This window comes from Thermomonas mangrovi, from assembly GCF_028201335.1.
Taxonomy (GTDB): domain Bacteria; phylum Pseudomonadota; class Gammaproteobacteria; order Xanthomonadales; family Xanthomonadaceae; genus Thermomonas; species Thermomonas mangrovi.
In genome coordinates this window covers 1-55,922 of record NZ_JAPEVV010000007.1, presented here as the reverse complement: position 1 = coordinate 55,922, position 55,922 = coordinate 1, and the positions used below count along the sequence as shown (strand labels likewise).

The following is a 55,922-nucleotide window of genomic DNA, read 5'->3' as shown; positions in this document are numbered from 1 at the left end:
CCTCGGCGGCGACGGCGCCAGCCTCACCGGCGGTTCGCGCGCGGCGCAGTGGATGATCCTCGACCAGCTGGTCGACGAACTGCGCGGGCGCATCCCGCAGGATTCGCAGTTCGCCCTGCTCACCCCGGCCGGCCGCACCGCGCTGGCGCGCTTCATCGGCGGCGGCGGGCGGATCGCGGTGAACATCCACCGCGCCGCCGACATCACCCGCCTGCTGCGCTGGTCGAAGCAGCACGGGGTGAAGGTCGCCCTGGTCGGGGCCACCGAGGCCTGGAAGGTGGCGCCGCAACTCGCCGCCGCCGGCGTGCCGGTGTTCGTCGACCCGCTGGTCAACCTGCCGGGCGACTTCGACCAGCTCGGCGCGCGGATGGACAACGCGGCCCTGCTGCGCGCCGCGGGCGTGCAGGTCGGCTTCTCGCAGTCCGACAGCCAGTCGCACTACGCGCGCAAGATCCGCCAACTGGCGGGCAACGCGGTCGCCAACGGCATGCGCTGGGATGACGCGCTGGCCGGGCTGACCCGGGTGCCGGCGGAGGCGTTCGGCGTGGGCGGCGAGATGGGCAGCATCGCGGTGGGCCAACGCGCCGACCTGGTGCTGTGGAGCGGCGATCCGCTGGACGTCGCCCACGTCGCCCAGCAGGTGTGGCTGGATGGCCGGGCGATGCCGATGCGCAGCCGCCAGACCGACCTGCGCGATCGCTACCTGCACGGCACCATGCCTCCGGAAGCGGGCGGCCTGCCGCGCGCCTACCCCGACAGCGCGCGCTGACCGCGCGGACGGGCCTCCGGCGTAAGCTGGCGGCACATCCCCTCCCGGAGCGCACGCCATGGGCCCGAACTTCGTCGACGTCAACTGGTGGGCGGTGCTGGTGGCGGCGATGTCCGCCTTCCTGCTCGGCGGGCTGTGGTACGGCCCGCTGTTCAAGCGCGCCTGGTGCCGCGAGAACGGCATCGACCCGGATGCACCGCCGCCCGGGCATCCCGGCCGCACCTTCGGCACCGCGTTCGTGGCGGCGCTGGTCTCGGCCGCCGCCTTCGCCATCATCCTGCGCCCCGACCCGCCGGTGTTCATCGCCGCCCATGCCGGCTTCCTGACCGGCCTGGCCTACGTGGCGATGAGTTTCGGCATCAACTACGCCTTCGCCGGCCGCAGCTTGAGGCTGTGGCTGATCGACGGCGGCTACCACACCCTCCAGTTCACCCTGTACGGGGTGATCCTGGGGCTCTGGCACTGATACGCCCGGGCGGCCATGCCGCTCTGCCACATGCGCCCCGCCTCGGTTTGCGGTAGGTTCGGCGCTTCAGTCCGGGGGGACGGGAGAACGAGATGCGGATCGGGATCGTGGTGGACTCGGCATGCGACGTGCCGACGGATTTCATCGAGCGGGAGAACGTCACCATCCTGCCGGTGACGGTGCAGATCGGGCAGGCCGTGCTGGCCGACCACCGCGACGAGGAAGCAACGCTCAACTTCCTGCACGACCACGTGGCCAAGCACGGCATCGACGCCGAGACCACGCCGTTCACGGTGCAGCAGGTGCACGACCTGTTCATCTCGCAACTGGTGCTCGACTACGACTACGTGTTCTGCATCACCACCACTCGCACCCGCAGCGGCATCCACGACAACGCGCAACAGGCCAGCTACACCATCCTCAACGACTACAAGTCGGTGCGGCAGGCGGCAGGCAACAACACGCCGTTCTCGCTGCGGGTGATCGACAGCCAGAACGTGTTCGCCGCGGTGGGCGTGCTGGCGATCGAGGCGGCCCGCCTGCGCGAGGCCGGCGAAGCGCCGCCGAAGATCCGCGCACGCCTCGAAAGCCTCGCCCAGAACCTGCAGGGCTACATGGTGCCGCCCGACCTGAACTACCTGCGCGCACGCATCCGCAAGCGCGGCGACCGCAGCGTGAGCCTGCTCAGCGCCGCGCTGGGCACCGCGCTGGACATCAAGCCGATCCTCCACTGCAACAAGGGCGAGACCGGCCCGGTGGCGAAGGTGAAGGGCTTCGACACCGCGGCGGAGAAGCTGTTCTCGTTCGCCGCGCAGCGCGTGCGCGCCGGGTTGATGACCCCAACCCTGTGCCTGAGCTACGGCGGCGAACTCGAGAAGATGCGCGCGCTGCCCGGCTACGAGGCACTGCGCGAGGTCTGCGCCGACCACAACGTCGAAGTGTTCGAGAGCGTGATGGGCCTGTCCGGGCTGGTGAACGTCGGCATCGGCGCGCTGGTGGTGGGCTTCGCCGGCGACGCAGCCAAGCTGTCCTGAGCCACCACGCCACGCTAACGCGGCTCCGCTAGCCTGTCGGGGACTTCCCCCGGAGCCGCGCATGCCCACCCGTTTCTTCCTCCGCCTGCAGGATCCCGCGACCGCGCGCGGGCCGAACCCCGCCCTCGCCTTCCGCGCGCATGGCGCCGACGCCTTCGCCGACGAGCTGCAGCAAGCCTTGCGTTCCGACGCGCTGTTCGAACGCTGGCGGGCCTTGCAGGACGACCCCGACGACGTCGACCCCGCGCTCGGCGCCACCGATCCCGCGGCCACCGTGACCGGCGCGCAGGACGACCTGCACATCGACCTGGTGGTGGTGACCGCGTTGCCGTCCGCGGTGCTGCGCCAGCGCCTGCAACTGCTCGCGGGCAGCGGCTGGCAGCTGCGCGACGTCACCGCCGCCTGAGCCTCCACCCCCGATGATCCCCGCGCTGCTGTCGTGGAGCGGCGGCAAGGACGCCGCGTGGACCCTGCATGCGGCGCGCATGCGCGGCGGGCTGGAGATCGTCGGCCTGCTCACCACGCTCACCGAAGGCCACGACCGCGTGTCGATGCAGGGCATCCGCCGCGATGTCCTGCATGCGCAGGCGCGCGCCACCGGCCTGCCGGTGGTCGAGGCGTGGATTCCACAAGCCGCAAGCAACGCGGCCTACGAAGCCGCGTGCGGCGATGCCCTCGCCGAGGCCGCGCGTCGCTGGCCGGGGGTGCGCGACATCGCCTTCGGCGACCTGTTCCTGGCCGACATCAAGGCCTACCGCGACGCGCTGTGCGCGCGCTTCGGCTGGACCCCGCATTACCCGCTGTTCGGCCGCGACACCGCGCAGCTCGCGCGCACGATGATCGATGGCGGGCTGCGCGCGTCCCTGTGCTGCGTGGACACTGCCCGGCTCGACCCGCGCTTCGCCGGCCACGCGTTCGACGACGACCTGTTGCGTGCCTTGCCGGCGGGCATCGATCCCTGCGGCGAGAACGGCGAATTCCACACCTGCGTCGCGGCCGGGCCGATGTTCGATGCGCCGCTGGCGCTGCAACGCGGCGAGACCGTGCTGCGCGACGGGCGCTTCGCCTACACCGACGTCATGCTGGCCTGAGCGAAATCGTTCAGGCGCGCAGCGCGGTCGCGTGGTGGGCGATGTGCTCGCCGATGAAGCTGGCGATGAAGTAGTAGCTGTGGTCGTACCCGGGCTGCATGCGCAGGGTGAGCGGGTGCCCGGTGGCGTCCGCGGCGGCCTGCAGGCGCCATGGCTGCAACTGGCCTTCGAGGAATTCGTCGGCATCGCCCTGGTCGACCAGGATCGGCAGCCGTTCCGATGCGGAGGCGACCAGCACGGTGGCGTCGTAGGCGTCCCACGCATCCCGGTCGTCGCCCAGGTAGGCAGCGAACGCCTTCTGCCCCCACGGCACCCGTGACGGCGCGACGATGGGCGAGAACGCCGACACGCTGCGGTACCGGCCCGGGTTGCGCAGCGCGAGCACCAGCGCGCCGTGCCCGCCCATCGAATGCCCGCTGATCGCGCGCGCATCGGTGACCGGGAAGTGGGCCTCGACCAGCGCCGGCAGCTCATCGACCACGTAGTCGTGCATGCGGTAGTGCGCGGCCCACGGCGCCTGCGTGGCATTGACGTAGAAGCCCGCGCCCTGGCCGAGGTCGTAGCCCTCCGCATCCGCCACCCCTTCGCCGCGCGGGCTGGTGTCCGGGCAGACGAGGGCGATGCCGTGCTCGGCCGCATACCGCTGTGCGCCGGCCTTGGTGATGAAATTCTGTTCGTTGCAGGTCAGCCCCGACAGCCAGTACAGCGCCGGCACCGGGCCGTCCGCGGCCTGCGGCGGCAGGTAGATCGCGAAGCGCATCGTGCAGCCGAGCGCGGACGATGCGTGCGCGTAGACGTCCTGCCAACCGCCGAAGCAGGCGCGATGTTCGATGCGTTCCATGCGTTCCCCTCGCCGTCATTCCGGCGAACGCCGGAATCCAGCAGTGAAGACTGTTTGAAAAAGCTGGATCCCGGCGTTCGCCGGGATGACGAAATTGATCTTCAGTAGTGCACGACCGAACGGATCGACTTGCCCTCATGCATCAGGTCGAAGGCAGTGTTGATCTCGTCCAGGCCCATGGTGTGGGTCACGAAGGGGGCGAGTTCGATGTCGCCGCGCATGGCATCCTCGACCATCCCCGGCAGTTGCGAGCGCCCCTTCACCCCGCCGAACGCGGTGCCCATCCACTTGCGCCCGGTCACCAGCTGGAACGGCCGCGTGCTGATTTCCTGGCCCGCCCCGGCCACGCCGATGATCACGCTCTGGCCCCAGCCGCGGTGCGCGCATTCCAGCGCCGCGCGCATCACGTTGACGTTGCCGATGCACTCGAAGGAATGATCCACGCCCCAGCCGGTCATCTCGACCACGACCTGCTGGATCGGTTTGTCGTGGTCCTTCGGGTTGAGGCAGTCGGTGGCGCCGAACTGCCTGGCCATCTCGAACTTGGACGGGTTGGTGTCGATCGCGATGATGCGCCCCGCCTTGGCCTGGCGCGCGCCCTGGATCACCGCCAGGCCGATCCCGCCCAGCCCGAACACCGCGACCGAATCGCCCGGCTGCACCTTGGCGGTGTTGTGCACGGCGCCGATGCCGGTGGTCACACCGCAGCCGAGCAGGCAGACATGCTCCGGGTTGGCGTCGGGGTTCACCTTGGCCAGCGAGACCTCGGCGACCACGGTGTATTCGCTGAAGGTCGAGCATCCCATGTAGTGGTACAGCGGCTGGCCTTCGTACGAGAAGCGCGACGTGCCGTCCGGCATCACGCCCTTGCCCTGGGTCGCGCGCACCGAGGTGCACAGGTTGGTCTTGCCGGACTTGCAGAACAGGCACTCGCCGCATTCGGCGGTGTACAGCGGGATCACGTGGTCGCCCGGCTTCACGCTGGTCACGCCCTCGCCGACCTCGACCACGATGCCGGCGCCCTCGTGCCCCAGCACCACCGGGAACAGGCCCTCCGGATCCTCGCCCGAGAGGGTGAAGGCATCGGTGTGGCAGACCCCGGTGTGGGTGATGCGCACCAGCACTTCGCCCTTGCGCGGCGGGGCGACTTCGATCTCGACGATCTTCAGCGGTTCGCCTGCGGCGAAGGCGACGGCGGCGCGGGATTTCACCGGCCGCCCCGCGGTGGAGGCGATATCGCTCATGGGTTGTCCTCTTGAGGTGGGCCTGCAAGCCAGCACGGCCAACGGCAAGGCCGCATCGCGCGCGCGAATCAGGTGCGCAGTATAGGGCGACCGGATCCCGAGGCTCATTGCGTTCTCCAGTCCGACCACAACAGGACATGCCCCATGCGCCATTCGCACTACATGCCACTCATCACCGCCGTACTGCTGCTCGGTGCATGCGGCGACAAGCCGGACGCATCTACCGGCGGGGACGCACGCGAGAGCGCCACCTCGACGACTGCCGATGCGACAGCGGCCACGGTCGCTGCGGCACAGACCGTGGCGCCCCCAGATGATGGCGCAATGGTCATTCACGTGGCCGCGGGCGGCCAGCACCCGGACCGCTTCTGCATGCCGCAATGGGGCATCGCCAACCGCACCGGGCGCGACGTCGGGGCGCTACTGGTCCACCTGGAATGGCGCGACCGCAACGGCCAGGTGCTCAAGCCCGCCGGCGAATTCGGCACCATGGTCGAACCCTTTGCCGCCGGCAGCGACAAGGACCTGAGCATGGATGGCCATGCCGTCGCCTGCCGGGACCTGCGGGTGGTGGTGACCACCTATGCGTGCAGGGATGCGAATGCCGTGCGCGTGGCGTGCCCCGGCCCGCTGCGCGCCGTGGCAAGCGGCGGCATCGAGATCGACCTCGGCGGCGCCGCCGAAGGCACGATGAAGGGCGCGGTCGAGGGCTGACCGCGCTGGCTCAGCCCGTGTTCTGGATCCCGGCGGCGATGCCGTTGACGGTCGACACCAGCGCGCGCAGCACCGCCTCGTCGCCGCGGTCGCCCGCGCGCCAACGCTGCAGCAGGTCGACCTGCAACAGGCTGATCGGGTCCACGTAGGGATTGCGCAGGCGGATCGACAGGCGCAGCCGGTAGTCTTCCGCCAGCAGCTCGTAGCGTGCCTTGATCGCGAGGATCGCCTCGCGGGTGCGCGCGAACTCCGCCGCGACCTGCGGGAAGAACGCCGCGTGCAGCGGCCCGGCCAGCTGCGAGTAGCGCTCGAAGATCGCCAGGTCGGACTTGGCCATCAGCATCTCGACGTCGTCGATCATCGCCGCGAAGAACGGCCAGTCGCGGGCCATCCCCGCCATCGCCTCCAGCCCGTGCGCCTCGATGCCGTGGCGCAGCGCGGTGCCGACGCCGTACCAGCCGGTCAGGCCGGAGCGGTTCTGCGACCACGCGAACACCCAGGGGATGGCGCGCAGGTTGGCGATGCCGCCATCGCGGCGCCGCGACGGGCGCGACCCGATGTGCAGGCGCTCGATCACGTCGATCGGCGTGGCCGCGCGGAAATAGGCGGAGAAATCGGGGTGCTCGTGGACCATCGCCCGGTAATGCGCGCGCGAGACCCCGGCGAGTTCGGCGGCGAGCGCGCGCCAGGCGTCCTCGCGCGGTTCCGGCGGGCGCGGGCGCAGGCTCGCGCGCAGCACCGCGCCGGCCATCTGCTCGAGGTTGCGCAAGGCCAGCGCGCGGATCCCGTACTTGCGATGGATCACTTCGCCCTGTTCGGTGACGCGCAGGCGGCCCTCCACCGAGCCGCGCGGCGCGGCGATGATCGCGCGCTCGGTCTTGCCGCCGCCGCGGCTGACCGAACCGCCGCGGCCATGGAAGAACACGATCGACACCCCGGCCTCGCGGGCCAGCGCCAGCAGGTCGACCTGCGCTCGCTGCAGGCTCCAGCGCGAGGCGAAGATCCCGCCGTCCTTGGCGCTGTCGCTGTAGCCCAGCATCACCACCTGGCGACCGCCGCGCGCGTCGAGGTGCCGGCGGTACACCGGATCCTCGAACAGGGCGCGCATCACCGACGGCGCGGCCTGCAGGTCGTCCACGGTCTCGAACAACGGCGCGACGTCCAGCGGCACCTCGTCGCCTTCCACGCAACCGGCCACCCGCGCCAGCGCGAGCACCGCCAGCGCGTCGGCCGCGGTGCGGCTCATGCTGATGATGTACGGCCCGAACGCATGCTCGCCCAACGCGCCACGCAACGCATGCACGGTGCGGAACACCTCCAGCGCGGATCCCGCGCCGCCGGCATCCGGCATCGCCACCGACGCGCCGCCGATCAGCGCATGCAGGCGCGCGACCCGCGACGGCAGCGGCCGCTCGGACCAGTCGGCGTCGGCCTCCAGCGCGGCCAGGGCCTCGTCGTGCGCGGCGGAATCCTGGCGCAGGTCGAGCGCGGCCATGTGGAAGCCGAAGGTGCGCGCCCGGCGCAGCACGCGCTGCACGGCGAAGCGGCCGGCATGCCCGCCGCGGTGCGCGGCCAGGCTGTCGTCGATCAGTTGCAGGTCGTCGATGAAGGCGGCGGCGTCGGGGTAGGCGGCGGCGCCCCCGGCCTGCGTCGCCTGCAGGCGCGCGCGCATCGTCCACAACAGCTGTCGGTAGGGCATGTCCGCCAGCCGCGGGCGCGCATGCACCGCATCCGCCGGCAGCAGCGCGCGGTTGGCCTCGGTGCGCGCGTCGATCTCCGGCGCATGCCCGCTGCGGCTGCGGCTCTGGGTGAGGATGTCGCCCAGCGCGCGCAGGTCGGCGAGGTAGCACGACAGCGCGAGCGCGCGTTGCGCGGCGAGCGCGTCGCGGATGGTGGCCGCGCCCACGTTCGGGTTGCCGTCCATGTCGCCGCCAACCCAGGTGCCGAAGCGCAGCAGCGCGGGCAGCGCGATGCGCGTGCCGTACACCGCTTCCACCGCATCGCCGAACGCCTCGTAGAACACCGGCAGCACGCGATACAACACGTTCGCCAGGTAGTAGCCGATGTGCTCGACCTCGTCGCCCACGCTGGGCTTCTGCGGCGGTGCCTCGTTGGTCTGCCAGGTGGTGGTCAGCGACTGCCGGATGCGGGCGTCGTCGGCGCGCCGCTCGGGCGGCGTGCGGCCGCGGTCGATGTCGGCGACCAGGCGTTCGACGATGGTCTTTTCCTTGAGCAGCAACGCGCGCCGCACGGCTTCGGTGGGATGCGCGGTGAACACCGGCTCCAGGCAGGTCCGCGCCAGCATCGCCTGCAGCTCGTCCAACCCGACCCCGGCATCGCGCAGGTCGCGCAGCACCGCCTCCAGCCCGCCCGGCTGCGGCGCATCGCCCATCCGCTGGTAGTCGCGGCGCCTGCGGATCCGGTGCACCCGCTCGGCGAGGTTGGTCGCGCCGAAGTACGCGGCGAAGGCGCGTACCAGCGCGTCGGCTTCCGCCAGCGGCGCCTCGCGCAGGGTCGCGGCCAGCGCCTCCAGCGGCGCGCCCTGCTCGCGGCGGGCGATGGCGGTCCGGCGCACCTGCTCGACCCGCGCGAGGAACTCGGCGGAGACCTGCTCGGCCAGCATCTCGCCGACCATCGCGCCCAGCCGGCGCACGTCGTCGCGCAGCAGGTCGTCGGTGTCGGCGAATTCCAGGGGTTCGCGCAGCGGTCCGTCGTTCGGGCTCATGGCCGCAGGCTAGCGCGATTCTTGCGGCGGTGCAGCATCATGCCCGCGCGCGCAGTCGGTCAGTACGCGAACTCCCGGAACACCGGGTCCACGCTGCCGTTCCAGGCGCCGTGGAACAGCTCCAGCTTGCGCTCGGCCGGGGTCTGTCCGGCCTCGGCGATCTCCAGCAGGGTGTCGATGAAGCCGCTCTCGTCGACGCCGCAGCGGTCCGCCCTCGCCCGCCGGCGCAGGCCGGCATGCGCGATCTTCAGCGCCTCGCGCGCGAGGTCGAGCAGGGTGCCGCCGCGGAACGGCGTCTTCAGCGCGAGCCTCGGCACCTGGTCGCGCAGCGCGTTGCGCTCGGCCATCGTGAAGTCCCTGACCAGGTCCCAGGCGGCATCCAGCGCGGCATCGTCGTACAGCAGCCCTACCCAGAACGCGGGCAGCGCGCAGATGCGGTTCCACGGACCGCTGTCGGCGCCGCGCATCTCCAGGTACTTCTTCAGCCGCACTTCCGGGAAGGCGGTGGTCATGTGGTCGTTCCAGTCGCGCAGCGTGGGCAACGCGCCCGGCAGCACGTCCAGTTCGCCCTTGAGGAACTTGCGGAACGACTTGCCGCTGGCGTCGACGTAGCGACCCTCGCGGTGGCTGAAGTACATCGGCACGTCGAGCAGGTAGTCGACGTAACGCTCGTAGCCGAAGCCGTCCTCGAACACGAAGTCGAGCATGCCGGTGCGGTCGGGGTCGGTGTCGGTCCAGATGTGCGAGCGGTAGCTCAGGTAGCCGTTCGGCTGGCCGTCGGTGAACGGCGAATCGGCGAACAGCGCGGTGGCAACCGGCTGCAGCGCCAGCGACACGCGGAACTTCTTCACCATGTCCGCTTCGCTGGCGTAGTCCAGGTTGACCTGCACCGTGCAGGTGCGGGTCATCATGTCCAGGCCGAGCCCACCGACCTTGGGCATGTAGTCGCGCATGATCCGGTAGCGGCCCTTCGGCATCCACGGCATTTCGTCGCGCCGCCACTTCGGCTGGAAGCCCATGCCGAGGAAACCCAGCTGCAATTCGTCGGCGACCTCGCGCACTTCGCGCAGGTGCCCGCCGACTTCCTTGCAGGTGTCGTGGATGGTCTCCACCGGCGCGCCGGAGAGTTCCAGTTGCCCGGCCGGCTCCAGCGTCACCGAGGCCATGTCCTTGGTCAGCGCGATGACATGGCCGTGCTCTTCGTACGGCGTCCAGCCGAACCGGGCCAGTCCTTTCAGCAGTGCTTCGATGCCCCGCTCGCCCTCGAACGTCGGCGGCCGCAGGTCGTCCAGCCGGAAGCCGAACTTCTCGTGCTCGGTGCCGATCCGCCAGGCCTCGATGGGCTTCTCGCCTGACGCCATCACCTCCACCAGTTGCCGGTAGTCGGTGATCAAGGTGTCGTTGGCGTTGCTGGGTCCGGACATGGCGGGCTTCCGCGTGGGGTCAGGCAGCATAGCCCCCGCCGATGGCCGGCGACAGCGCGCGGATGGTGCTTCAGCGTTCCGGCTGCAACCGTATTCGCGGCGCTCGGCGTTGTGGCCGCTGGCGGGCGCTTGTAGCCTCGGGGCTCCATCACCGGGGACGGCCATGCGCTTCCTGCTCGCCTGCTGCCTGCTGTGGTTCGCCGTCGCCCCCGCCGCGCGCGCCGCGGTGGTCGAACACCTGGAACCCGGCAACTGGTGGGTGGGCATGCGCCACGACCGGGTGGAGCTGATGGTGCATGGCGCCGGGATCGCCCGCACCACGCCGCGCATCGACCGCGCCGGGGTGGCGGTGGTCGACGTGCAACGCACCGACAACCCGAACTACCTGTTCGTCACCGTGCACGTCGCGGCGGACGCCGCGCCCGGCGTGGTGCCGATCGCGTTCGAGGCCGACGGACGCACCGTCGCCACCCGCGACTGGCGACTCGATGCGCGCGCGCCGGGGTCCGCGCAACGCCGTGGCTTCGATGCCGCCGATGCGATCTACCTGGTGGTGCCCGATCGCTTCGCCAACGGCGATCCGGGCAACGACAGCGTCGCCGGCCTGCGCGAGGCCGCGCGCCGCGCCGATCCCGACGGCCGCCACGGCGGCGACATCGCCGGCCTGCGCCGGCACCTCGACTACATCGCCGCGCTCGGTTTCACCCAGCTGTGGCCGACGCCGATGCTGGAGAACGACCAGCCGCGCCATTCCTACCACGGCTACGCGATCACCGACCTGTACCGCGTGGACCCGCGGATGGGCCGCAACGGGGACGTGCGCGCCCTCGCCCGCGACGCCCGCGCGCGCGGCATCGGCCTGGTGATGGACGTCGTCCTCAACCACATCGGCTCCGGGCACTGGTGGATGCGCGACCTGCCGGCGAAGGACTGGATCAACGGGGGCGGCAAGTTCTCGCCCACCAACCATCGCCGCACCACGATTCAGGATCCGCATGCGGCGCCCGCAGATCGCGCCGGCTTCACCGACGGCTGGTTCGTGCCCGCCATGCCGGACCTCAACCAGCGCAACCCGCACGTGGCGCGCTACCTGATCCAGAACACCCTGTGGTGGATCGAATACGCCGGCCTGTCGGGCATCCGCGAGGACACCTTCGGCTATGCCGACAGCCGGTTCCTGAGCGACTGGGCGAAGGCGGTCATCGACGAATACCCGCACTTCTCGATGGTCGGCGAGGAATGGAGCCCCAATCCCGCGGTGGTCGCCCACTGGCAGCGCGGCAAGGCCAATCCCGACGGCCATGTCCCGCACATGCCCAGCATGATGGACTTCCCGGTGCACGTGGCGCTGCGCGATGCGCTGCTGCGCCCGGAAGGCTGGGACGGCGGCTGGATGCCGCTGTACGAGATGCTGGCCAACGACTTCCTGTATCCCGATCCCGGCCGGCTGGTGGTGTTCGCCGAGAACCACGACACCTCGCGCCTGTTCGCCCACCTCGACGGCGACCTCGGCCTGTGGAAGATGGCGATGGCCTACCTCGCCACCGTGCGCGGCACGCCGCAGTTCTTCTACGGCTCCGAGGTGCTGCTGCGCGGGCCGCGCGAACGCAGCGACGGCCTGTTGCGCGCGGACATGCCGGGCGGCTGGGCCGGCGATGCCGCCGATGCCTTCACCGGCACGGGCCTGGCCGCCGCGCAACGGGAGGCGCAGGCCTACATCCGCGCCTTGTTCACCTGGCGCAAGCGCACGCCGCTGCTGCACGACGGCGCGTTGACCCACTACGCACCGGCCGACGGGGTCTACGTGTATTTCCGCCACGCCGGCACCGCCTCCGCGCCGGGCCCGTCGGTGATGGTGGCGCTCAATCGCACCGACGCGCCGGTGACGGTCCCGCTGGCCCGCTTCGCGCCGTTCGTCCGCACCGGGATGCGCGCCCGCGGCGCGCTAGACGGCGCCGAGGTCGACCTCGGGGACACGCTGGTCGTGCCGGCGAAGGCGGCGACGCTGCTGGAACTGCCCTGACGCGCGGCCCGCAGCGGGCCGCTGGCTAGATGTGCATCCAGCCAGCGACGACCTTGCGCAGCTCGTCGACGCCCACCTTCGATTCCGCCGAGAAGGTCTGCACGCTGACGCTGTCGCCGAAGGCACGGCCCAGCTCCATCCGCACCGCCTGCAGGGTATTGCCGGCGGCGCCGCGGCCCAGCTTGTCGGCCTTGGTCAGCAGGGCATGCGCCGGCAGGCCGCGCTCCATCGCGTAGCCCAGCATCTGGCGGTCGTAGTCCTTCAGCGGATGGCGGATGTCCATCACCACCACCAGCCCGCGCAGCGCGAAACGGCTGGCGAAATAGGTGTCGATGAAGGCCTGCCAGTGCGCCTGCAGCTCCTGCGGGACCTTGGCGTAGCCATAGCCGGGCAGGTCGACGAGATAGCGGTCGGCGTGCGGCGGCAACCCGAAATAGACCAGCTGCTGGGTCCGGCCCGGGGTCTTGGAGACCCGCGCCAGCGCGTTCTGCTGGCACAGGGCATTCAGCGCGGAGGACTTCCCGGCGTTGGAACGGCCGGCGAAGGCGACCTCGAAGCCGCCGTCGGGCGGCAACTGGCGGGGATTGTGCGCGGCCAGCAGGTAGCTGGCGCGGGCGAAGGGATTGGGGGCGGCCATGCGGATAGGATCGCACGGCCCGCGGTTTGACCGCCTCCGGCGGCGCGACGATAATTCGCGGTCGCGCGGTCGCGTCCGGCCGCACCCAACTCCTGGAGTCGTTGCATGCGCCTTGCCCGCGTCCATGGTCTCGCCGGTCTCGCCCTCCTCGCGGCGGCGGCGGTCGCCTATGCCCAGAGCACCCCGGTCGCGGTGCCGGATGCCGCGCCGGTGCAGGCCGCGCCGCTCGACGACAAGCCCGCGCACTGGGGCGACGCCACCGCCGGGCAGTCCAAGGCTGGCGCCTGCGCCGCCTGCCACGGCCTCGACGGCAACCCGACCGATCCGCAATACCCGCGCCTGGCCGGGATGCCGGAGCGCTACATCGCCCAGCAGCTGGCCCAGTTCAAGAACGGCGAGCGCACCAGCGGCATGGCGGCGGTGATGGTCGCCTTCGCCGCCCCGCTGTCGAACCAGGACATGCGCGACATCGGCGCGTGGTTCGCCTCGCAGAAGGCCGGTTCCGGCGTGGCCGACGACACCCCGATCGCCGACGGCCCGAACAAGGGCGTCAAGTTCTACCAGGTGGGCGAGCGCCTCTACCGCGGGGGCGATGCGGCCCGTGGCATGCCGGCCTGCACCGCTTGCCACGGCCCGTCCGGCGGCGGCAACCCGGGTCCGGCCTACCCGGCCCTGCATGGCCAGCAGGCGGCCTACGTCGCCCGTCGCCTGGAGGAATACCGCGCCGGCACGACCACCGCCAAGGACGCCGCCCATTTCAACCTGATGGCCAGCGTGGCGAAGTCGCTGACCGACGAGGAAATCCAGTCGCTCGGCAGCTACGTGCAGGGCCTGCACGCGCGCGCGCCGGCGACCACCGCGGCAGCCGGCGGCCACTGACCGCTTCCGGGCTTCACCGTTCGTTCCGCCACCCGCGTCGAAGCTGGCGCGGTCATCGACGCCGGGAGACCTTGAACATGCGTGCGCTGCTGCTGTCCCTGCTGCTCCTGCTGGCTGCACCGCTGGCGCATGCCCAAGCGCTGCCGGGCCTCACCGAAGGCAAGGAATACCGCTACATCGCGGCTGGCGCGCCTTATCGCCCCGCCGCCGGCAAGACCGAAGTCGCCGAGGTCTTCGCTTACTGGTGCCCGCATTGCGCGCACTTCGACCCGATGCTGCAGGCGTGGAAGCGCAAGCTGCCCGCCTCCGTGCAATTCGTCGCCCTGCCGATGGTCTCCGGCCCGGACGACGCCTTCGGCCGCGTGTTCTTCGCCGCAGAGTCCTCGCGGACGCTGGGCACGTTGCATCCATTGCTGTTCCGCGCCATCCATGAGACGGGCGAATTGCCACGCAATGCCAGCGTCGCCCAGGTGTCCGCGTTCATCGCCAAGGTGCCGGGCATCGACCAGGCCGCCTTCAAGGCTGCACTGGCGAAGGATGACGCGCTGCGCGCCAAGATGGCCCAGGCCTACCAGTTCGCGCTGCGCAGCGACATCCCCGGCACGCCCTCGCTGGTGATCGACGGCCGCTACCTCGTGCTCGGCGACAGCTACGAATCCTTGCTGGCGAATGCCGGCAAGGTGGTGGCGGCGCTCGCGCCCAAGCCCGCGCCGAAGCCCGCCGCCAAGCCCCGCTCCTGAGACCACGCCACAGGACTTCCCGATGACCGTTTCCCGCCACGCCCTGCTCCTGCTTGCCCTGCTTCCGCTTGCCGCCTGCAAGCAGGACGCGCCTGCCGCCGCGACGCCTGCGGACGCGACCACGGCCGCAGCCGCCAAGCAGGCCAGTACCCAGGATGCGGCGACCCTCGCGACCGCCGAAGCCAACGCGAAGGCAGCGGCCGACGCCGCCGCCAAGGCGCCGCCGCCGGTGCTGGGCACCGATTACGTCGAGATCCCGAACGGCCAGCCGTTCGAGCCGGCCGACGGCCGCATCGAGGTGGCCGAGATCTTCGGCTACGTCTGCCCGTTCTGCGCCGCCGTGCAGCCCACGGTGAGCGCGATGAAGGCCAAGTTCCCGCCTGACGTGCGCATGGTCTACGTGCCCGCCGCATTCGGCGCGATGTGGGACAACTACGCCAAGGCCTTCTACACCGCGGAAGCGATGGGGTTGGTCGACAAGACCCACGACGCGATGTTCCGCGCGATCCACATCGACAAGACGCTGAAGGGCGAACGCGGCATGGACACGCCGGACGAGATCGCCGCGTTCTACGCTGCCTACGGCGCCGATCCCAAGCAGTTCGTCAGCAGCATGGAGAGCTTCGCCGTCGCGACCAAGGTCAACCACGCGCGGCAGTTCATCATGAATGCGTTCACCAACGGCGACCAGGCCGGCACGCCGACCTTCATCGTCAACGGCAAGTACCGGGTCAAGGGCAAGTCCATCGACGACATGTTCCGCGTCCTCAACCAGCTGATCGTCGCCGAGCGCAACGCGAAGGCAGCCGCACCGGCGGCGACGGGCGATGTCGCGCCGGCTGCGACCCCGGCCGCCACGCCTGCCGCGCAGTAAGCGGCACCCCGCAGCCGGCATGGGCACCCGCCGGCTGCGCCTGCTGAGCGCCAACATCCAGGCGGGTTCCAGCACGCGCGGCTACCACGACTACGTCGCGCGCAGCTGGTCGCACGTGCTGCCGGCCGGCAACAAGCGCGGGTCGCTGGATGCCATCGCCGATCTCGCCGGGCGCCACGACATCGTCGGCCTGCAGGAGGCCGACCCCGGCAGCCTGCGCTCCGGCTTTACCAACCAGACCCATTACCTCGCCGAGCGCGCCGGCTTCGCCTACTGGACGCACCAGCCGAACCGCCGGGTCGGCGGGGTCGCCTCCAGCGCCAACGGCCTGCTCAGCCGCCTGGAACCGACCCTGGTCGAGGATCATTCCCTGCCCGGGCGGGTGAAGGGACGCGGCGTGCTGGTCGCGCGCTTCAACGACGGGGAACAGGCGTTGACCATCGCCATCGCGCATCTCTCGCTGGGCGCGCAATCGCGGCTGGCGCAGGTGTCGTTCATCGCCGAGTTGCTCGCCGGCCATCCGAACGCGGTGCTGATGGGCGACTTCAACTGCGATCCGCACCGGCCCGAGATGCAGCCGCTGTACCGCCAGACCGGCCTGCAGCCGCCCGCCGAATGCGTGCCGACGTTCCCCTCGTGGAAGCCGCAGCGCGCGATCGACCACATGCTGGTCACGCCGTCGCTGGCGATCGCCTCGATGCGCGCGGTGCCGGCGGCGCAGTCGGACCACCTGGCGCTGTCGGTGGAACTCGACGTGCCCGAGGCCGCGGTCCGCTAGCGCATCGCACTCCAGGCGAAGCCGCTGCCGACCAGCAGCAGGAACACCGCGAACACGCGCTTCAACGCCGTGCCGCTGAGCGCGTGCGCGAGCCGCGTGCCGAACGGCGCGGCCAGCACCGAGGCCATCGCCACCGCGATGGCCGCCGGCAGGTAGACGTAGCCGACCGCGCCCGCCAAGGGCAATGCGTCCGCGGGCGCCTGCAGGGCGTAGCCCAGCGCGCTGCCCAGGCCGATGAAGATGCCGCAGGCGGACGAGGTGCCGACCGCGCGCACCGGGGCCATCCCGCGCCAGGCCAGCAAGGGCACGGTCATGCTGCCGCCGCCGATACCGACGACGGAGGACACCGCGCCGATCGCCAGGCCCGCGCCGGTGTACCCGGGGCCGCGCGGGACCACCGCATCGCTTGCCACCGCCCCGCGACCCGACCATGCCATCTGCGCCGCGACGATCCAGCAGTAACCGGCCACGCACCAGCGCAGTACGACATCATCCAGTCCGATCGCGAAACGACTGCCCAGCCAGCCGCCGAGCAGCACCCCGGGCACCATCCACCCCACGGTCGGCCACGACACGCTGCCGCGCGCGTGGTGGGCGCGCGCCGAGGACGCGGCGGTCAGCACGATGCTGGCCAGCGAACTGGCCAGCGCGACGTGCATGGCGGCTTCGGGCGGCACGCCCTGGCGCGGCAGCAGCCAGGCCAACGCGCCCACCAGCACCAGGCCGCCGCCGATGCCGAGCAGCCCGGCCAGCACGCCCGCGCAGGCACCCAGCGCCAGGTACACCAGCATCGCCGACATCGCATTCCTCGCCAAAAGTCGTTCATCGATGCTCGGCTATAGTCCGGGCATGCACAAGCACGCCGCTTCCTGCCTGGTCGCCTTGCTGTGCGCGCTGGTGGTGCCGCGCGTGCATGCGCAGGCAGGCGCGCCGCGCGCGGCGAATCCGCCGGTGCCGGTGGCGATGCCATCGGCCGCACTGCGCGATGCCTTCGATCTTGCCGGGCGCGGCCTGCTCGACGATGCCGGCCTCGCCGCCTACGCCGGGCAACCGCTCGCGGGCTGGCTGGAGTACGCCGCCCTGCGCAGCCGCCTGGACACCTTGCCGCCGGCACGCGGCGCAGCCTTCCTGTCGCGCCAGGGGCGCTCGCCCGCCGGCATCGCCTTCCGCAACGACTGGCTCGCGGCGCTGGCGCGTCGCAACGAATGGACGGCCTTCCTCGCCGCGTGGGACCCGACCATCGACGATGCCGGCCTGCGCTGCCTGAATGCACAGGCGCGGATGGCGCTGGGCCAGGCGGATGCCGCGTGGACCCGGGACCTGCAGGCGGTGTGGGGTGGCAGCGGCACGTCGCTGCCCGCCGCCTGCGATGCGCCGTTCGCGCTGCTCGCCGCGCAGGGCGGGCTGCCCGACGACCTGCGCTGGGCCCGCTTCGACCTGGCCGCGGACGCCGCGCAACCCGGCGTGATGCGCGCCATCGCCCGCGGCATGGCGACCCCCGATGCCGCGGCCCTGGGCGAGCAGTACGCCCGCTACATCGAAGCGCCCGACGCCAGCGCGACCGCGTGGCTGAAGGATGCGCGCAGCCGGCGCGTGGCGGCGTCCGCGCTGGCCAGCCTGGCGCGCAAGGACCCGGATGCCGCCGAACGGCTGCTGGCGCAGGTCGGCCCGGCGCTCGGTTTCGACGAGGGCGAGCGCGGCCGCGTGCTGTACCAGGTCGCGCTGTGGACGGTGGCCTCCTACCTGCCGGATTCGGCGCGCCGCCTGGCCAACGTGCCGGCCTCGGCCTACGACGCCAGCCTGCACGAATGGCGGGTGCGCGAGGCCATCGCCCGGCGCGACTGGGCCGGCGCGCTGGCGGGATTGCGCCGCATGCCCGCCGGGCAACGCAGCGATTCGCGCTGGACCTACCTCGAAGCGCGGATGCGCGAGCTCACCGGCGACGGTGCCGGGGCCAAAGCCCTGTTCGCGCAGGCCGCGACCAAGCCGGATTTCCACGGCTTCCTCGCCGCCGACCGCCTCGACCAGCCGTATGCGCTGTGTCCGTGGCTGCCGGCCGCCGCCCCGGCCGCGAAGCAGGCCGTGGCGCGCGATCCGGCCCTCGTGCGCGCGCTGCAGCTGGTCGCGCTGGACCGCCGCGGCTGGGCGCAACGCGAATGGGACGACGCGCTATCGCGGATGACCGACGAACAACGCCGGCTCGCGGTGGAGGTGGCGCAGGACAATGGCTGGTTCGACCGGGGCGTGTTCGGCCTGGTCAACGTCGGCGGCAAGCGCCTGCCGGAGGAGCAGCGCCTGTACCTGCTGCGCTTCCCGCTGCATCACGACGCCACCATCCGCCGCGAGGCCGCGCGCCAAGGCATCGATCCGGCCTGGGTCGCGGCCGAGATCCGCGCCGAATCGGTGTTCGACCCGAAGGCGCGCTCGTCGGCGGATGCGCGCGGGCTGATGCAGGTGGTGCCGGCCACGGGTGCCGAGGTCGCGGCCCGGCTCGGCCTGCCCTGGACGGGCGGCAACGACCTGTACGACGCCGACACCAACATCGCGATCGGCACTGCCTACCTGCGCCAGCTGATGGACCGCTACGGCGGCAAGCCTTACCAGGTCATCGCCGGCTACAACGCCGGCCCGGCCCCGCTCGGGCGCTGGATGGCGCAGCGCGCGGACATGGAGCCGGACCTGTGGATCGAGACCATCAGCTACAAGGAAACCCGCGAGTACGTGGCGCGCGTGCTGAGTTTCAGCACCCTCTACGACTGGCGCCTGCAAGGCGACGCGCGGCGCGTGTCCGACCGCATGCTCGGGATCGCCGATGGCCCGCGCAAGGGCTTCGCCTGCCCGGCCACCGACGCCGCGCCCGCCGCCCCGGCCAAGCCCGCCAAGCCTGCCAAGCCCAGCCTGCGCGAGCGTCGTCGGCGTTGAGCCGCGGCTGCGGCATCATCGCGGCATGAGCAAACCCCTGCCCGCACACGTCCGCACCTACCTGGTCGGCGGCGCCGTGCGCGACGACCTGCTCGGCCTGCCGGCCGGCGACCGCGACTTCGTGGTGGTGGGCGCGAGCACGCAGGACATGCTGGCCGCCGGCTTCCGCCAGGTGGGCCGCGACTTCCCGGTGTTCCTGCACCCCGAAACCGGCGAGGAGCATGCGCTCGCGCGCACCGAACGCAAGGCGGGCCGCGGCCACGCCGGCTTCGTGGTGCACGCCGATCCGGCGGTGACGCTGGAGGAGGACCTGCGCCGCCGCGACTTCACCCTCAACGCGATCGCGCGTGCCGACGATGGCGCGCTGGTCGATCCGTTCGATGGCGTGCGCGACTTGCAGGACCGCGTGTTGCGCCACGTCGGCCCGGCCTTCGTCGAAGACCCGCTACGGGTCCTGCGCGCGGCCCGCTTCATGGCGCGGTTCGCGCCGCTGGGTTTCCGCATCGCCCCGGAGACGCTGGCCCTGATGCGCGCGATGGCCGCCGACGGCGAACTCGCGGAACTGGTGCCGGAACGGGTCTGGCAGGAACTGGCGCGCGCCCTGCGCAGCCCGACGCCCGCCGCGTTCCTGCGCAGCCTGCGCGACGCCGATGCGTTGCGCGTGGTGCTGCCCGAGGTGGACGCGCTGTACGGCGTGCCACAGCGCGCGGAATACCACCCGGAAATCGACACCGGCGTGCACGCGGAACTGGTTTGCGACATGGCCGCACGGCTCGCCCCCGGCGACGACCTGGTCGGCTATGCCGCGCTCTGCCACGACCTCGGCAAGGCGCTGACGCCCGCCGGCGAACTCCCGCGCCACGTCATGCACGAACAACGCGGGGTGGCCGCGGTGATCGCCTTGGGCGAGCGCCTGAAGGTGCCCGCGGAACACCGCGACCTCGCCGTGCTGGCCTGCCGCGAGCACCTCAACGTGCACCGCCTCGACGAGTTGCGGCCAGCGACCGTGCACGACCTGCTCGCGCGCTGCGACGGCTTCCGCAAGCCGGCCCGGATCGGCCAGTTCGCCACCGTCTGCGAGGCCGACAAGCGCGGTCGCGCCGGGCTCTCGGACGCCTCGTATCCGCAGGGCGATCGCCTGCGCCGGCTGCATGCGGCCGCGCTGGCGGTGCGTGGCGATGCGATCGCCGCGCGCGGACTCAGCGGGCCCGCCTTCGGCGCCGCCCTGCGCGACGCGCGCATCGAAGCCATCGCCGCGGCGGATTGAGCACACGCCAGGCAGGCAGCGCCGTCAGTCGCGCGGATCGAGCCGCAGCAGCGCATCCCGCCAGGGCGTCAACGACGTCGCCAGGCCGAGCAGCACGCCGATCGTGTTGGCCAGGGCATCGCTGCGGTCGAGCATCCGCCCCAGCGCCATCTCCGCCTGCAGGATCTCCAGGCCGATGCCCATCAGCACCAGCAGCAGGCAGACGAAGGCCCACGACGCACGCCGCGCGAACAGCTGCACCGCGCCGGCGGCGAGTACCGCGTACGCGGCGAAATGCTCGAACTTGTCGCTGACCGGCACCGCCGGCAGGTCGCGGCCCGGGACCAGCGAGCCGACGACCACCGCCGCGATCGCCAGCACCCACAACCCGGCCCACAGCCACGGGCGGCGGAACGGCTTCAACGAGCGGCCCATGCGGCGCGCGCCGGTCACAGGCGATGGCTCAGGTCGCCGGCCAGGAAGGCCGCACCGAACTCCACCCCGCGCTGGAAGCCCATCGCCTGGAAGCGTTCGCCCATTTCGCTGGGCAGGGTCAGCAACTTGGCCTGCTGGCGCAGGTTGTGGCGGGCGATGTCGCCGGCGGCGCGCGCCTCGGCCAGCGCGAGGTTCTCCTGCAGCCTGTTGCCGATCAGCAGGCTCGCCTGGTGGCAGTAGCCGGTGAACTCGAAGCCGGCGCCGGTGCCCGCTTCGGCCAGGGCGGTGAAGTCCACCGAGGCGGTGATGTCCTGCAGGCCGGGCAGCGCCAGCACGTCTTCCACCAGGTGGTGGCGCCGGAACGCGCGCAGGGTGCCGTCGCGGCGCTGCGGCTGGTAGTACTCCGCGCGCGGATGCCCGTAATCGACGAACAGCAAGGCGCCATCGCCCATCCCGCCGACCACCGCCTGCAGCCAGTACGGCAGCTGCGCGAGCAGCTCGCTGCGATAGCCCTCGGCGAATGGCTGAGGCAACTGGCGTTCGACATGCCGCACCGCCGCGGCCAGCAGTGGATCCGCCGGCCGGTCGACGCGCAGGAAGCGGCCTTCGCCATCCAGCGCGACATGTTCCTCCAGCACCTCGCTATCGCGGATCGCGAAGCGCGGCGTGGGCAGCGCGTCCAGCACCTCGTTCGCGAACAGCACGCCGCGCCAGGGGTCCTGGATCGGGCCGTCGAGCCATTCGACCAACTCGAAGAGCAGGGGCGGCAGGCGCTGCTGGAGGCGCGCGCGCTGGCGTTCCCGCAGGTCGGCGCTGGGCTCGAGGATCGCGTAGCGGGCCGGCAGGGCATCGTCGGCCAGCAGCTTGGCGAGGCAGGTCTCGGCGAAGGCGCCACTGCCGCCGCCGACCTCGAGGAAGCAGGCCTCAGGACCCAGTTGTTGCAGCACCGGCGCCAAGGCATCGGCGACGCAGGCCGCGAACAGCGGCGACAGCTCCGGCGCGGTCACGAAGTCGCCGGCATCGCCGAACTTGGTCGCGCCGGCGCTGTAGTAGCCAAGCCCGGGCGCGTACAGCGCCAGCTCCATGAACTTCCAGAACGGCATGCTGCCGCCGGCGGCGATGATCTGTCCCTGGATGACCTCGCGCAGGCGCGCACTGTGCGCGAGGGCATCGTCGTCGGGGGGTGGCAGGTGCTGCATCGGCACAGGATACGCAAGCGCGGCGCTATCCTGCGTGGATGGACAGCCCACCCGCCGCGCAGCCCGCACGCAAGATCGCCCTGGTCACCGGCGCGGCGCGCAGGATCGGCGCCGCCATCGCCCGCCGCCTGCATGCCGAAGGCTTCGACCTCGCGTTGCATTACCGCCACTCACAGGCGGACATGCAGGCGCTGCAGGCCGAACTCGAGGCGCTGCGCCCGGGCAGCACGCTGGCCCTGCAGGCCGACCTCGCCGCCTTCGACCGCCTGCCGGAACTGGTCGCGCGCACCGTGGGCCATTTCGGCCGGCTCGACCTGCTGGTGAACAACGCCTCGTCGTTCTACCCCACGCCGATCGGCCAGGCCACGCCCGCGCAGTGGGACGACCTCTTCGCCAGCAACGCGCGTGCGCCGTTCTTCCTGGCCCAGGCCGCGGCACCGCACCTCAAGGCCACGCGCGGCGCCATCGTCAACCTGGTCGACATCCACGGCGACCAGCCGCTCGCCGGGCATACGCTGTACGGGATGGCCAAGGCCGCGCTGCGCATGCTGACCAAGGGACTGGCGCTGGACCTCGCGCCGGAAGTGCGGGTGAATGCCATCGCGCCCGGCGCCATCCTCTGGCCTGACGGCGGCAAGAGCGCGCAGGCACAGGCGGCCCTGCTCGCGCGGGTGCCGTTGGGACGCACCGGGGACCCCGGCGACATCGCCGCCGCGGTCGCCTGGCTGGCGAGCGCGGACGCCGGCTATGTCACCGGGCAAGTGCTGCGGGTGGACGGGGGCCGCGCGATCGGCGGCTGACCGTCACTGGCCGTCGCGCTCTTCCTTCAGGACCTGCTTGCGCACGTACAGGAACACGACCAGGCCGATGCCGACCATGAAGATGCTCCCGCCGATCGCCAGCCAACCGACCGGCTTCGCCAGGATCTCGGTCAGGATGGGGTTCATGTCGTCGCTCCTCAGCTGGATGCCCACGCCAGCTTAGGCAGCCCCCGCGCGACCGTTTTGAGCGAAGTCAAATTGCGACCGGCGCGAACCCGACGTCGTGGTCCGGGTGCGCGCGCCACATCGCATCCAGGCGGCAACCGCTGACCGGGTCCACGAAGCCCGGGGCGATCTCGGCCAGCGGCTTGAGCACGAAGGCATGGCGCAGCTCGTCGCGCGGCAGGCGCAGGTGGCCCGGCCCGTCCAGCACCAGGGCGTCGTAGAACACGATGTCGATGTCCAGCGTGCGGTCGCCGTAGCGCGGCCCGCTGCGGTCGCGGCCGTGCGCATCCTCCAGCGCATGCAGCCAGTCGTTCAACGCGAACGGGTCGAGGTCGCTGTCGATGGCGGCCGCGGCGTTGAGGAAATCGCCGCCGGCGAAGCCGACCGCCGGGAAGCGGTACGCGCGGGAGACCTGGACCTCGCCGAAGCGCGCGCGCAGGGCCGCCACGGCGTCGCGCAGGTGCGCCTCGGCATCGAGGTTGCTGCCCAGGCTGAGGTAAGCACGGCCCATCAGGCGCGGCTACGCTCGATCACCACGCCGACCGCGCGCGCGCCGCGCACCGCGCCCGGCTTGCTCAGCTTGAGGCGCACGCGGGCGACGCCGAATTCGTCGAGGATGATCGCCGCGCAACGCTCCGCGAGCGTCTCCACCAGGCCGAAGCCGGACTGTCCGACGTATTCGACCAGGCGCTTGCTGACGTCCTTGTAGTTCAGGGTCAGCGCGATGTCGTCGGTGGCCGCGGGCACGCGGTTGTCGAAGGCCATCTCGATGTCGAACACCAGCGTCTGCCGGATCCGCCGTTCCCAGTCGTAGATGCCGATCAGGGCCTCGATCTCGAGGCCTTCGATGAACACGTGGTCAGTCATGCGCCGATTATGCCGCGCGGCACCGCCGTCACACCGCCGGCAGCGTCGCCATGTCCCAGCGCGGCACCACCGCGACCGCGGCATCCGCGCGTTGGCCCGCCTGCAGGCGCAGCGCGCCGGCGAACGCGATCATCGCGCCGTTGTCGGTGCACAGCGCGGGACGCGGGAAACAGGCGCGGCCGCCACGGCCTGCGCACATCGCCTGCAAGCGCGCGCGCAGGCGGACATTCGCGCCGACCCCGCCGGCGACCACCAGGGTGTCGCTGCCGGCGGCATCCAGCGCGCGTTCGCACTTGATCGCCAGGGTGTCGACCACCGCATCCTCGAAGCCGCGGGCGATGTCGGCGCGCGCCTGCGGCGACTGGTCGCTGTCGCGCCAGGCCAGCAGCACCTGGGTCTTCAGGCCGCTGAAGGAGAAATCGAGGCCGGGGCGGTCGGTCATCGGCCGCGCGAAGCGATGGCGGCCGGGGATGCCGGATTCAGCCAGCCGGGCCAGCTCCGGTCCGCCGGGGTACGGCAGGCCCATCAGCTTGGCGGTCTTGTCGAAGGCTTCGCCGGCGGCGTCGTCCAGGGTCTCGCCGAGCACCCGGTAGCGCCCGATCGCCTCGACCGCGACCAGCTGGGTGTGCCCGCCCGAGACCAGCAGGGCCACGAACGGCGGCGCCGGGGCGTTGTCCTCCATCAGCGGCGCCAGCAGGTGGCCCTCCATGTGGTGCACGCCGACCGCCGGCACGTCCAGCGCCCACGCCAGCGACCGCGCCACGCCGGCGCCGACCAGCAGCGCGCCGACCAGCCCGGGGCCCGCCGTGTAGGCCACGCCGTCGAGGTCCGAGACCGACAGCCCGGCCTCGGCCAGGGTCTGCCGGACCAGCGGCAGCAGCTTGCGCACGTGGTCGCGGCTGGCCAGTTCCGGCACCACCCCGCCGTATTCCGCGTGCAGCGCGACCTGGCTGTACAGGCCCTGGGCGCGCAGCCCGGCCGCCCCGCCGATGGCGGTGTCGTAGACCGCCACCCCGGTTTCGTCGCAGGAGGATTCGATGCCGAGGACTCTCATGGCGCCCATGTTGCGCCCAAACCGGGCCCGCTGCTATCATGCGCGGCTCGCCCGGACTGACCGGGCAGATTCCTGAACCGAGATTCCACGATGCCCAGCGTCAAAGTCCGCGAAAACGAACCGTTCGAGTTTGCCCTGCGTCGCTTCAAGCGCACCTGCGAGAAGGCCGGCGTGCTCGCCGAGACCCGCAAGCGCGAGTTCTACGAGAAGCCGACCCAGGAGCGCAAGCGCAAGGCCGCCGCGGCGGTGAAGCGCCAGGCGCGCCGCAGCTCGCGCGACGTCACCAAGCGCCAGCGCCTGTACTGAGCGCGCGTTTGTTGCGCCTGAAGCCGGCCGCGCACCCGCGCCGCCGGCTTTTCGCGTTTCTGCCATCCCGAAAAAACGAACGGAGCATCCGATGAGCCTCAAGCAACAGCTCACCGACGACATGAAGACGGCGATGAAGGCCGGCGAGAAGGACCGCCTGGCGGTGATCCGCCTCATCAATGCCGCGATCAAGCAGAAGGAAGTGGACGAGCGCGTCGAGATGACCGACCCGCTGGTGCTCGCCGTGCTGGAGAAGATGGTCAAGCAGCGCAAGGACTCGATCACCCAGTACGAAGCCGCCGCGCGCGAGGACCTCGCCGCCCAGGAGCGCTACGAGATGGGGGTGATCGGGGCCTACCTGCCGGCCAAGCTGGACGAAGCCGCGATCCTCGCCGAGATCGACAAGGCCATCGCCGCCACCGGCGCCGCCTCCGCCGCCGACATGGGCAAGCTGATGGGCGTGCTCAAGCCGGCGCTGGCCGGCCAGGCCGACATGGGCCTGGTCTCCAAGCTGGTGAAGCAAAAACTGGCCTGACCGACCTGCCGCGCGCGACGGCCGGAACCTCTCCATGAGCACGCCATCCCCACTCCTCTCGATCCGCCCCGCCACCATCGACGACGTCCCGCTGATCCGGGCGCTGATTGGCGAGCTGGCCGAATACGAGCGACTGGCGGATGCCGCGGTGGCCACCGACGCCGACCTGCGCGCGCAGCTGTTCGGGCCAGCTCCGGCGGCCGAGGTGCTGATCGGCGAGGTGGACGGCGAGCCCGCCGGCTTCGCATTGTTCTTCCACAACTTCAGCACCTTCCTCGGCAAGCGCGGGCTGTACCTCGAGGACCTGTTCGTGCGCCCGGCGGCGCGCGGCGCCGGCCTCGGCAAGCACCTGATGGCCGCGCTGGCGCGGATCGCCGTGCAGCGCGACTGCGGCCGCTTCGAGTGGAGCGTGCTGGACTGGAACGCGCCGGCGATCGGCTTCTACCGCAGGATCGGCGCGGTCGGCATGGACGAATGGACCGTGCAGCGCCTCGAAGGCGAGGCCCTGCACGCGCTGGCCTCGCACGACGCCCTGTGAACCGCGGCGTGGCACCCTAGCGCCATGGCCCGCATTCCCGACGCCTTCATCGACGAGCTGCTCGCGCGCACCGACATCGTCGAGGTGGTCGGCGGGCGCGTGCCGCTGAAGCGCCAGGGCAAGGAATACGCGGCGCGCTGCCCGTTCCACGACGAGCGTTCGGCGTCGTTCACGGTGTCGCCGACCAAGCAGTTCTACCACTGCTTCGGCTGCGGCGCGCATGGCACCGCGATCAGCTTCCTGATGAACTACGACCGCCTCGAGTTCCTCGACGCGGTCGATGAACTCGCCAAGCGCGTGGGCATGGAGGTGCCGCGCGAGACCCAGCAGCGCAACGCCAACCCGGACACCCGCGACCTGTACGGCGCGATGGAGGCGGCGAACGCGTTCTTCCGCGGCCAGCTGGCGCGCAGCGACAAGGCCCGCGCCTACGTCGACAAGCGCGGTATCGCGCAGGAGATCGTCGAGCGCTACGGCATCGGCTACGCGCCGGACGGCTTTTCCGCCTTGCGCGACGCGTTGGGCACCGACCCGCGGCGGATGCAGCTGCTGGAACGTGGCGGGCTGTTCTCGAAGAACGACAAGGGCCACGTCTACGACAAGTTCCGCGACCGCCTGATGTTCCCGATCCACGACCGCCGCGGCCGCACCATCGCCTTCGGTGGCCGCGTCATCGACCCGGAGGATTCGCCGAAATACCTCAACTCGCCGGAGACCGCGCTGTTCCACAAGGGCCGCGAGCTGTACGGCCTGTGGCAGGCGCGCCAGGCCAACCAGAAGCTCGATCGATTGATCGTGGTCGAGGGCTACATGGACGTGGTCGCGCTGGCGCAGTACGGCGTCTCGCAGGCGGTGGCGACGCTGGGCACCGCGACCACGCCCGACCATGCCGAGCTGCTGTTCCGCAACGCGCCGGACGTGTTCTTCTGCTTCGACGGCGACCGCGCCGGCCGCAGCGCGGCGTGGAAGGCGCTGGAATCGGTGCTGCCGCGGATGAAGGACGGGCGGCAGGCGTTCTTCCTCTTCCTGCCCGACGGCGAGGACCCGGATTCGCTGGTGCGGCAGGAGGGCGTGGACGGCTTCGACGCGCGCCTGCGCGACGCCACCCCGTTGTCCGAATTCTTCTACGCCTCGCTGTCGGCCGACGTGAACCTCGGCAGCCTGGACGGCAAGGCCCGACTGGCCGAACGCTGCAAGCCGCTGCTGGCGCAGATCCCCGACGGTGCGTTCGGCGACCTGATGCGCCAACGGCTCACCGAGCTGACCGGCGTGGGCGCGCGGGCCAGCACGCCGCAGACGCACGTGCCGGCGCAGCGCGCGAGCCAGGCCACCGCCTCCGGCGCGCAGAAGCCCAGCCTGGTGCGCAGCGCGATCACCCACCTGCTGCATCGCCCCGGCTTCGCCCTCGACCTGCAGCCGCCATTCCGCTTCGCCGTGCTGCGCCAGCCCGGCATCGAGTTGCTCTCGGAGCTGGTGCTGCTGGTGCGTGAGCGCCCCGACATCAACACCGGCGCGCTGCTGGAGCATTTCGAGGGACGCGAGGAACTGGGCGCGCTGCAGAAGCTCGCCGCGCATGCGCTGCCGGGCGAGGACGCCGCGCTGCGCCAGGTGTTCCTCGACAACATCGCGCGGCTGGATGCCGAAGCGCTGCAGCAACGCCGCGAGGAACTGCAGGCGCGCATCGCCAGCCTGGACGAGGCCGAGAAGGCCGAGCTGCGCGACCTGCTGCAGGCACGGCTGCAACGCTGACACGACGATGAGCGAACGTGCCGCCAGCTCCCTCGACACCCGCCTGCTCGATGCCGGCGCGCCGGACGATGTCGCCGAGGCCGTGCGCCTGCTGCGCGCGGGCCGGCTGGTCGCGGTGCCCACCGAAACCGTCTACGGCCTCGCCGGCAACGCCGCCGATCCCGCGGCGGTGCGCGCGATCTTCGCCGCCAAGGGCCGCCCCACCGACCATCCGCTGATCGTGCACCTTGCCGACGCCGCGGCGATGCCGCGCTGGGCGCGCGACATCCCGGCCGAAGCATGGACCCTCGCCGACGCCTTCTGGCCGGGGCCGCTGACCCTGCTCCTGCACCGCCATCCGGATGCGCCGGCGGAGGTCGCGGGCGGGCGCGCGACGATCGGCCTGCGGGTGCCGGCGCACCCGGTGTTGCGCGGCATCCTGCGCGCGCTGGATGGCGGCCTCGCCGCGCCCTCGGCCAATCCCTACCAACGGCTCAGCCCGACCACCGCGGCACAGGTGCTCGCGGGCCTGGATGGCCGCATCGACGCGGTGCTCGACGGCGGCGCCTGCACGGTCGGGCTCGAATCCACCATCGTCGACCTCACCGGCACGGTGCCGCGCATCCTGCGCGCCGGTCCGATCACCCGCGCGCAACTGGAAGCGGCGCTTGGCCGCGGGGTCGACTTCCCGACCGCGCACGCGACCGCGGTGCCGGGCAATGTCGCCGTGCACTACCGCCCGCGCACGCCCCTGCTGGCGATGGACGCGGCGCGCCTGCGCGCGCGCCTCGCCACGCTGGCGCCCGACGCGCGCATCGCGCTGGCCTACCTGGATCCCGCGCTGCCGGTGGTGGCGCCCGGCATCGTCGCCGCGACCCGCATGCCGGCCGACAAGCCGGGCTATGCGCGCGCGCTGTACGGCACCCTGCACGCGCTGGACGCCCTCGGCGTGGACGCGATCTGGCTGGAGACGCCGCCGCGGGACGAGGCCTGGCGCGACGTCCACGACCGCCTGTCGCGCGCAGCCACCCCGGGCTGAGGCTAACGGCGCAGGCATGACCTCCGGCGCAGGCGCCGCCGGCCACGCGCGCTAAGCTCGCGGTTCCATCAGGCTGGGGAAGCCGCCATGTCCCGTTTCGACACGCAGGCCCGCACGGCCCTGTTCGCCGCCCTGCTCGCGACCGTGCCCGCCCTGGCCCAGACCGCGCCGGTGAAGCCGGCCGAGGTCACGCGCGAGGTCGTGGGCAACCGCACCAGCGAGAACATCCCGGCGATCCCGGCCGCGCTCATCGAGCAGCTCAACCGCTACCAGAACACCCGCGGCGCGGGACTGGCGGGCTGGACCAAGGACGGCTGCCTGCTGGTCAGCACCCGCTTCGCCGAAACCGCGCAGGCGCACCGCGTCTGCGAGCCGCTGGGCATGCGCGAGCAGCTGACGTTCTATCCGGAACCGGTCGGCGGCATCACCCCGGCGCCGGCCAGGGCCTGGCGCGACGGCTTCGTGTTCGCCAAGGACAAGGGCGGCGACGAATTCAGCCAGTTGTACTGGTTCGACGAGGCCACCCGCTCCACCACCCTGCTCACCGACGGCAAGCGCAGCCAGAACGGCGGCACCACGCTCAGCCGCGACGGCGGGTTGATGGCCTACAGCAGCACCGCGCGCAACGGCACCGACCGCGACGTCTGGCTGCGCAACACCCGCACCGGCGACACCAGGCTGCTGGTGGATGCCGGCGGCAACTGGTCGCCGATGGATTTCTCGCCGGACGGCACGCGCCTGCTGGTGATGAAGTACGTGTCCGCCGCGGAGTCGTACCCGGGCGTGGTCGACGTCGCCAGCGGCAAGCTCACCCTGTTCCCGGTCGATGGCGGCAAGGCCAGCTTCGGCGGCTTCGCCTTCGCCCCGGACGGCAAGGCGGTGTACTTCATCTCCGACGAACCGCTGCAGGGCAAGCCGCAGGAGTTCAAGACCCTGCGCTACCACGATCCCGCAAGCGGCAGGTTCGACGTACTCACCGCGAACATCCCGTGGGACGTGGGCGGCTTCACCATCGCCGACGACGGCAGGCACCTCGCCTTCACCAGCAACGAGGACGGCATCAGCAAGCTGCGCGTGCTGTCGCTGCCCGACCACCGAGAGGTCCGCCTGCCGGCGCTGCCGATCGGGGTGATCGGCGGGCTGGCGTTCTCGCCGGACGGCAAGCGGCTGGCGCTGACCTTGAACAGCGCCACCTCGCCCAGCGACGTGCACGTGATCGACCTCGCCGCCGCCACGCTGACGCGCTGGACGCGCAGCGAAGTCGGGGGGCTGGATGCATCGCGCTTCGTCGCGCCGACCCTGGTGCGCTATCCCACCTTCGACAGCGTCGACGGCAAGCCACGCACCATCCCCGCGTTCTTCTACAAGCCGGCCGAGCCGTCGAAGACCGGCAAGTACCCGGTGGTGATCAACATCCACGGCGGCCCGGAAGGCCAGTCGCTACCGACCTTCAACCCCACCGCGCAGTACCTGGCCAACGAACTTGGCGTGGCGATGCTGGTGCCGAACGTGCGCGGCTCCACCGGCTACGGCAAGACCTACCTGTCGCTGGACAACGCGGACAAGCGCGAGGATTCGGTCAAGGACATCGGGGCGCTGCTGGACTGGATCGCCACCCAGCCCGAGCTCGACGCATCGCGGGTCGGCGTGATCGGCGGCAGCTACGGCGGCTACATGGTGCTGGCGTCGCTGACCCACTACAGCGACCGCATCCGCGCCGGCGTGGACATCGTCGGCATCTCGCACTTCGGCACCTTCCTGAAGAACACCGAGAGCTACCGCCGCGACCTGCGCCGCGTCGAATACGGCGACGAGCGCGACCCGGCGATGAACGCCGTGTTCGAGCGCATCTCGCCGCTCAACAACGCCGCGAAGATCACCTCGCCGTTGTTCGTGGCGCAGGGCCGCAACGACCCGCGCGTGCCCTGGACCGAGGCCGAGCAGATCGTGAAGGCGGTGCGGAGCAACGGCCAGCCGGTGTGGTACCTGCTCTACGCCGACGAAGGCCACGGCTTCGCGAAGAAGGCGAACAGCGACTGGTTCGGCGCGGCGACCATGCTGTTCTGGCAGCAGTACCTGCTGGCCGACTGATGCTTGTTTCCCCTTCTCCCCTTGTGGGAGAAGGTGCCCGAAGGGCGGATGAGGGGTAGCGCCACGGCAGGCGAAAAAGCATCGCGCTTCCGTCGGCACCCTCTCCCGCGAGGAGGAGAGGACAGCATTACTCGTTCGTGGCCTCGCGCTCCAGCAGCGCGCGCTTGCGCGCCACGCCCCAGCGGTAGCCCGACAGCGCGCCATCGCTCCGCACCACGCGATGGCAGGGGATCGCGACCGCCAGCGTGTTCGCCGCGCAGGCCTGCGCCACCGCGCGCACCGCCTTCGGGCTGCCGATGCGCGCGGCGATGTCGGCGTAGCTCGCGGTCTGCCCGGGCGGGATCCGCCGCAATGCCTGCCACACGCGTTGCTGGAAGGCGGTGCCGCGCACGTCCAGCGGCAGGTCGTGGCCGATGCCGGGTTGTGCGATCAAACCCACGACCTGCGCGACCAATCGCTCGAACCCGGCATCGCCGCCGACCAGCTCCGCACGCGGGAAGCGATCCTGCAATTCGCGCAGCAACGCATCGGGATCGTCGCCCAGCGAGATCGCGCACACGCCGCGCGCGCTGCGCGCGACCAGCAGGGCCCCGAGGCTGGTCTGCGCGATCGCGAATGCGATCCGCGCATCCACGCCGCCGGCGCGGTACTGGCGCGGCGTCATCCCGAGCACCGCGCCCGCCTGTTCGTAGAAGCGCCCGGTCGCGTTGAAGCCCGCATCGAAGATCGCGTCGGTGACCTTGGCATCGGCCCTGGACAAGGCATCGCGCACGCGCCCGGCGCGATGCGCATCGGCGTACTGCTTCGGGGTGAGCCCGGTCGCCGCTTTGAACAGGCGGTGGAAATGGAAGGTGCTCAGCCCGACCTGCGTCGCCAGCTCGGCCAGCGATGGCGGCTCCGTGGCGCCTTCGATGCGGCGGCAGGCCGCGGCGATGCGCGCGACCGTGGCCTCGGCGCTGGCGTGGGCGGTGGGCGTGCGGTTGCGTGGCATGCGGGCACTCTAGACCCGTCGCCGCGCCGCCACACTCCGGTTCTTGCGGCGCGGGCGGCTCAGCGACCCGCCTGCTTGCTGACCTGCCCGCCCTTCATCACGAACGGCACCGATTCCAGCAGGGTGACATCGCGGGTGGGATCGCCGGCCACCGCGATCACGTCCGCGACGCGCCCAGCCTCGAGCACGCCCAGGTCGGCGCGCCCCAGGGCCTCGGCGGCGTTGAGCGTGGCCGTGCGGATCGCCTCGGTGGGGGTCATGCCGTAGCGCACCATCCACGCGAACTGGCGCGCGTTGTCGCCATGCGGGTAGATGCCGGCATCCGTGCCGTAGACCATGCGCACGCCGGCCTGGTGGGCCTTGCGGAAGTTCTCGCGCTGGATGTCGGCGACCTCGCGGTCCTTGCGCAGGTTGTCCTCCAGCACGCCGTTCTTGCGCCCCTCGGACTGGGTGTATTCGGTGTTGTAGATATCCATCGACAGCCACGCGCCGCGCTCGCGGGCGAGGCGGATGCCGGCGTCGTCGATCAGGCTGGCGTGCTCGATGGTGTCCACCCCGGCGCGGATCGCCTCGCGGATGCCGGAGGCCCCGTGCGCATGCGCGGCGACCTTCAGGCCCCAGAGATGGGCTTCGTCGGCGACGGCCTTCATCTCCTCGTAGGTCATCTGCTGCTGGCCGGGCTCGGTGTTGCGCGAGAACACGCCGCCGGTCGCGCAGATCTTGATCACCTGCGCGCCGTACTTGCGCAGCTCGCGCACCGCGTGGCGCGCCGCGTCCGGGCTGTCGGCGTTGTACGGCTCGCGCTCGTCCATCGACGGCGGGAAGAAGGTCGAGTCGCAATGCCCGCCGGTCGCGCCGAAGGAATAGGCGGCGCCGATGATCCGCGGTCCGGCGATCTTGCCGGCCTCCACCGCCTGCGCCAGGCCGATGTCGTTCCACGCGTCGGCACCGACGTTGCGCACCGTGGTGAAGCCCGCCTGCAGGGTGGCCTCGGCGTGCTTCACCGCGAGCATCGACCAGAAGCGATCGTTGTATTCCAGGTAGGTGTAGCCGCCGTAGGTCGGGTCGCTGTCGAGGTGGGTATGCATGTCGATCAGGCCCGGCAGCAGGGTCATGCCGGGCAGGTCGACGCGGCGCGCGCCCTCGGGGACGGCATCGCCCACGCGGCCGACCGCGGCGATCCTGCCGCCGCGGATCACCAGCTGCGGGTTGTCCACCAGCTTGCCGCTGCGCACGTCCAGCATGCGCGCCGCGGTGAGGACCGTGGCGTCCTGCGCGAGCGCGCTGGCCGGCGCAAGGCAGGCGATGGCGACGCAGGCGGTCAGCAGGCGGCGAACGAGACGCATGGCGGGGCTCCGGGCGGCGATGCGCCAGCCTAGCCGATCCATCGCCGATGGCGGCGGCGCGCGTCCGCAAGCGTGACGCGCCGCGCAGCGCGCGCGGGTCAGCGCACCTTGCGGAAGGTCAGGTTGAGGCGTTGCCCGCCGACCACGGGATGGTGCCCGGGCTTCACCGGCAACACGCCATGGAAACGCAGGCGGTCGGCTCCGCCCCAGACCACGACATCGCCATGCACCAGCGCGACGCGTACCGTCTTGTCGCCGCGCGCGAAGCCGCCGAACAGGAAGGTTGCGGGCAACCCCAGCGAGACCGACACGATCGGCGCGACGCGGTCGTCCTCGTCGCGGTCCTGGTGCAGGGACAGGCGGGTGCCCGGCGCATAGCGGTTGACCAGGCAGGCATCCGGCACGTAGCCCGCGAAGCCCGCCTCGCGCGCGGCGTCCGCCGCGAGCCGCAGGAAGACCGGCGGGATCGCCGGCCACGGGGCGCCGGACTGCGGATCGAGGCGATCGTAGCGATAGCCGCGACGATCGCTGCACCAGCCGTAGCGGCCGCAATTGGTCATCGCCACCTGCATGGTGTGCCCGCCCGGCGTGACCAGGTGGCGAAACGGCGCCTGCGCGGCCACCCCCGCGATGCCCGCCAGCAGCGCATCGGCCTCGGCCAGGGCGAAGCCGTGCAGCACGCAGGCCTGCGGCCCCAGCGCCGTGCGCTGGCCCGGCGCGGGATCGGCGAACAGGTCGTGCATGCCGGCGCCCGCTCAGGCCGCGGGCGCGAACTCCAGCAGCGGCGAGGGCTGCAGCCACGGCAGCAGCCAGTGGTCGAGCAGCAGGAAGCCGAACAGCGCCATCAGGTACACGATCGAGTACCTGAAGGTGCGCATGGCGAAGAATTCGTCGGGCGGATCCAGCAGCTTCCACGCGTACCAGAGGAACGCGCCGCCCAGCACCAGCGCGCCGGCGAGGTAGAACAGGCCGCTCATGTGCGCCACCCACGGCAGCACCGAGGCCACCACCAGGAGCACCGTGTACAACAGGATCTGCCAGCGCGTGTAGTGCACGCCATGGGTCACCGGCAGCATCGGCACCAGCGCGCGCGCGTAGTCCTCGCGGCGGAAGATCGCCAGCGCCCAGAAATGCGGCGGGGTCCACACGAAGATGATCAGCACCAGCAGCAGCGCGTGCGCCCAGTCCCACTGGCCCTGCATCCCGGTCACCGCGGACCAGCCCAGCAACGGCGGCGCGGCGCCGGCGATGCCGCCGATCACGATGTTCTGCGGCGTCGCGCGCTTGAGCCAGCCGGTGTAGACGATCGCGTAGCCGATCAGCGAGGCGAAGGTCAGCGCCGCGCAGACCACGTTGACCCAGGCCAGCAGGATCGCCATCGACGCGACGCCGAGCGCGACCGCGAACCCCAGCACTTGCGCGGGTCGCAGCGCGCCGGTGGCGAGCGGTCGATCGGCGGTGCGCACCATCACCTTGTCGATGCGCTGGTCCAGCAGGTGGTTGATCGCCGCCGCGCTGGCCGCGGCCAGCCAGATGCCGATGCTGCCGGCGAGCAGGCGCGCCCATGGCCACGCATCGCCGGGCTGGATCGCCAGCAGCATGCCGATGATCGCGGTGAACACGATCAGGGCGACCACGCGCGGCTTGGTCAGCGCCCAGTACTGCCCCGCGCGCGACACGGTTGCGGTCATGCGTCGGGCGCGCGCAGGCGGGCCAGCAGGGTCACCAGCACGAACAGCAGCGCGGTGGCGCCGGCGTTGTGGGTCACCGCGACGTGCAGCGGCAGCGACATCACCACGTTGGCGATGCCAAGCCCGAACTGCAGCAGCACCAGCGCGCCGAGCAGGGTGCCCCAGCCGCGCAGGCCGGGGCTGCGCAGCAGGCGCGCGGCGAGCGCGAGCAGGTGGCCGACCACCACCAGCGCCATCAGCCGGTGCGCCAGCTGGATCGCGATGCGCGCCTCGTTGTCGAGGATGCCGCCCTCGTAATCCACGCCGATCCCGCGCCACAGCACGAAGCCCTCGCGGAAGTCGTGCGCCGGCCACCACTGCCCCGCGCACTTCGGGAAATCGGTGCCGCAGGCCAGCGCGGCATAGTTGGCGCTGGTCCAGCCGCCGAGCGCGATCTGGATCGCCAGCAGCACCAGGCCCATCAGCAGCAAGCGGCGCAGGCGCCCGGCCTCGCCGCTGCGGATCGGGATGCCCGTGGCGCGCCACGCGATCCAGGTCAGCAGCGAGAACGTGGTCAGGCCGCCCAGCAGGTGCCCCATCACCACCACCGGCTTGAGCAGCCAGGTGACCGTCCACATCCCCAGCAGCGCCTGGAAGATGATCACCGCCAGGGTGAGCGTGCTGGTCCGCGCGAGGTCGGTGTCGGACCAGCGCAGCACCCCGGCCAGCAAGGCGAGTTCGCCGGCGATCGCCAGCACGGACGCCGCGACGTGCTGGCCGCGCATGTACAGCGGGATCGCGATGGCCACCAGCACCGCGGCCCCGATCACCTGCAACCAGCCCTGTGGCCGGCGTCGCGTGGCCAGCAAGGCCAGCGCCAGCACCAGCACGCCGAGCAGGCCGGCGATGATGCGATGGAACTGCTCGCGCCAGGCCTTGCTCGGCTCGATCGGCCGGATCGCGGTGGCGGCGTGGTCGGCGGCACTGGCGTGGTCCGGGGTGGTCGGCCAGGTCGCCATGCCGTAGCACGTGGGCCAGTCGGGGCAGCTCAGGCCGGCATTGGACAGGCGCACGAAGGCGCCGAACACGATCACGCAGGTCGCCAGCGCGACCGCCAGCCAGGCGATGCGGTGGAAGTGCCGGTACAGCCCACCCTTGGCGGGCGCGACCGGCGCGGGGCTTGCGGGGTTGTTCATCGCGTCAATTGATCTTCAGCAGGCGGGCCAGGTCGGTCCGCAGGTCGCCCGGATCGAAGCCGGGAGCGTAGCGCAGCACGGTGAAGCCGTACGGATCCACCAGCCAGGCGGCGTCGCCATCGGGGTTTTCGCCCGCGGCCGCGCGCGCGCGCGGCAGGCCGGCGCGCAAGACCTCGTCGGGTTGCAGCACGCGCAGTTCGGACGGCACGGTCGCGCCGGGCGGCAGGGCGCCGATCCACAGCACGTGGACGCGATCGGCATCCTTGCCCATCAGTTGCCACACCTTGTCGAGGTCGCCCAGCAGGCGGGTGCAGGCCTGCGCGCGCGCGCCATCGCACTCGCGCGGCATCACCGCGATCCGCCACGTGCGCGGGCTGTCCTTCCAGCGATAGGCACCGCCATCGCGCAACTGCGGCGCGTGGCCGCGCATGTCGCCGTAGGGCGACAGCATCTCGCCCTTGTTCTTGCTGCCTTCCGGCCGCCAGCCGGAGAAGCGCAGCAGGCCGGCCAGCAGCACGCTGCCGAAGAAGAAGAGGAACAGCACCAGCAGCATCCTGCGGTTGCGGCTGCGCACCTGCATCGGGTCCGGTGGGGTCATGGCGTTCGTTCCTTGCGTCGTCTTGTCGTCAGCACCACCGCGACCACCAGCACGGTCGCGGCCAGGCCGAACCACTGCACTGCGTACCCGAGGTGGCGGTCCGGGGTCAGCGTGTTCGCCAGCACGTCGAGGTCGCGCTCGCCCGGGGCCAGCATCACCCCGGCATCGCCCGCCGCGCGGTCCGGGTCCAGCCGCAGCACGCGTGGCGCCAGCCCGCCCGGCAGGCGCAGCGCCCGCGCGACCTCCGCCATGTCCAGGCGTGCCGCCAGCCAGCGACGCTCGCCCGCGGCCGCCACCGCATCGCCCGGGGCCAGCCCGATCGAGGGCGGCGGTGCCAGCATCCCGCGCACCCGCTGGCCATCGCCCGCGGGGCAACCGAAGCGCGGCAGCTCGCGCTGGCCATCCAGCGGCCACCAGCCGGCATCGACCAGCACCGCTTGTACGCCGTCGTCGGGGAACAGGATGCAGTACATGCGCACGCCGGCGCCGCCCGCGCGTTGCTGGTTGTCGAGCCACAACGTGGTGTTGGCGATGCGCCCCACGCCCTCGCTCCAGGCATAGCCGCGGCCGGCGCCGGTGTCGGAGGCGAGCAGCAGGGGCTGCGGATGGCCGCGATCCAGCGCGTGGCCGGCGGCGGCGAGCATCGCTTCCTTCTCGTGCATCCGCGCCAGCTGCCAACGGCCCGCCGCCGAGAACGCCAGCATCGCCGCCAACGCCAGCAGCCAGCCGGCCACGAGCGTGCCGCGGCGGGTCACGCCGGCCACCGCGCGGGCTGCGACAATGCGCGTTCCGGAACGGCGCCCTGGTGCGCGGAGGCTCGAGTGAACGATTCGCTGAAGACCCTGCTCATCGTCGGTGTCCTGATCCTCATCCTCTGGAACCTCGGCGCCGGCCTGTACTACATGCTGGTCGACAAGGGCACCACCAAGCGCACCGTCAATTCGCTGACCCGGCGCATCGCGTTGTCGGTCGCGCTGATCCTGTTCGTCGCGCTCGCCATCCACATGGGCTGGATCACGCCGCACGGCATCGGCCGCAACCCGGGCTGATCCCCGACCGCCACCGCAGTGACGCAAAGGCCGGCGATGCCGGCCTTGTTGTTCCCGACGCCCTGGGCGATGCCGGCTCCGGCACGCCGGGCGACGGGCTGGCTAGGCGCAGCAAGCTCGAAAATCGGAGTTGACTGGCGCGTCAATGAGCATTTTCGCGCGCCGCTGCAACACCGCCAGCGCGAGCCCCGGCAAGCCGGATCAGAGGACGTAGACGAAGAGGAACAGCCCCAGCCACACCACATCCACGAAGTGCCAGTACCAGGCCACCGCCTCGAACGCGAAGTGGTTGTCCTTGTTGAAATGGCCCTTCAGGCAACGCAGCCAGATCACCGCGAGCATGATCGTGCCGAGGGTGACGTGCGCGCCGTGGAAGCCGGTCAGCATGAAGAAGGTCGAGCCGTAGATGCCCGAACCCAGGGTCAGGTTCAGTTCCTTGTAGGCGTGCATGTACTCCTCGGCCTGGTAGAACAGGAACAGGCCGCCCAGCAGCACGGTCAGGCCGAGGAACAGCAGCAGGATGCCGCGCTTGCCTTCCTTCAATGCGTGGTGCGCGATGGTCACCGTCACGCCCGAGGTGAGCAGGATCATGGTGTTCAGCAGCGGCAGGCCCCACGCCGGAATGGTCTGGTAGCTGCCGCCGATCGCGGCCGGGCCGTTGCTCGGCCAACCGCCGGCGAAATCCGGCCACAGCAGGCTGTGGGTCGCGGCGCCGTCGCCCACGCCGTTCAGCCACGGCAGCGCGAACTGGCGGGCATAGAACAGGGCGCCGAAGAACGCGGCGAAGAACATCACCTCGGAGAAGATGAACCACACCATCCCCATCCGGAACGAGGTGTCCACCTGCTTGTTGTAGACGCCCGACAGCGACTCGCGGATCACGTCGCCGAACCACTTGAACAGGATCGCCAGCAGGCCGGCCAGGCCGACGAAGAACACCGTGCGCCCCCAGCTTGCCTCGTTGAGCCAGCTGGCGAAGCCGATCATCGTGGTGAACAGCGCGACCGACGCGAAGACCGGCCAGCGGCTGCCGTGCGGCACGTAGTAGACGTTCGGATCGTGGTGTTCGGCGTGGGCGTTGGCCATGGCGTTTTCCGGTGGTATTGCGATGGTGGGCGTTGCGGCGCTCAGGGCGCGGCGCGGACGTTGGCGGCGGGACCGCGGGCGCTGGAAAGCGCGGCGGTGCGGGCGTCGTTCTTGAAGAAGGTGTACGACAGGGTCAGCGTCTTCACCCCGGCCGGCAGGTCCGGGTCGACGATGAAGCGCACCGGCATGTCGCGCGATTCACCGGCGGCCAGCAATTGTTCGGTGAAGCAGAAGCACTCGGTCTTGTTGAAGTAGGCCGAGGCCTTCGCCGGCGCCACCGAGGGCACCGCGTTGCCGACGATCGGGCGGTCGCTGGTGTTGCGCGCCGCGTACAGGGCCTCGTACTGCCGGCCGACCTGCACCCGCATCGACTTCTGTTCCGGCTCGAAGGTCCAAGGCAACTTGGAGTTCACCGCGCCGTCGAACTCGACGGTCACCCAGCGCGCGTCGGCCTTCGCCGTGCCGGCGGCAACCGTGGCGGGGCCCTGCTCCAGGCGCACGCCGAACACCTTCTCGCAGGCGATCCGGTACAGCGGCACCAGCGAGAACGCGAACCCGAACGCGGCCAGCGCGACGCCGAACAGCTTGAGCACCCCGAAGGTGCGCGCGGCGGGTTGCGGGTTCACTTGCCCAGCACCCCGAGCAGCAGGAACCCGACGTACACCGCGCAGGCGATGCCGCCGACGATCCACGCCGTCCGCCGCGCACTGGCGCGGCGGGCGTCGACGGACGGATCGCGTTCGATCGGGCTCATCGCGGCGATGTCAGTGGGTCACGTCGCCGTGGGCGAGGTCGCCGTCGCGGATGACCGGCGGCTTCTCGAAGGTGTGGTGCGGGGCCGGCGACGGCACCGTCCACTCCAGGCCCTTGGCACCTTCCCAGGCGCGCGCCTCGGCCTTGGCGCCGTGCTTCAGCGAGTGCCACAGCACGAAGGCCATCATGAACGGGGTCAGGAACATGCCGAAGGCGCCGATCGAGCTGACCAGGTTCCAGTCCGCGAACACCACGTTGTAGTCCGGGATGCGGCGCGGCATGCCGGCCAGGCCCAGGAAGTGCTGCGGGAAGAACAGCAGGTTCACGAACACCACCGACCACCAGAAGTGGAACTTGGCCAGGGTTTCGCTGTACATGCGCCCGGTCCACTTCGGCCACCAGTAGTAGACGGCCGCGATGATCGAGAACAGCGCGCCGGTGACCAGCACGTAGTGGAAGTGGGCGACCACGAAGTAGGTGTCGTGGTACTGGAAGTCGGCCGGGGCGATCGCCAGCATCAAGCCGGAGAAACCGCCGATGGTGAACAGGATCACGAAGGCCACCGCCCACAGCATCGGCGACTCGAAGCTGATCGAACCGCGCCACATCGTGGTGACCCAGTTGAACACCTTCACGCCGGTCGGGATGGAGATCAGCATCGTCGCGAACATGAAGTACAGCTCGCCGCCCAGCGGCATGCCCACCGTGAACATGTGGTGCGCCCACACGATGAACGACAGGAACGCGATCGCCGCGGTGGCGTACACCATCGCCTGGTAGCCGAACAGCGGCTTGCGGCTGAAGGTCGGGATGATCTCGCTGGCCACGCCGAAGGCGGGCAGGATCATGATGTAGACCTCGGGGTGGCCGAAGAACCAGAAGATGTGCTGGAACATCACCGGGTCGCCGCCGCCGGCCGCATTGAAGAAGCTGGTGGCGAAGAACTTGTCGGTGAGCAGCATGGTCACGGCGCCGGCCAGCACCGGCATCACCGCGATCAGCAGGAAGGCGGTGATCAGCCAGGTCCAGCAGAAGATCGGCATCTTCAGCAGGTCGATGCCCGGCGCGCGCATGTTGAGGATCGTCGCGATGATGTTGATCGCGCCCATGATCGAGCTGATGCCCATCATGTGGATGGCGAAGATCGCGAACGCGACGTTGTAGCCGCCCTGCAGCGACAGCGGCGGATACAGCGTCCAGCCGCCGGCGGGGGCGCCGCCCGGCAGGAACAGCGTCATCAGCAGCAGCGCGAAGGCGAACGGCATGATCCAGAAGGACCAGTTGTTCATGCGCGGCATGGCCATGTCCGGCGCGCCGATCTGCAGCGGCACCATCCAGTTGGCCAGGCCCACGAAGGCCGGCATCACGCCGCCGAAGATCATGACCAGCGCATGCACCGTGGTCATCTGGTTGAAGAACTCGGGCTTCACGAACTGCAGGCCCGGCTGGGCGAGCTCGGCACGGATGATCACGCTCATCGCCGCGCCGATGATGAACATCACGAAGCTGAAGACGAGGTAGAGCGTGCCGATGTCCTTGTGGTTCGTGGAGAAGAACCAGCGGTCGACGAAGCTCTGCTTGTGGTGGCCGTGGTCGTGGTGGTCGACGGCGGCGGGATGCGTGGCGGACATGGCCTTACCTCGGGGATGCAATGCGTGGGTCAACCGGCGACCGCGGCGGTGGCCGCGGCAGCACCGGCTTCAGTGGCGGCGGCGGCAGGCGCTTCCGGCGCGACCGGGGCCGCTTCCGGCGCGGCCGGCGGCGCGTGCTTGGCCTTCTCGGCGGCCAGCCAGGCCTTGAATTCGTCCTTGCTCACGGCCTTGACCACGATCGGCATGAAGCCGTGGTCCTTGCCGCACAGCTCGGCGCACTGGCCGCGGTACACGCCCGGCGCCTGGATGTCGGCCCACGCCTCGTTGACGATGCCCGGGATCGCGTCCTGCTTCCAGCCCAGCGCCGGCACCCACCACGCGTGGATCACGTCGTCGGCGGTCAACACGAAACGGACCTTGGTGCCGACCGGCAGCACCAGCGCGTTGTCGACGTCGAGCAGGTAGTGCGGGTCGTCGCCGGCGGCGATCACCTTGCCGCTCTGGCGCAGGTCGTCGCTCTTGCGGGCCAGGCGGCTGGTGAACTCCACGCCCTCGCCCAGGTATTCGTACTTCCACATCCACTGGTAACCGGTGACCTTGACGGTCATCTCGGCCTCGCGGGTGTCGTACATCCGCATCAGGCCGCGGGTCGCCGGGAACGCCAGCGCGATCAGGATGATGATCGGGATCGCGGTCCAGATCGCTTCCAGCTTGGTGCTGTGGGTGAACCCGGTATCCGGCACCGCGCCCTTCGACTTGCGGAACGTGAACATGGCGTAGGCCATGGCGCCGAACACCAGGATGCCGATCACCACGCAGACCCACAGCACGATCATGTGGGCGTCGTAGGCGGCGTTGGCCGTCGGGGTCACGCCACGGCCCATGTTCAGCTGCCAGGGCTTGGGATCGGCGGACTGCGCCAGTGCCGTCGCCGGGAGCGCCAGCGCCGCGGCCAACGCCCATTGCTTGATACGACTCGGCTTGCTACGACCTGCTGCCATCACGTCCAACCCCGTTGCTGAATAGCGGAAGGGGACCCGGGCGCTGTTTTGCGCCGGATCAACCCGATGAGAATCGCGGAATGGTACCGAGGGGGGCTTGCGGCGGCAACCTTGGGCAGCGCCTTCCGCCGCCGCGCGGCCTACACTATGCGCCCCGACAAGCTGCCTGCGGGCGCGATGAGCATCGAATCCGACCCCTCCGCCCCGCCCGGGGCCATGCGCGCGATCCTGGCGCCCGAACTCCCGCCGTCACCGCCCGGCACCCGCGCGGCGATCACCGCCGGCTGGATCCGCGACGAAGCCGCCCACGTGCGCGAGCTCCTGCAGCAGGCCCGGCTGCCGGCCGCCGACCGCGATGCCGCGCAGGCCGTGGCCGCCGACCTCGTGCGCCGGGTCCGCGCCCGCGCCCGCGACCAGGGCGTGGTCGAGGCCTTCATGCGCCAGTACGACCTGGGCAGCGAGGAAGGCGTGCTGCTGATGTGCGTGGCCGAAGCGCTGCTGCGCATCCCCGACCAGGGCACCGCCGACGCGCTCATCCGCGACAAGTTGGGCGATGCCAACTGGAAGCGCCACCTCGGGCAGTCGGACTCCGTGCTGGTCAATGCCTCGACCTGGGGCCTGATGCTGACCGGCAAGCTGGTCGACCTGGCCGACGACACCAGGCGCGACGTGCATGGCGCCTTCCAGCGCTTGGTCGGGCGCGCCGGCGAGCCGATGATCCGGCTGGCGGTGCGCCAGGCGATGAAGATCATGGGCCACCAGTTCGTGCTCGGCCGCAGCATCGACGAGGCGCTGGCGCGCAGCCGCAAGGGCGACAACGCGGCCTACCGCTATTCCTTCGACATGCTCGGCGAAGGCGCACTGACCACCAAGGACGCGCAACGCTACCTCGAGGCCTACCGCCAGGCGATCCATGCGATCGGCAGCACCGGTCCGTTCAATGATGTGTTCGCCGCGCCCAGCATCTCGGTCAAGCTGTCCGCGCTGCATCCACGCTACGAGCACGCCAAGCGCGCCCGCGTGCTGGCCGAACTCGGCGCCGGGCTGCTGGAACTCGCGCAGCTGGCGAAGTCGTACGGCATCGGCCTGACCATCGACGCCGAGGAAACCGACCGCCTGGAGTTGTCGCTGGACCTCATCTTCCAGGTCATGGCGGATGCATCCCTGCGCGACTGGAACGGCTTCGGCATCGTCGTGCAGGCCTACCAGAAGCGCGCGCCGTTCGTGATCGACCACATCGCGCACATGGCCGCGCAACTCGGTCGCCGGATCCCGGTGCGGCTGGTCAAGGGCGCCTACTGGGACGCCGAGGTCAAGCGCGCGCAGGTGGAAGGCCAGGCAGGCTACCCATTGTTCACCCGCAAGCAGAACACCGACGTCAGCTACCTCGCGAACGCCCGTCGCCTGCTGGATGCCGGCGATGCCGTCTACCCAATGTTCGCGACCCACAACGCGCAGACCATCGCCACCGTGCACCGGATGGCGCGGGCGATGCGCGGCCGCCGCGACTTCGAGTTCCAGAAGCTGCACGGCATGGGCGACGACCTGTATGCGGAGGTGATCCCGGCCGACCGCCTCGACGTGCCCTGCCGCGTGTATGCGCCGGTCGGGTCGCACGAGGACCTGCTGCCCTACCTGGTGCGCCGACTGCTCGAGAACGGCGCCAACTCCAGCTTCGTCAACCGCATCACCGATGCGTCGATCCCGGTCGAGGAACTGGTCCGCGACCCGGTCGAATTCGTGTCGGCGCTCGAGCACATCCCGCATCCCCGCATCCCGCTGCCGGTCGACCTGTACCGCAGCCAGGGCCAACCCCGAGGCAATTCCATGGGCATCAACCTCGCCAACGACGACCAGCTGCGCGCTCTCGCCGGCGCGCTCAACCAGGCCGGCGCCGGCACCTGGTCCGCCGCGCCGCTGGTGCCCGGCGCCACCGCGACCGGCGAGCGCCTCGCGGTGACCAACCCGGCCGATCGCCGCGAAGTGGTGGGCCACTGGCAGCCGGCGGACGCCGCCACCGTGGAACGCGCGCTGGCCAACGCCGTCGCGGCGCAGCCCGCCTGGGACGCGATGCCGGCGGCCTCGCGCGCGGCGATCCTGGAGCACGCCGCCGACCTGATGGAAGCGCGGATGCCGCTGTTCATGGCGATGTGCACCAAGGAAGCCGGCAAGACCCTCGCCGACGGCGTCGCCGAGGTCCGCGAAGCAGTCGATTTCCTGCGCTACTACGCCCTGCAGGCGCGCGAGCATTTCGCGCCGATGGCGCTGCCGGGCCCCACCGGCGAATCCAACCAGCTGCAACTCGCCGGTCGCGGCGTGTTCGTGTGCATCAGCCCGTGGAACTTCCCGCTGGCGATCTTCGCCGGGCAGATCGCGGCCGCGCTGGCCGCGGGCAACAGCGTGATCGCCAAGCCCGCCGAACAGACCAACCTGGTCGGCTTCGCCGGCGTGCAGCTGTTGCACGAGGCCGGGGTCCCGAAGGACGTGCTGCAGTTCGTGCCCGGCGACGGCGCCACCGTCGGCGCGGCGCTCACCCGCGACCCGCGCGTGGCCGGCGTGGCCTTCACCGGTGGCACCGACACCGCGCGCCTGATCAACCGCGCGCTGGCCTCGCGCGACGCCGGCCCAATCGCCACCCTGATCGCCGAGACCGGCGGCCAGAACGCGATGATCGCCGACAGCTCGTCGCTGCCGGAGCAGGTGGTGAAGGATGCGCTCTCGTCCGCGTTCACCTCGGCGGGCCAGCGCTGCTCGGCCGCGCGCGTATTGCTGGTGCAGGACGACATCGCCGACAAGGTGGTCGGCATGCTCGCCGGCGCGATGGCGGAACTCAGCGTCGGCGACCCGGGGCTGCCGTCCACCGATGTCGGCCCGGTGATCGACGCCGACGCCCGCTGCGTGCTCGACGAACATGCACGGCGGATGGATGCCGAGGCCAGCCTGATCGCGCGCGCCAGCCTGGGCGACGACACGCGCCACGGCACCTTCTTCGCGCCGTCGGCGTGGGAACTGCGCTCGATCGCCCAACTGGCCAGCGAGAAGTTCGGCCCCGCCCTGCACGTGGTGCGCTGGAAGGCCGACGAGCTCGACGCGGTGGTCGATGCCATCAACGCCACCGGCTACGGCCTGACCCTGGGCATCCATTCGCGCATCGACGCCACCATCGACCGCATCGTGCAGCGCGCGAAAGTCGGCAACATCTACGTCAACCGCAACCAGATCGGCGCGGTGGTCGGGGTGCAGCCGTTCGGCGGCCAGGGCCTGTCCGGCACCGGCCCGAAGGCCGGCGGCCCGCATTACCTGCCGCGCTTCGCCACCGAGAAGACGGTGACCGTCAACACCACCGCAGCCGGCGGCAATGCCTCGTTGCTGACTCTGGGCGACTGATCGCGCGCCGGACCCGGCCGCCGCGTCGCCCGGCGCGACCGGCCCCGCAAAACAAGAAGCCCCGCTTGCGCGGGGCTTCCTGCTTCAACGCTGGATCGTTGGATCAGAAGCGGTACTGCGCCGACACGCCGAACAGGTTGGCGTGGCCGCTGAACTCGCCGACCAGGGTCGAGGTGTTGCCCGCGGCGGCCTCGACCGGCAGGTCGATGCTCGGGGTGTCGATCTCGATGCGCTGGAAAGCGGCATCGATGCTCAGGTTCTGGCTGACGTTCCAGGTCGCGCCGATCGAGTACAGCTTGCGGTCGTTGTCGGGCAGGCGCGGGGTGCGGTGAGTATCGTTGGTCGGCGACTCATCCATGCCGAAACCGCCACGCAGGGTGAACGCGTCGCTCAGGTCGTACTCGGCGCCGATCGAGAAGAAGTCGGTGTCCTTCCACTTGAACTCTTCCTTGCCCACGACCGTCCCCGTGTCTCGCTTGATGGTGACGTTCTGCAGGGAACTCCAGCCCGTCTGCTGGTAGTCCGCCAGCACGCGGAAGTGATCGGTGATGCCGTACTTCACGCTGAGCGTGGTGATGCTCGGGGTGGTCAGCTTGGCGCCGCCATCCCCGTCCTTGAAGCGCGGGTCCGCGCCCAGGATCGCCGGGACGTTGGTGAAGTCCAGGCTGCCGCTGAGGTTGTGGCTGATCTCCGAGCGGTAGCTCAGGGCAACGGCGAACTGATCGCTCGGAGCGACCTGCATGCCGAAGATGTAGCCGATGCCGGTGTCGTCGCCATTCACCTCGAAACCGCCATCCAGCTGCTGCGGCTTGAACGGATAGTTCGGGTTGAAGCAGTTCAGCGGGTTCGACGACGCGCAGATCGCGGTGCCGAAATCGATCGCCTTGCTCAGGGTCGCCTCTGCGCGCTCGTATACCAGGCCGAAGCCCAGCGACACGCCATCGGTCGCCTTGAACGCGACCGACGAGGTCAGATCGACGATCTTCACGTCGGAGGTCAGCGCACGGTAACGGCCGACCCAGCCCGCTTCGTACTCGGTCTTCAGGCCGAACGGCGCACCGATCGAGAAGCCCAGGGTCATGCCCTCGAGCGCGCCCTTCATCGGGATCACGACCGACATGTTCGGGACCAGGGTTGCATCGCCAGGGTCGCCGCCGTCACCGCCGGTCAGCGGGAGCAGGGGCGAGCCCAGCACGTTGCCGCCGCCGTCGAACTTGGCGGTCAGGTCGATCACGGTCAGATCGGACTGCACGGTGATCTTGTCGAGGTTGGTCATCGCGGCCGGGTTGAGGGCCACGTTCGATGCATCCTTGCCGACGATGCTGCCGGCGTTGGACTTGCCGAGGTTCTTGACGCTCTGCTCGCGCAGCTGGAAGCCGGACGCGGCGGCCTGGCCGGACGCGAGGGTGCCGAGCACGGCCAGCGCGAGGGCAGTGGCCTTGAAGCGGCGGGTCTTGGTATTCATGCGGGATCGTCTCCGATACAAGTCTGCAGGGACTCTGGTTGTTGTATGCCGGCACGCGGATCAGGTCCTGCGTGTCGTCGCAGCGCTGCGCGTATCGGGACTCTGCGCATGCAGCCCTCCCCCGACGTACGACGCCGTATGTACTATAGCGCGGAATTTAACCTGCCGCTAACAATCGGGCGCCTGGCGCTGCCGTAGGGTCTTCGCATGTTCGTCGGCATCGCCACCCGCAAGAAGCACCGCCTGCGCTGGGCGAACCCCCTGCTGTTCGCGACCCTCTGGCTCGCCTATCTCTGGGGCGCGACGCGGGCGCCGGATCTCCGCCACGGCGCGGAACTGGATTGGGGCGTGCTGTCCGGCGGCCTCGATTCGATCGCCGCCTGGCGTGCTGCCTTGGTCGACGGCAGCGTGCTGCGGCTGTTCTCCGGCCTGTTCCTGCACGCGGACTGGATCCACCTCACCGGGAACCTGGTGTTCCTGCTGATCTTCGGCCCGCCCGCGGAGCGGATCATGGGCGGGATCCGCTTCCTGCTGCTGTTCCTGCTCGGCGGCGCCGTCGCGAACCTCGCGGCGGTCCTCGCGATCAGTACCCCCGACAACATCATCATCGGCGCCAGCGGCGCGGTGTCCGCGGTGATCGGGGCCTACCTGGCGCTGTTCCCCGGCGCGCGCCTCGGGGTCGTGCTGCCGCTCGGGCTGTTCCTGCAGTTCGTGCGCGTCCCCGCCTCGCTGCTGATCGGCCTGTGGGCATTGCTGCAGATGGTGTTCGCCTACAGCGGGCCGAGCTTCGGCGCGGTCGCGTGGGCCGCGCACCTCGGCGGCTTCTGCTTCGGCATCGTGTTCGCGCTGGTCACGCGGGCGGCCATCGCGCGGCGCCTGCGCAGGAACCGCGGCTACTGAGGCTTGGCCGCCGGCTTGGCGACGGGCTTCGGCACCGCGATCGCCGCAGGCACGCCCGCCATGCGCTTCAATTCGGCCAGCGCGGCGTCGATCGGTTTCTGCCCAGCCAGGACCTCGCCGGCGTTGTCGCCCTCCAGCATGTCCTCGGCCTCGAGGTGGCGCGGAAGCGCGGCTTCGCTCACCGGCGCGGGGCGCTTGTCGCCGGCGTCGGCGCGCAACACGAGGTCGGGCTCGATGCCGCGCGCCTGGATCGAATGTCCGCTCGGGGTGAAGTAGCGGGCCGTGGTCAGCTTGACCGAATCGCCATTGTCCAGCGGCAGCAGGGTCTGCACCGAGCCCTTGCCGAAGGTGCGGCTGCCGACCACCCGTGCACGCTTGTTGTCGTGCAGGGCGCCGGCGAGCACCTCGGAGGCGCTGGCGGAGCCGGCATCCACCAGCAGCACCACCGGCGCGCCCTTGAGCCGGTCACCGGGGGTTGCATCGAAGCGGGTATCGCCGATCGCCGCGCGCCCCTTGGTGCTGACGATGCCGCCCTTGTCCAGCAATTCGTCGGCGATCTGCACCGCACCCACCAGCAAGCCGCCGGGATTGCTGCGCAGGTCGATCAGCAGGCCGCGCAGCGGCGCGTCCTTCTGCAGCGCGTCGAGCTGGCGGATGAAGTCCGCCGCGGTCGAGGACTGGAAGCTGGCGATGCGGATGTAGCCGAAACCGGGCTCGAGCAGCCTGGACCGCACGCTGGTGGTGCGGATAGTATCGCGCACCATCACCACGTCGAAGGGATCGCGCACGCCTTCGCGGACCACCTTCACGGTGACCTTGGTCCCGGCCTTGCCACGCAACGGTGCCGACAGGTCGCCATCGCCCGGCGCATCCAGTGCCTTGCCGTCGATCGCAATGATCCGATCGCCGCTGCGCAGGCCCGCGCGCTCCGCCGGGCTGTCGTCGAAGGGGGCAATCACGCGCACGCCGCCTTCCGGCAGCTGCTGCAGCTCGACACCGACCCCGTCGTAGGCACCTCGGGTCATCTCGTCGAATTCGTCGGCGTCAGACTTGGCGAGGTAGGCGCTGTGCGGATCGAGGTCGAGCAGCAGCCCGCGCACCGCCGACTGCATCAGCGCATGGTCGTCGACCGGATCGACGTAGGCCTGCTTGATCGCGTTGTAGACCGTGACATAACGACGGATCTCGTCGAGCGGCACCTTCGCGGCCTTGCTGTCTTCGGCCTCCTGCGCTGCTTCCGCCGGGGCCGCGGGGTCGGTCGACTGCGCCTGCACGGGCAGCGCGCAGGCCGCACACAGGGCCAGGCTCAACAAGGTCTTCGGCATCGCCCGCATCGATCGCTCCATCGGTCTTCGGGGGTAGGACAGGCTGCGGCGCGCGGGGTTCCGCGCCACCCGTGCATCATGCACGGATGGCGGGCCGCCGGCATCGCCTCGGTCACTGGCGGGTCAGCCAGCCCGCCGGGTTGACCGGCGCACCGTTGCGCCGCAACTCGAAGTAGAGCGCCGCCATCTCCTGCCCGCCCGAGGTGCCGACCGTCGCCACCGGGTCGCCGCGCCTGACCGGCGTGCCCGGATCCTTGAGCAGGCCGTCTGCGTGCGCGTACAGGCTCATGTAGCCGTTGCCGTGGTCGACGATCAGGATGTTGCCGTAGCCGGTCATCCAGTCCGCGAACACCACGGTGCCATCGGCGACGGCCTTGATCGCGGTGCCCGCCGGCGCGGCGATCAGGACGCCATCGCTGCGACGCCCATCCGGCAGGCGCCCGCCGAACGAGGCCAGCAGGTTGCCGGCGACCGGCCAGCCCAGGCCGCCAACCCGCAACGGTGGCGCACTGGCCACGGCCGGCCGGCGCTTGCCTGCATCGGTGCGGCGCGCGGGGTCGGCATCGGTGCGCGCCTTGGCGCGGGCGGCATCGCGCGCGGCACGGGCCGCTGCGGCACGCAATTGCGCGAGCAGGCCCTGCAAGGCCTTCGCATCGCGGCCGAGCGCCTTCTCCCGGCTCGCGCGATCCTTGTATTGCTGGTCGATGCCGGCGAGCAGGCGCGCGCGCTCTTCCCGGGCGCGCTGCAACGATGCAAGCTGCGCGGCCTGCGCCCGCGTGGCCTGGTCCAGCGAGGCGCGGCGTTCGGCGATCTCGCGCTGCACCGTGTCCAGCCGCTGCAATTCCGCCGACAGCACCCGCAGGCGTTCGACCTGGCCGCGTTGCAGATAGCCCTGGTACGCTAGGGCACGCTCCGCCTCCGCCACCCGGTCCTGCGCGAGCAAGGCTTTGAGCGGCGCGGCCTGGCCGGCCACCTGCGCGGCACGCAGCAGGCGCGCCAGCTCGGCGCGCTTGGCGGCTTCATCCCGCGCAAGACGCGCCCGTTCCGCCTGCAGTTTGAGCAGCGCCGCGTTGTCCTGGCGCAGCGTGTCCTGGGTCTTGCGCAAGGTCCGCTGCACGCCGCCCACCTGTTCGTCGGCCTGGCGCAAGGTGCGGCTGGCTTCGCCGCGCTGCCCCTCGAGCTTGCGGCGCTCCGCGGCCACCGATTTCAGTTCGGTCTGCACCTGCTTCAACTTGCGCTCGGCATCGTCGCGCTCTTGCGCAGCCGCGACGCCGACGGCGACCAGCAGGCAGTACGCGAGCAGGAGCGGCCGCGCTCGCATCACGCGGGCTGCAACAGGCTCTGGCCGGTCATCGCCGCCGGCTGCGGCAGGCCGAGCAGGTCGAGCAGGGTCGGGGCGATGTCGCGCAGCGCCCCACACGCGCGCAGCGTGGCCGTGCGCGCCCCGACGTACACCAGCGGCACCGGGCCGACCGTGTGCGCGGTATGCGGCTGGCCGGTCTCCGGGTCGCGCATCAGTTCGAGGTTGCCGTGGTCGGCGGTGACCAGCAGCGCGCCGCCGACCTCGCGCACGGCCCGCTCGACCGCGCCGATCGCCACGTCCACCGCCTCCGCCGCGCGGATCGCCGCCGACAGCACGCCGGTGTGGCCGACCATGTCCGGGTTGGCGATGTTGCAGACGATGGCGTCATGCCGCTGGTGCGAAATCGCATCGACCAGCTTGTCGGTGAGCTCGGGGCAGCTCATTTCCGGCTGGAGGTCGTAAGTCGCGACCTTCGGGCTGGGCACGAGGATGCGCGACTCGCCGGCGAACTCCGCTTCGCGGCCGCCGCTGAAGAAAAAGGTCACGTGCGCGTACTTCTCGGTCTCGGCGATGCGCAACTGGCGCAGGCCCGCTTGCGCCAGCACCTCGCCGAAGGTATCGCACAGGTCGTCCGGCGCGAATGCCAGGGCGGCACCGAGCCGCGCGTCGTATTCGGTGAGGCAGACGAAGCGCGACAGCGCGGGCCGCCGCGCGACGAATCCGTCGAACGCGGGATCTACGAACGCCGCCGCCAGCTGGCGCGCGCGGTCGGCGCGGAAGTTCATGAACACCACCGCATCGCCATCGCGCATCGGCGCGCCGCCATCGACCAGCGTCGGCGCGACGAATTCGTCGGTCTCGCCGCGCGCGTAGGCGGCCTGCAACCCGGCCACCGCGTCCGGCGCCGCGTGTTCGGCGACGGCATCGACCATCGCGTCCCAGGCGCGATGCACACGCTCCCAGCGCTTGTCGCGGTCCATCGCGAAATAGCGTCCGCCGATGGAGGCGATGCGCGCATTGCCGAATCGCTCGCACGCCGCCTGCAGCGTGCGCAGGCTGGCTTCGGCCGATTGCGGCGGGGTGTCGCGCCCGTCGAGGAAGGCATGCACCGCGACCCGCGGCACGCCGGCGCGATGCGCCAGTTCCAGCATCGCGAACACGTGTTGCTCGTGGCTGTGCACCCCGCCCGGCGAGAGCAGGCCCATCACGTGCAGGGTGCGACCCTCCGCCTTCGCCGCCTCGCAGGCCGCGCGCAACTCCGGGTTCTCGAAGAAGCTGCCGTCCTCGATCGCGGCATCCACCCGGGTTAGGTCCTGGTACACGATCCGGCCGGCACCAAGGTTCATGTGCCCGACCTCGGAATTGCCCATCTGCCCGTCCGGCAAGCCGACATGGCGGCCCTCGGTGTGCACCAACGTGTGTGGACAGGTCGCCCACAGGCGGCGCCAGTTGGGGATGTCGGCCAGCGCGAGCGCGTTGTCCTCGATCGCCTCGCGGTACCCCCAGCCATCCAGGATCAGCAGCACGACGGGCTTGGGACGGGCGGGATCGGCGTGGGCCACGGGCGGTTCCTGGTGGGGGACGGACACGGATCGCTGCGGACCCGTGCCATTAGTTTAGCGAGGCGCTGTAAACCAAGCGGACGCGCCCTGCATCACAGCCTGCAGCACCCACCGGAGTCCCGCATGAACCGCACCCTGCTCAGCCTGGCCCTGGTCGCCGCCAGCGGCCTCGCCTTCGCCCACGATCCGGCCTCGCCCGGCCGCGACATCGACAAGGTCAACGGCGGCATCACCGCGCAGGCCGGCCAGGCCTACGGCGACCTCAGCACCGTCAACGGCGGCATCGACCTGGAGCGCGGCGCGCGCGCCGAGGATGTCGAGACCGTCAACGGCGGCATCGAGGCCGGCGACGACGTGGCCACCCGCGACGTGTCGACCGTCAACGGCGGCATCCGCTTCGGCCAGCGTGCCCGCATCGAAGGCGGCCTCGAGACCGTGAATGGCGGGATCTACGTGGATCGCGGCGGCAGCGTGCGCCGTGGCGTGGAGACCGTGAACGGCGCGATCGGCTTGGTCGACACCGATGTCGGCGGCGGCATCGAGACGGTCAACGGCGACGTGACCGTCGGCGCGGGCTCGCACGTGAAGGGCGGCATCCACGTCGAAAAGCCCACCCAGATGGGCGTGCGCTGGGGCAAGCAGCGCGTGCCGCGGATCGTGATCGGGCCGGACGCGGTGGTCGATGGGCCGTTGGTGTTCGAACGCGAGGTGGTGCTGTACGTCCACGCCAGCGCCCGCACCGGCGCCATCACCGGCGCGACCGCCCGCCGCTACGACGGCGACCGCCCGCCGCGGGATTGACCGCGGCATGGCTAGAATCGCGGGACGCCAGAACGGAGTCCCGCGATGCGCCACCCTGCACCCCGCCTTGCCCTGGTCGCCTCGGCGCTGCTCGCGCTCGGCGCCTGCACGCCACGCGGTGACGACAGCGCCCCCGCGGCCGACGCCAAGGATCCCGCCGCCGCGCGCGTCGCCCCCGCGACCGTGCATGCGTTCAAGGACGGGATCGATGCCGCCGACTTCGCCGAGCATGTCGAACACCTGGCCTCCGACGATTTCGGTGGACGCGGCCCGGGCAGCGCCGGCGAGGACAAGACGGTCGACTACATCAAGTCGCAGTTCGCACGCATCGGGCTGCAGCCCGGCAACGGCGGCGACTGGTTCCAGACCGTGCCGATGGTGGAAACCACGGCGGACGAGGCGGCGACGCTCGATATCGCGGTCGGCAGCCAGCGGCAGGTGCTCGCGTTCGGCAAGGACATGGTGGTCGGCACCCGCACCGGGCAGCCCGTGGTCAACCTGAAGGACAGCCCGTTGGTGTTCGTCGGTTACGGCGTGGATGCGCCGGAGCAGGCGTGGAACGACTACGCCGGGCTGGACGTGAAGGGCAAGACCGTGGTCATGCTGGTCAACGACCCGGGGTTCCACGCCCGCGATGCACGGTTGTTCGACGGCAACCGCATGACCTACTACGGGCGCTGGACCTACAAGTTCGAGGAAGCCGCGCGCAAGGGCGCCGCCGCCGCGCTGATCATCCACGACACCGATGGCGCCTCCTACGGCTGGGACGTGGTGCGCAACTCGTGGTCGGGGCCGCAGTACGACCTGCCCGCGAAGGACGACCCGGCGCCGCGCGTGCCAGTGCAGGGCTGGATCAGCGGCGGGGCCGCCGACGCGCTGTTCAAGGCCGCGGGCCAGGACCTCGGCAAGCTGCGCGCGGCCGCCAACAAGCGCGGCTTCAAGCCGGTCCCGCTCGATGCCACCGCATCCCTGCAGCTCAAGAGCCGCAGCGTCGAGAAGCAATCGCGCAACGTGATCGGGATGCTGCCCGGCAGCGAGGCGCCCGAGGAGGCCATCGTCTACATGGCCCACTGGGACCACCTCGGCACCCACGAGGGCGAGGCTGGCGACAACATCTACAACGGTGCGGTCGACAACGCGACCGGCATCGCCGGCATCCTCGAGATCGCCGAAGCCTTCCGCAAGGCGCCGACCCCGCCGAAGCGCTCGGTGCTGTTCCTGGCGGTCACGCTGGAGGAGTCGGGCTTGCTCGGCTCGAAGTACTACGTCGCGCATCCGGTCGTGCCGCTCGACAAGACCGTGGCCGTGTTCAACCTCGACGCGCTCGCCCCCGTCGGCCGCGCCCGCGACCTCACCGTGGTCGGCAAGGGCAGCTCGCAGCTCGAGGACCTGCTGAAGGAGGTCCTCGACCGGCAGGAGCGCCACGCAGAGGCGGAGGACAACACCGCGGCGGGCTACTACTTCCGCTCCGACCATTTCAACTTCGCGAAGGCCGGCGTGCCCGCCCTGTACATCGACAGCGGCATCGACCTGGTCGAAGGCGGCAAGGCCGCGGGCCAGGCCGCAGGCAAGGCGTACACCGAACAGCGCTACCACAAGCCGGGCGACCAGTACGACGCGCAGGCCTGGAAGCTCGATGGCATCGTGCAGGACCTGGGCACGGTCTACGACGTCGGCGCGAAACTCGCCAACGATGGGGCATGGCCGAACTGGTACGACGGCAATCCGTTCAAGGCGGCCCGCGACCGGCAGCGCCCGGCGGCGACGCCCTGATCCTCGAATGGCGTCGCCGGTCCCGTCTGGCTGGCGACGCCCGGTGACGGATCGGCTACGCTCGGGACTCCCTTCCCGGCAGGTCGAATGCCATGTCCATCGCCTATTGGTGCGTCCTCATCGCTGCACTGCTGCCCTACGTCTGGGTCGGTTTCGCCAAGGGCGGTGCCACCGACTACAACAACAAGGATCCCCGTGGCTGGGTGGCCAAGCAGCAGAGCTACCGGATCCGCAATGCGAATGCAGCCCACCTCAACGCCTTCGAAGCGTTCCCGCCCTTTGCGATCGCGGTCCTGATGGCGCAGTTCACCCAGGTCGACGCACAGCGCGTGGCCTGGCTGGCGATGGCCTTCATCGCGTTCCGGCTCCTGCACGGCGTGTTCTACCTCACCGGGACGCACCTACTGCGCAGCCTGGTGTGGTTTTGCGGACTCGGCTGCGTGGCGGCGCTGATGGTGATGTCGGCGCTGCGGGTCGGGGGTTAGCCATATCGCGTGATTATCCGCCGGGCTACTAGCGGCCTTTTTGAGTTTCTGGCAGGGGGCAGGCACCGCCGAAAGATTTTGCAATTGGATGCGAGTAACCCTCCACGTGCTACGACCGCACCCGATTACGTCTGATCCGTAGCGTTGTCGTGATATTGGGTTGGATATTGTTGGAAGCGCGATGGGGATGGGATCGCCTAAAGCACTACCCCCGGCCTTGAGGGCTGGGGGGTGTTCGGTTTGAGAAAGGCCTTGGCGATCCTCGAGCGGTAAGCGAGGCGAGTTGCAGTCCGCGGCTGCGCGGCGCACCGCCATGGGAAGGGAGTATCTGTTCTGCAAGCCCCGGGCTGGCAGTCCATTGCCAGGCGCCATAAAAGACAATACCCCGGACCTTTCGGTCCGGGGTATTGCGTATATAAAGGCCCTGGCGATGACCTGTTGCGGGTCGCGGCTG

53 protein-coding genes and 1 pseudogene (1 of these 54 running past the window's edge) are annotated in these 55,922 nt (G+C 70.8%); 26 read left to right on the top strand and 28 right to left on the bottom strand.

Annotation, left to right across the window (positions count from 1 at the left end):
• From ON759_RS10585 to ON759_RS10565, 5 genes are all read left to right on the top strand, one after another.
• A protein-coding gene (locus ON759_RS10585) for an amidohydrolase family protein (protein WP_271680351.1) crosses the window boundary here: on the top strand, positions 1-769 show its 3' portion. 539 nt of this gene lie to the left of the window's left edge; 769 of the gene's 1,308 nt are visible here — the last part of the coding sequence; the start codon falls outside the window, past its left edge; the stop codon is at positions 767-769.
• A 58-nt stretch (positions 770-827) separates the two neighbouring features.
• Complete coding sequence (locus ON759_RS10580; protein ID WP_271680350.1) at positions 828-1,235, top strand: DUF1761 domain-containing protein; 408 nt, start codon at positions 828-830, stop codon at positions 1,233-1,235.
• A 92-nt stretch (positions 1,236-1,327) separates the two neighbouring features.
• Positions 1,328-2,269, top strand: a complete 942-nt coding sequence (locus tag ON759_RS10575) for a DegV family protein (protein WP_271680349.1) — start codon at positions 1,328-1,330, stop codon at positions 2,267-2,269.
• A 61-nt stretch (positions 2,270-2,330) separates the two neighbouring features.
• On the top strand, positions 2,331-2,675 hold the full coding sequence (locus tag ON759_RS10570) for a hypothetical protein (protein ID WP_271680348.1): 345 nt from the start codon (positions 2,331-2,333) through the stop codon (positions 2,673-2,675).
• A 13-nt stretch (positions 2,676-2,688) separates the two neighbouring features.
• Positions 2,689-3,360: a Dph6-related ATP pyrophosphatase gene (locus ON759_RS10565; RefSeq protein WP_271680347.1), complete on the top strand. Its 672-nt coding sequence runs from the start codon at positions 2,689-2,691 to the stop codon at positions 3,358-3,360.
• A 10-nt stretch (positions 3,361-3,370) separates the two neighbouring features.
• Here ON759_RS10565 and fghA read toward each other — a convergent pair whose 3' ends face one another.
• A complete protein-coding gene (gene fghA, locus ON759_RS10560; protein WP_271680346.1) occupies positions 3,371-4,201 on the bottom strand; it encodes an S-formylglutathione hydrolase in 831 nt (276 codons plus the stop codon).
• A gap of 101 nt (positions 4,202-4,302) precedes the next feature.
• A complete protein-coding gene (locus ON759_RS10555; RefSeq protein WP_271680577.1) occupies positions 4,303-5,412 on the bottom strand; it encodes an S-(hydroxymethyl)glutathione dehydrogenase/class III alcohol dehydrogenase in 1,110 nt (369 codons plus the stop codon).
• A 177-nt stretch (positions 5,413-5,589) separates the two neighbouring features.
• Between ON759_RS10555 and ON759_RS10550 the strand changes: the two genes are divergently transcribed.
• Positions 5,590-6,159, top strand: a complete 570-nt coding sequence (locus ON759_RS10550; protein WP_271680345.1) for a hypothetical protein — start codon at positions 5,590-5,592, stop codon at positions 6,157-6,159.
• A gap of 10 nt (positions 6,160-6,169) precedes the next feature.
• On the opposite strand, the gene ppc is transcribed toward ON759_RS10550, so the two are convergent.
• Both ppc and ON759_RS10540 read right to left on the bottom strand, forming a co-directional pair.
• Complete coding sequence (gene ppc / locus ON759_RS10545) at positions 6,170-8,884, bottom strand: phosphoenolpyruvate carboxylase (protein ID WP_271680344.1); 2,715 nt, start codon at positions 8,882-8,884, stop codon at positions 6,170-6,172.
• Between the two features lie 59 nt (positions 8,885-8,943).
• Positions 8,944-10,308, bottom strand: coding sequence for a glutamate--cysteine ligase (locus tag ON759_RS10540; protein WP_271680343.1), 1,365 nt, complete (start codon positions 10,306-10,308; stop codon positions 8,944-8,946).
• Between the two features lie 163 nt (positions 10,309-10,471).
• Here ON759_RS10540 and ON759_RS10535 point away from each other — a divergent pair, with 163 nt between their 5' ends.
• On the top strand, positions 10,472-12,331 hold the full coding sequence (locus tag ON759_RS10535; RefSeq protein ID WP_271680342.1) for a glycoside hydrolase family 13 protein: 1,860 nt from the start codon (positions 10,472-10,474) through the stop codon (positions 12,329-12,331).
• A gap of 25 nt (positions 12,332-12,356) precedes the next feature.
• Here ON759_RS10535 and yihA read toward each other — a convergent pair whose 3' ends face one another.
• Positions 12,357-12,968, bottom strand: coding sequence for a ribosome biogenesis GTP-binding protein YihA/YsxC (yihA, locus tag ON759_RS10530; RefSeq protein WP_271680341.1), 612 nt, complete (start codon positions 12,966-12,968; stop codon positions 12,357-12,359).
• A 105-nt stretch (positions 12,969-13,073) separates the two neighbouring features.
• Between yihA and ON759_RS10525 the strand changes: the two genes are divergently transcribed.
• From ON759_RS10525 to ON759_RS10510, 4 genes and pseudogenes are all read left to right on the top strand, one after another.
• Positions 13,074-13,847 carry a c-type cytochrome gene (locus ON759_RS10525; protein ID WP_271680340.1) on the top strand — a complete coding sequence of 258 codons (774 nt, stop codon included), beginning with the start codon at positions 13,074-13,076 and terminating at the stop codon, positions 13,845-13,847.
• A 77-nt stretch (positions 13,848-13,924) separates the two neighbouring features.
• Positions 13,925-14,587, top strand: a complete 663-nt coding sequence (locus ON759_RS10520) for a thiol:disulfide interchange protein DsbA/DsbL (RefSeq protein ID WP_271680339.1) — start codon at positions 13,925-13,927, stop codon at positions 14,585-14,587.
• Between the two features lie 22 nt (positions 14,588-14,609).
• Positions 14,610-15,380, top strand: a pseudogene (locus tag ON759_RS10515) (thiol:disulfide interchange protein DsbA/DsbL); the annotation flags it as partial.
• A gap of 100 nt (positions 15,381-15,480) precedes the next feature.
• Positions 15,481-16,239 (top strand): endonuclease/exonuclease/phosphatase family protein, encoded by a 759-nt coding sequence (locus tag ON759_RS10510; RefSeq protein WP_271680337.1) that lies wholly within the window; start codon positions 15,481-15,483, stop codon positions 16,237-16,239.
• Here the strand turns inward: ON759_RS10510 and ON759_RS10505 are convergent.
• The gene (locus tag ON759_RS10505) at positions 16,236-17,039 is read right to left on the bottom strand and encodes a sulfite exporter TauE/SafE family protein (protein WP_271680336.1); all 804 of its coding nucleotides are present in this window, start codon (positions 17,037-17,039) and stop codon (positions 16,236-16,238) included. The genes ON759_RS10510 and ON759_RS10505 overlap by 4 nt on opposite strands.
• A 49-nt stretch (positions 17,040-17,088) precedes the next feature.
• Between ON759_RS10505 and ON759_RS10500 the strand changes: the two genes are divergently transcribed.
• Both ON759_RS10500 and ON759_RS10495 read left to right on the top strand, forming a co-directional pair.
• Positions 17,089-19,161, top strand: a complete 2,073-nt coding sequence (locus tag ON759_RS10500) for a lytic transglycosylase domain-containing protein (RefSeq protein ID WP_271680335.1) — start codon at positions 17,089-17,091, stop codon at positions 19,159-19,161.
• A 25-nt stretch (positions 19,162-19,186) separates the two neighbouring features.
• Positions 19,187-20,428 carry a multifunctional CCA addition/repair protein gene (locus ON759_RS10495; protein WP_271680334.1) on the top strand — a complete coding sequence of 414 codons (1,242 nt, stop codon included), beginning with the start codon at positions 19,187-19,189 and terminating at the stop codon, positions 20,426-20,428.
• Between the two features lie 24 nt (positions 20,429-20,452).
• Here the strand turns inward: ON759_RS10495 and ON759_RS10490 are convergent, their stop codons facing one another.
• Both ON759_RS10490 and ON759_RS10485 read right to left on the bottom strand, forming a co-directional pair.
• A complete protein-coding gene (locus tag ON759_RS10490; protein WP_271680333.1) occupies positions 20,453-20,842 on the bottom strand; it encodes a VanZ family protein in 390 nt (129 codons plus the stop codon).
• Between the two features lie 14 nt (positions 20,843-20,856).
• A complete protein-coding gene (locus tag ON759_RS10485; protein ID WP_271680332.1) occupies positions 20,857-22,041 on the bottom strand; it encodes a class I SAM-dependent methyltransferase in 1,185 nt (394 codons plus the stop codon).
• Positions 22,042-22,079: 38 nt separating this feature from the next.
• Here ON759_RS10485 and ON759_RS10480 point away from each other — a divergent pair, with 38 nt between their 5' ends.
• A complete protein-coding gene (locus ON759_RS10480) occupies positions 22,080-22,841 on the top strand; it encodes a pteridine reductase (RefSeq protein ID WP_271680331.1) in 762 nt (253 codons plus the stop codon).
• Positions 22,842-22,844: 3 nt separating this feature from the next.
• Here ON759_RS10480 and ON759_RS10475 read toward each other — a convergent pair whose 3' ends face one another.
• The 4 genes from ON759_RS10475 to tsaD all read right to left on the bottom strand — a co-directional run bounded on the left by ON759_RS10475 (position 22,845) and on the right by tsaD (position 24,948).
• On the bottom strand, positions 22,845-22,988 hold the full coding sequence (locus ON759_RS10475; protein WP_271680330.1) for a hypothetical protein: 144 nt from the start codon (positions 22,986-22,988) through the stop codon (positions 22,845-22,847).
• Positions 22,989-23,055: 67 nt separating this feature from the next.
• Positions 23,056-23,538, bottom strand: coding sequence for a 2-amino-4-hydroxy-6-hydroxymethyldihydropteridine diphosphokinase (folK, locus tag ON759_RS10470; protein ID WP_271680329.1), 483 nt, complete (start codon positions 23,536-23,538; stop codon positions 23,056-23,058).
• Positions 23,538-23,894, bottom strand: a complete 357-nt coding sequence (folB, locus tag ON759_RS10465; protein ID WP_271680328.1) for a dihydroneopterin aldolase — start codon at positions 23,892-23,894, stop codon at positions 23,538-23,540. Before folB ends, folK begins: the two co-directional genes overlap by 1 nt.
• Positions 23,895-23,922: 28 nt before the next feature.
• Positions 23,923-24,948: a tRNA (adenosine(37)-N6)-threonylcarbamoyltransferase complex transferase subunit TsaD gene (gene tsaD / locus ON759_RS10460; RefSeq protein WP_271680327.1), complete on the bottom strand. Its 1,026-nt coding sequence runs from the start codon at positions 24,946-24,948 to the stop codon at positions 23,923-23,925.
• 90 nt (positions 24,949-25,038) lie between these two features.
• Between tsaD and rpsU the strand changes: the two genes are divergently transcribed.
• The 6 genes from rpsU to ON759_RS10430 all read left to right on the top strand — a co-directional run bounded on the left by rpsU (position 25,039) and on the right by ON759_RS10430 (position 31,185).
• Positions 25,039-25,254 (top strand): 30S ribosomal protein S21, encoded by a 216-nt coding sequence (gene rpsU / locus ON759_RS10455; protein ID WP_056134345.1) that lies wholly within the window; start codon positions 25,039-25,041, stop codon positions 25,252-25,254.
• Between the two features lie 91 nt (positions 25,255-25,345).
• Positions 25,346-25,789, top strand: a complete 444-nt coding sequence (locus ON759_RS10450; RefSeq protein WP_271680326.1) for a GatB/YqeY domain-containing protein — start codon at positions 25,346-25,348, stop codon at positions 25,787-25,789.
• Positions 25,790-25,823: 34 nt separating this feature from the next.
• Positions 25,824-26,327, top strand: a complete 504-nt coding sequence (locus ON759_RS10445) for a GNAT family N-acetyltransferase (RefSeq protein ID WP_271680325.1) — start codon at positions 25,824-25,826, stop codon at positions 26,325-26,327.
• Between the two features lie 24 nt (positions 26,328-26,351).
• Positions 26,352-28,076 (top strand): DNA primase, encoded by a 1,725-nt coding sequence (dnaG, locus tag ON759_RS10440; protein ID WP_271680324.1) that lies wholly within the window; start codon positions 26,352-26,354, stop codon positions 28,074-28,076.
• 7 nt (positions 28,077-28,083) lie between these two features.
• Complete coding sequence (locus tag ON759_RS10435) at positions 28,084-29,094, top strand: L-threonylcarbamoyladenylate synthase (RefSeq protein ID WP_271680323.1); 1,011 nt, start codon at positions 28,084-28,086, stop codon at positions 29,092-29,094.
• Positions 29,095-29,181: 87 nt separating this feature from the next.
• Complete coding sequence (locus tag ON759_RS10430) at positions 29,182-31,185, top strand: S9 family peptidase (RefSeq protein WP_271680322.1); 2,004 nt, start codon at positions 29,182-29,184, stop codon at positions 31,183-31,185.
• Positions 31,186-31,312: 127 nt separating this feature from the next.
• Here the strand turns inward: ON759_RS10430 and ada are convergent, their stop codons facing one another.
• From ada to ON759_RS10395, 7 genes are all read right to left on the bottom strand, one after another.
• Positions 31,313-32,176, bottom strand: coding sequence for a bifunctional DNA-binding transcriptional regulator/O6-methylguanine-DNA methyltransferase Ada (ada, locus tag ON759_RS10425; protein WP_271680321.1), 864 nt, complete (start codon positions 32,174-32,176; stop codon positions 31,313-31,315).
• Positions 32,177-32,235: 59 nt separating this feature from the next.
• Positions 32,236-33,522, bottom strand: coding sequence for a Xaa-Pro dipeptidase (locus tag ON759_RS10420; protein WP_271680320.1), 1,287 nt, complete (start codon positions 33,520-33,522; stop codon positions 32,236-32,238).
• A gap of 98 nt (positions 33,523-33,620) precedes the next feature.
• Complete coding sequence (alkB, locus tag ON759_RS10415) at positions 33,621-34,265, bottom strand: DNA oxidative demethylase AlkB (protein WP_271680319.1); 645 nt, start codon at positions 34,263-34,265, stop codon at positions 33,621-33,623.
• A 12-nt stretch (positions 34,266-34,277) separates the two neighbouring features.
• The gene (gene cyoE, locus ON759_RS10410) at positions 34,278-35,213 is read right to left on the bottom strand and encodes a heme o synthase (protein ID WP_271680318.1); all 936 of its coding nucleotides are present in this window, start codon (positions 35,211-35,213) and stop codon (positions 34,278-34,280) included.
• Complete coding sequence (locus ON759_RS10405) at positions 35,210-36,388, bottom strand: COX15/CtaA family protein (protein ID WP_271680317.1); 1,179 nt, start codon at positions 36,386-36,388, stop codon at positions 35,210-35,212. Before ON759_RS10405 ends, cyoE begins: the two co-directional genes overlap by 4 nt.
• A gap of 4 nt (positions 36,389-36,392) precedes the next feature.
• The gene (locus ON759_RS10400; RefSeq protein WP_271680316.1) at positions 36,393-36,986 is read right to left on the bottom strand and encodes a hypothetical protein; all 594 of its coding nucleotides are present in this window, start codon (positions 36,984-36,986) and stop codon (positions 36,393-36,395) included.
• Entirely contained in the window at positions 36,983-37,741 is a 759-nt protein-coding gene (locus ON759_RS10395; protein WP_271680315.1) for an SURF1 family protein, read from the bottom strand. The genes ON759_RS10400 and ON759_RS10395 overlap by 4 nt, the downstream gene beginning before the upstream one ends.
• A 66-nt stretch (positions 37,742-37,807) precedes the next feature.
• Between ON759_RS10395 and ON759_RS10390 the strand changes: the two genes are divergently transcribed.
• Positions 37,808-38,035: a twin transmembrane helix small protein gene (locus ON759_RS10390; RefSeq protein ID WP_271680314.1), complete on the top strand. Its 228-nt coding sequence runs from the start codon at positions 37,808-37,810 to the stop codon at positions 38,033-38,035.
• A 201-nt stretch (positions 38,036-38,236) separates the two neighbouring features.
• On the opposite strand, the gene ON759_RS10385 is transcribed toward ON759_RS10390, so the two are convergent.
• Genes ON759_RS10385 through coxB form a run of 5 tightly spaced genes read right to left on the bottom strand, consistent with a single transcriptional unit; the run spans position 38,237 to position 42,467 of the window.
• Entirely contained in the window at positions 38,237-39,121 is an 885-nt protein-coding gene (locus tag ON759_RS10385) for a cytochrome c oxidase subunit 3 (RefSeq protein WP_271680313.1), read from the bottom strand.
• A 41-nt stretch (positions 39,122-39,162) separates the two neighbouring features.
• A complete protein-coding gene (locus tag ON759_RS10380; protein WP_271680312.1) occupies positions 39,163-39,747 on the bottom strand; it encodes a cytochrome c oxidase assembly protein in 585 nt (194 codons plus the stop codon).
• Positions 39,744-39,875: a hypothetical protein gene (locus ON759_RS10375; RefSeq protein ID WP_271680311.1), complete on the bottom strand. Its 132-nt coding sequence runs from the start codon at positions 39,873-39,875 to the stop codon at positions 39,744-39,746. The genes ON759_RS10380 and ON759_RS10375 overlap by 4 nt, the downstream gene beginning before the upstream one ends.
• A 10-nt stretch (positions 39,876-39,885) precedes the next feature.
• Entirely contained in the window at positions 39,886-41,505 is a 1,620-nt protein-coding gene (gene ctaD, locus ON759_RS10370; RefSeq protein WP_271680310.1) for a cytochrome c oxidase subunit I, read from the bottom strand.
• Positions 41,506-41,534: 29 nt separating this feature from the next.
• Positions 41,535-42,467: a cytochrome c oxidase subunit II gene (coxB, locus tag ON759_RS10365; RefSeq protein WP_271680309.1), complete on the bottom strand. Its 933-nt coding sequence runs from the start codon at positions 42,465-42,467 to the stop codon at positions 41,535-41,537.
• Between the two features lie 177 nt (positions 42,468-42,644).
• On the opposite strand from coxB, the gene putA reads away from it, so the two are divergent.
• Positions 42,645-45,854 carry a bifunctional proline dehydrogenase/L-glutamate gamma-semialdehyde dehydrogenase PutA gene (putA, locus tag ON759_RS10360; RefSeq protein WP_271680308.1) on the top strand — a complete coding sequence of 1,070 codons (3,210 nt, stop codon included), beginning with the start codon at positions 42,645-42,647 and terminating at the stop codon, positions 45,852-45,854.
• A 103-nt stretch (positions 45,855-45,957) separates the two neighbouring features.
• On the opposite strand, the gene ON759_RS10355 is transcribed toward putA, so the two are convergent.
• Positions 45,958-47,319, bottom strand: a complete 1,362-nt coding sequence (locus tag ON759_RS10355; protein WP_271680307.1) for an OmpP1/FadL family transporter — start codon at positions 47,317-47,319, stop codon at positions 45,958-45,960.
• A 207-nt stretch (positions 47,320-47,526) separates the two neighbouring features.
• On the opposite strand from ON759_RS10355, the gene ON759_RS10350 reads away from it, so the two are divergent.
• Complete coding sequence (locus ON759_RS10350; protein ID WP_271680306.1) at positions 47,527-48,219, top strand: rhomboid family intramembrane serine protease; 693 nt, start codon at positions 47,527-47,529, stop codon at positions 48,217-48,219.
• Here ON759_RS10350 and ON759_RS10345 read toward each other — a convergent pair.
• The 3 genes from ON759_RS10345 to gpmI all read right to left on the bottom strand — a co-directional run bounded on the left by ON759_RS10345 (position 48,213) and on the right by gpmI (position 52,409).
• Complete coding sequence (locus ON759_RS10345) at positions 48,213-49,544, bottom strand: S41 family peptidase (protein ID WP_271680305.1); 1,332 nt, start codon at positions 49,542-49,544, stop codon at positions 48,213-48,215. The genes ON759_RS10350 and ON759_RS10345 overlap by 7 nt on opposite strands.
• A 112-nt stretch (positions 49,545-49,656) precedes the next feature.
• The gene (locus tag ON759_RS10340; RefSeq protein ID WP_271680304.1) at positions 49,657-50,865 is read right to left on the bottom strand and encodes a murein hydrolase activator EnvC family protein; all 1,209 of its coding nucleotides are present in this window, start codon (positions 50,863-50,865) and stop codon (positions 49,657-49,659) included.
• Positions 50,865-52,409, bottom strand: a complete 1,545-nt coding sequence (gpmI, locus tag ON759_RS10335) for a 2,3-bisphosphoglycerate-independent phosphoglycerate mutase (protein WP_271680303.1) — start codon at positions 52,407-52,409, stop codon at positions 50,865-50,867. The genes ON759_RS10340 and gpmI overlap by 1 nt, the downstream gene beginning before the upstream one ends.
• Positions 52,410-52,532: 123 nt before the next feature.
• Here gpmI and ON759_RS10330 point away from each other — a divergent pair, with 123 nt between their 5' ends.
• The 3 genes from ON759_RS10330 (at position 52,533) to ON759_RS10320 (ending at position 55,468) form a co-directional block, all read left to right on the top strand.
• The gene (locus ON759_RS10330) at positions 52,533-53,210 is read left to right on the top strand and encodes a DUF4097 family beta strand repeat-containing protein (RefSeq protein WP_271680302.1); all 678 of its coding nucleotides are present in this window, start codon (positions 52,533-52,535) and stop codon (positions 53,208-53,210) included.
• A gap of 45 nt (positions 53,211-53,255) precedes the next feature.
• On the top strand, positions 53,256-54,983 hold the full coding sequence (locus ON759_RS10325) for a M28 family metallopeptidase (RefSeq protein ID WP_271680301.1): 1,728 nt from the start codon (positions 53,256-53,258) through the stop codon (positions 54,981-54,983).
• Positions 54,984-55,075: 92 nt separating this feature from the next.
• Positions 55,076-55,468, top strand: a complete 393-nt coding sequence (locus ON759_RS10320; RefSeq protein ID WP_271680300.1) for an MAPEG family protein — start codon at positions 55,076-55,078, stop codon at positions 55,466-55,468.
• Positions 55,469-55,922 lie beyond the last annotated feature (454 nt).

Coding starts and splice junctions, on each gene's coding strand:
- ON759_RS10580 (WP_271680350.1), top strand. CDS start 828: ATGGGCCCGAACTTCGTCGACGTCAACTGGTGGGCGGTGCTGGTGGCG.
- ON759_RS10575 (WP_271680349.1), top strand. CDS start 1,328: ATGCGGATCGGGATCGTGGTGGACTCGGCATGCGACGTGCCGACGGAT.
- ON759_RS10570 (WP_271680348.1), top strand. CDS start 2,331: ATGCCCACCCGTTTCTTCCTCCGCCTGCAGGATCCCGCGACCGCGCGC.
- ON759_RS10565 (WP_271680347.1), top strand. CDS start 2,689: ATGATCCCCGCGCTGCTGTCGTGGAGCGGCGGCAAGGACGCCGCGTGG.
- fghA (WP_271680346.1), bottom strand. CDS start 4,201: ATGGAACGCATCGAACATCGCGCCTGCTTCGGCGGTTGGCAGGACGTC.
- ON759_RS10550 (WP_271680345.1), top strand. CDS start 5,590: ATGCGCCATTCGCACTACATGCCACTCATCACCGCCGTACTGCTGCTC.
- ppc (WP_271680344.1), bottom strand. CDS start 8,884: ATGAGCCCGAACGACGGACCGCTGCGCGAACCCCTGGAATTCGCCGAC.
- ON759_RS10540 (WP_271680343.1), bottom strand. CDS start 10,308: ATGTCCGGACCCAGCAACGCCAACGACACCTTGATCACCGACTACCGG.
- ON759_RS10535 (WP_271680342.1), top strand. CDS start 10,472: ATGCGCTTCCTGCTCGCCTGCTGCCTGCTGTGGTTCGCCGTCGCCCCC.
- yihA (WP_271680341.1), bottom strand. CDS start 12,968: ATGGCCGCCCCCAATCCCTTCGCCCGCGCCAGCTACCTGCTGGCCGCG.
- ON759_RS10525 (WP_271680340.1), top strand. CDS start 13,074: ATGCGCCTTGCCCGCGTCCATGGTCTCGCCGGTCTCGCCCTCCTCGCG.
- ON759_RS10520 (WP_271680339.1), top strand. CDS start 13,925: ATGCGTGCGCTGCTGCTGTCCCTGCTGCTCCTGCTGGCTGCACCGCTG.
- ON759_RS10510 (WP_271680337.1), top strand. CDS start 15,481: ATGGGCACCCGCCGGCTGCGCCTGCTGAGCGCCAACATCCAGGCGGGT.
- ON759_RS10505 (WP_271680336.1), bottom strand. CDS start 17,039: ATGTCGGCGATGCTGGTGTACCTGGCGCTGGGTGCCTGCGCGGGCGTG.
- ON759_RS10500 (WP_271680335.1), top strand. CDS start 17,089: ATGCACAAGCACGCCGCTTCCTGCCTGGTCGCCTTGCTGTGCGCGCTG.
- ON759_RS10495 (WP_271680334.1), top strand. CDS start 19,187: ATGAGCAAACCCCTGCCCGCACACGTCCGCACCTACCTGGTCGGCGGC.
- ON759_RS10490 (WP_271680333.1), bottom strand. CDS start 20,842: ATGGGCCGCTCGTTGAAGCCGTTCCGCCGCCCGTGGCTGTGGGCCGGG.
- ON759_RS10485 (WP_271680332.1), bottom strand. CDS start 22,041: ATGCAGCACCTGCCACCCCCCGACGACGATGCCCTCGCGCACAGTGCG.
- ON759_RS10480 (WP_271680331.1), top strand. CDS start 22,080: ATGGACAGCCCACCCGCCGCGCAGCCCGCACGCAAGATCGCCCTGGTC.
- ON759_RS10475 (WP_271680330.1), bottom strand. CDS start 22,988: ATGAACCCCATCCTGACCGAGATCCTGGCGAAGCCGGTCGGTTGGCTG.
- folK (WP_271680329.1), bottom strand. CDS start 23,538: ATGGGCCGTGCTTACCTCAGCCTGGGCAGCAACCTCGATGCCGAGGCG.
- folB (WP_271680328.1), bottom strand. CDS start 23,894: ATGACTGACCACGTGTTCATCGAAGGCCTCGAGATCGAGGCCCTGATC.
- tsaD (WP_271680327.1), bottom strand. CDS start 24,948: ATGAGAGTCCTCGGCATCGAATCCTCCTGCGACGAAACCGGGGTGGCG.
- rpsU (WP_056134345.1), top strand. CDS start 25,039: ATGCCCAGCGTCAAAGTCCGCGAAAACGAACCGTTCGAGTTTGCCCTG.
- ON759_RS10450 (WP_271680326.1), top strand. CDS start 25,346: ATGAGCCTCAAGCAACAGCTCACCGACGACATGAAGACGGCGATGAAG.
- ON759_RS10445 (WP_271680325.1), top strand. CDS start 25,824: ATGAGCACGCCATCCCCACTCCTCTCGATCCGCCCCGCCACCATCGAC.
- dnaG (WP_271680324.1), top strand. CDS start 26,352: ATGGCCCGCATTCCCGACGCCTTCATCGACGAGCTGCTCGCGCGCACC.
- ON759_RS10435 (WP_271680323.1), top strand. CDS start 28,084: ATGAGCGAACGTGCCGCCAGCTCCCTCGACACCCGCCTGCTCGATGCC.
- ON759_RS10430 (WP_271680322.1), top strand. CDS start 29,182: ATGTCCCGTTTCGACACGCAGGCCCGCACGGCCCTGTTCGCCGCCCTG.
- ada (WP_271680321.1), bottom strand. CDS start 32,176: ATGCCACGCAACCGCACGCCCACCGCCCACGCCAGCGCCGAGGCCACG.
- ON759_RS10420 (WP_271680320.1), bottom strand. CDS start 33,522: ATGCGTCTCGTTCGCCGCCTGCTGACCGCCTGCGTCGCCATCGCCTGC.
- alkB (WP_271680319.1), bottom strand. CDS start 34,265: ATGCACGACCTGTTCGCCGATCCCGCGCCGGGCCAGCGCACGGCGCTG.
- cyoE (WP_271680318.1), bottom strand. CDS start 35,213: ATGACCGCAACCGTGTCGCGCGCGGGGCAGTACTGGGCGCTGACCAAG.
- ON759_RS10405 (WP_271680317.1), bottom strand. CDS start 36,388: ATGAACAACCCCGCAAGCCCCGCGCCGGTCGCGCCCGCCAAGGGTGGG.
- ON759_RS10400 (WP_271680316.1), bottom strand. CDS start 36,986: ATGACCCCACCGGACCCGATGCAGGTGCGCAGCCGCAACCGCAGGATG.
- ON759_RS10385 (WP_271680313.1), bottom strand. CDS start 39,121: ATGGCCAACGCCCACGCCGAACACCACGATCCGAACGTCTACTACGTG.
- ON759_RS10375 (WP_271680311.1), bottom strand. CDS start 39,875: ATGAGCCCGATCGAACGCGATCCGTCCGTCGACGCCCGCCGCGCCAGT.
- ctaD (WP_271680310.1), bottom strand. CDS start 41,505: ATGTCCGCCACGCATCCCGCCGCCGTCGACCACCACGACCACGGCCAC.
- coxB (WP_271680309.1), bottom strand. CDS start 42,467: ATGGCAGCAGGTCGTAGCAAGCCGAGTCGTATCAAGCAATGGGCGTTG.
- putA (WP_271680308.1), top strand. CDS start 42,645: ATGAGCATCGAATCCGACCCCTCCGCCCCGCCCGGGGCCATGCGCGCG.
- ON759_RS10355 (WP_271680307.1), bottom strand. CDS start 47,319: ATGAATACCAAGACCCGCCGCTTCAAGGCCACTGCCCTCGCGCTGGCC.
- ON759_RS10350 (WP_271680306.1), top strand. CDS start 47,527: ATGTTCGTCGGCATCGCCACCCGCAAGAAGCACCGCCTGCGCTGGGCG.
- ON759_RS10345 (WP_271680305.1), bottom strand. CDS start 49,544: ATGCCGAAGACCTTGTTGAGCCTGGCCCTGTGTGCGGCCTGCGCGCTG.
- ON759_RS10340 (WP_271680304.1), bottom strand. CDS start 50,865: ATGCGAGCGCGGCCGCTCCTGCTCGCGTACTGCCTGCTGGTCGCCGTC.
- ON759_RS10330 (WP_271680302.1), top strand. CDS start 52,533: ATGAACCGCACCCTGCTCAGCCTGGCCCTGGTCGCCGCCAGCGGCCTC.
- ON759_RS10325 (WP_271680301.1), top strand. CDS start 53,256: ATGCGCCACCCTGCACCCCGCCTTGCCCTGGTCGCCTCGGCGCTGCTC.
- ON759_RS10320 (WP_271680300.1), top strand. CDS start 55,076: ATGTCCATCGCCTATTGGTGCGTCCTCATCGCTGCACTGCTGCCCTAC.